Source organism: Jatrophihabitans cynanchi (assembly GCF_027247405.1).
Classification (GTDB): Bacteria; Actinomycetota; Actinomycetes; order Mycobacteriales; family Jatrophihabitantaceae; genus Jatrophihabitans_B; species Jatrophihabitans_B cynanchi.
Genome location: NZ_CP097463.1, coordinates 4195023 through 4252693 on the forward strand (window position 1 = coordinate 4195023; position 57671 = coordinate 4252693).

The following is a 57671-nucleotide window of genomic DNA, read 5'->3' on the forward strand; positions in this document are numbered from 1 at the left end:
CTGTCCGGGCCACCCGGCCTGGGCAAGACCAGCCTGGCGATGATCATCGCGGCCGAACTCGGTACGCCGATCCGGGTCACCAGCGGCCCCGCGATCGAGCGGGCGGGTGACCTGGCCGCGCTGCTCACCAGCCTCACCGAGGGCGAGGTGCTGTTCATCGACGAGATCCACCGCATCGCCCGGCCGGCCGAGGAGCTGCTGTACATGGCGATGGAGGACTTCCGGGTCGACGTGATCGTCGGCAAGGGTCCCGGCGCCACCGCGATCCCGCTGGAGCTGGCCCCGTTCACGCTGGTCGGGGCCACCACCCGGGCCGGCCTGCTGACCGGGCCGCTGCGCGACCGGTTCGGCTTCACCGGGCACATGGACTTCTACGACGAGGGCGAGCTCGAGCAGGTACTCGCCCGGTCCGCCGACCTGCTCGACATCGCGCTGCGCCCGGACGGCGGCGCCGAGATCGCCGGACGCTCGCGTGGCACGCCGCGCATCGCGAACCGGCTGCTGCGCCGCGTCCGCGACTACGCCGAGGTACGCGCTGACGGGATCGTGACCGCGGACATCGCGCACGCCGCGCTGGCCGTCTACGACGTCGACCAGCTCGGCCTGGACCGGCTCGATCGCGCCGTGCTGGACGCCCTGGTGCGCCGCTTCGGCGGGGGACCGGTGGGTGTCAGCACGATCGCGGTAGCCGTCGGCGAGGAGATCGCCACCGTCGAGGAGGTCGCCGAACCGTTCCTGGTCCGGGCCGGACTGCTGGCGCGCACGCCCCGCGGCCGGGTGGCCACGCCCGCCGCGTGGGCGCACCTGGGGCTGACGCCGCCCACTGCTGGCGGCGGGCCGACCCTGTTCGACGCGTAAGGTCGGGGCGTGTATTGGCCCTATCTTGTCGTGCTCGTGCTGTTGTTCGGGCTGCTCATGCTCAGCATGCGAAACCGCCGCCGGCAGGCCGCCGCGGAGCTGGTGCGCGCCGAACAGATCACGTTCGGGACCGAGGTGATGACCACGTCCGGCCTGTACGGCACGGTGGTCGCGAAGAACGACGACGGCACGGTCCAGCTCGCGATCGCCCCCGGGGTGCAGGTGCGCTGGGCGCTCGCCGCCCTGCGCGACGCCTCGTCCCTGCCGCAGCAGTACCGCCAGGGCATCGGCGGCGCGGACGCGGACGGCACAGGTGGCTCGGACACCGCCGAGGGGCCCGGGCAGAGCACGTGAACCGGCGTCTGCGGCCCGCACGCTGTACCGTGCGACGGGTTGACAGGTGGCGTCGGTCATACTGTCTGCCGAGCCGTAGCGCGCGAAGCCGCCAGACCGCGCTCGCGTAGCCCTGCCCGCACCACGACGTCGAGGAGAACACCTTCCGTGGCACCACCTGCCGGAACGCTGCGCGTCGGGCGCTACTTCCTCGCGCTGCTCGCGATCGTCGCCGTGCTGTACATGATCGTGTTCTGGCCCGGCGCCCGGCACACCCCCAAGCTCGGCCTGGACCTCGAGGGCGGCACTCAGGTGATCTTCACCGCGAAGGCCCCGGGCGGAAAGACCCCGTCCAGCTCCTCGATGCAGCAGGCCAAACAGATCATGGAGGACCGGGTCAACGGCTCCGGCGTCACCGAGGCCACCGTGGTCATCCAGGGATCGGACCAGATCGTCATCTCCATCCCGGGCAGCAACGAAACCGACGTGTCCAAGCTCGGCGCGGCCGCCGTGCTGAACCTGCGCGGCCTGGTCGCCCCGGCCGTCCCGGTCACCTGCACACCGATCCCCACGACCGGATCGAGCGGTTCCACCAGCCCGTCCAGTTCGCCGTCGCCGGCCGGCAGTAGCAGCCCGGCGGGCGCCCAGCCGAACCCCACCGACTCCGGAGCCGACGCCGGGCACCGCGCGCTGAACCCGCGAGCCAACCGGAACGCCCCGACCACGACGCCCGCGACCACCCCGAGCGGTACCCCGAGCGGCACCGCTCCCGCGGCCGCCGCGCCGACCTGCTCGGCGACCCCGTTCGCAGCCCTGGAGAAGAGCGGCGTCACGATCCCGACCAGCGAGGCCGCGTACGACAAGCTGCCCAGCGCGCAGCAGTCGGCGATCTCGGCCGCGTTGGCGGACTTCGACTGCGCGTCCGCACAGAACGAGCCGGACCTCAAGGACAGGTACTTCGTCGCCTGCGACCCCAGCGGTGCCGCCTTCCTGCTCGGCACGGTGATCGTGCCCGGGCACGAGATCGCCTCCGCGTCCGCCGTCGCCCCGAACGTCTCGAACGGCCAGACCGACTGGACGGTCGCGCTGGACATGAAGACGTCCGGCCAGGCCGCCTGGGGCAAGTACACCTCCGCGCACAACATCGGCGGCGCAGACTCGGCGGGCGCGAGTCCGACCTCCTGCGGTACGTCCACCGGAACTCCGTGCGCCGACTTCGTCGGCTTCACCCTCGACGGCGTGGTGATCTCCTCGCCGGTGAACATCAACGCGATCAACGGCGGGCAGACCCAGATCCAGGGCAGCTTCACGCCGAGTTCGGCGCGGGATCTGGCCAACAAGCTCAAGTACGGCGCGCTGCCGCTGTCGTTCAAGGCCGACCAGCAGCAGACGGTGTCCGCCACGCTCGGCACCTCGCAGCTCAAGGCCGGCTTACTGGCCGGCGGCATCGGGCTGATCCTGGTCGTCATCTACTCGCTGCTGTACTACCGCGCGCTCGGGCTGGTCACCATCGCCTCGCTGATCGTCTCCGGCATCTTGACGTACGGCTGTCTGGTGCTGCTCGGCACGCAGATCGGGTTCACGCTGAGCCTGGCCGGCATCGCCGGCTTCATCGTGGCCGTCGGTATCACCGCGGACTCCTTCGTCGTGTTCTTCGAACGGATAAAGGACGAGGTGCACGAGGGCCGCACCATGCGGGTGGCCATCCCACGTGCCTGGACGCGTGCGCGCCGCACCATCTTGTCCGCGGACACCGTCTCGTTTCTGGCCGCCGCGATCCTGTACTACTTCGCCGCCGGTGACGTGAAGGGCTTCGCGTTCACCCTGGGCCTGTCCACCGTGCTCGACCTCGCGGTGGTGTTCTTGTTCACCCACCCGCTCGTCTCGTGGCTGTCGCGGAAGAAGGCCTTCGGTTCGGCACGGTTCACCGGCCTGAACGCGGTGCGCGAGGGCGGCGTCGCGACCTCGGAGGAGCCGAGCCGCAAGCCCGCCCGGCGGGCCCCGGAGACGGACAGCCGTGGGAAGGTCGCGATCAGCAAGTCCTCGGTCGCCGTCCTGGACGCCGAAGCCGACGAAGCTCCGGCCGAGTCGGGTACGGCTACCGCTGACGCCCCGGCCGTGGACGAGACGCAGGCTCCGCCTGCCCCCACGGCGTCCGAGGAGTCCGTGTCGGCCGCCCCCGAGGGCGGTACCGCCGCCGAACGCGCAGCGGCCCGGCGAGCCCGGCTGCGCGAGAAGGGCGGCAAGTGATGTCGGTCTTTCGCCGGCTGTACCGCGGTGAGACGCGGATCAACTTCATCGGCAGCCGCAAGCGCTGGTACTTCGCCTCGCTGGTGCTCATCGCCATCTGCCTGTTCAGCTTCATCTTCCGTGGCTTCAACTACGGCGTCGAGTTCGCAGGCGGCACCCAGTTCCAGGTGCCGGTCACCGGCACCAGCATCAGCACGAACGACGTCGACCACGCGTTCGGCAAGGCCGGGACAAAGCCGGCCGACGTGCCGCAGGAGGTCGGCTCGGGCAGCACCCGGCAGATCATCGTCAAGACCGAGACGCTGACCTCGAACGAGCAGAAGGCGCTGACGGCGAACGTCCAGCAGCAGCTCGGTCTCAAGCAGGACATCTCGGTGACGTCGGTGAGTTCCAGCTGGGGGCACGACATCACCGTCAAGGCCGTCCAGGGCCTGATCGTGTTCCTGATCGTGGTGTCGATCTACATCTCACTGCGCTTCCAGTGGCGGATGGCGGTCGGCGGAATCCTGGCGCTGCTGCACGACCTGATCGTCACGGCCGGTGTCTACTCGATCATCGGCTTCGAGGTCACCCCGTCGACGATCGTCGGCCTGCTCACGATCCTCGGCTTCTCGCTGTACGACACGGTCGTCGTCTACGACAAGGTGCGCGAGAACGCCAAGAACATCCTGGCCGGCTCGCGGATGACCTTCGGCGAGGCCGCGAACCTCGCGGTGAACCAGACGCTGATGCGCTCGATCAACACCTCGCTGATCGCGCTGCTGCCGGTCGCCGGGTTGCTGTTCGTGGGCGTGGGCGTGCTCGGTGTCGGCACCATCGAGGACCTGGCGCTGATCCTGTTCGTCGGCCTGGCCACCGGCGCCTACTCCTCGCTGTTCCTGGCCACGCCGATCGTGGTCGACCTGACCGAACGCGAGCCGGAGTACAAGGCGCTGACCAAGCGCGTGGTCGCCAAGCGGTCCGCCGACGCCAGACGCGCCGCCGAGGCCGAGCTGGTCGGCGCCGAGCCGGTGGCCCGCAAGCGCGCGGCGAGCGGGCCCGCGCCGGCCCCACGTCCGGGCGCGCGGCCGCAGCGCCGGCGCAAGTGAGGCCCGACGGCGACGCGGGCGCGGAGGTAGCCGGGCTGGTCCACGCGTTGCTGCGGGACGTGCCGGACTTCCCGCAGCCGGGCATCGTGTTCAAGGACATCGCGCCGCTGCTGGCCGACGGTGCCGCGTTCGGCGCCGCCATGGCCGCCCTGGCGACGTTCGCCGCCGGGGTCGACGCGGTGGACGTCGTCGCCGGTGTCGAGGCGCGCGGCTTCGTGGTGGCCGGCGCGCTGGCGCACCGGCTCGGCTGCGGCCTGGTGCCGGTTCGCAAGGCGGGCAAGCTGCCGCCGCCGACCATCCGGCGCGGCTACGAACTCGAGTACGGCACGGCCGAGATCGAGGTGCCGGTCGGGCTGCTGTCCGGCAAGCGGGTGCTGCTGGTCGACGACGTGCTGGCCACCGGCGGCACCATGCTGGCGGCCGCCGGGTTGATCGCCGAGGCCGGCGGCACCGTCACCGGCCTCGCCGTCCTGCTCGAACTCGGCTTCCTGAACGGCCGCGAACGGCTGGGCACGGCCGCGCCGGTTCACGCGCTGCTGCGGATCTGAGCCCCGCGCTACCTGCCGCGCCGTAGACTCGGCGTGGAGAAGGAGACTCGGCGAGGCAGAGTTCGCGCGGGAGGAGGCGATCGCCCTGGCAACGGACGCAGCGCCCCCACAGGCGGCGGTCGCGGCCGAAGCGGCCCCGGCCGACGCGATGCCGCCGGCCGACACAGTGCTGCCGGCCGAGCGCGCTGCGTCCGGCGAAGTCGGCGACACCGCGGCCGAAACCGGCACCGGGCTGGTCCCGCTGCTGAACGGTGGCGCCCTCAGCCCCACGCACCGCCGCCGGGTGCGGGACCGGCTCGCCCGCCGGCTGGCCAATGCCCCGCGCCAGTCGCAGGTCAAGCCGGTGCTCGAACCGCTGCTGGCGATCCACCGCGGCGCGCACCCCAAGGTCGACGCGCGGCTGCTGCAGCGCGGGTACGACGTCGCGGAGCAGTGCCATCGCGGCCAACTGCGCAAGAGCGGCGACCCGTACATCACCCACCCGCTGGCGGTGGCGACGATCCTGGCCGAGCTGGGCATGGACACCACCACCCTGGTCGCGGCCCTGCTGCACGACACGGTCGAGGACACCGGCTTCACGCTCGATGACGTCACCAGCCAGTTCGGGTCCGACGTCGCGCACCTCGTCGACGGCGTCACCAAGCTGGACAAGGTCAAGTTCGGCGAGGCCGCCGAGGCCGAGACGATCCGCAAGATGGTCGTCGCGATGGCCCGCGACCCCCGCGTGCTGGTGATCAAGCTCGCCGACCGCCTGCACAACATGCGCACGCTGCGCTTCCTGCCGCCGGCCAAGCAGGTGCGCAAGGCGCGTGAGACGCTCGAGGTCCTCGCCCCGCTCGCCCACCGGCTCGGCATGAACACGGTCAAGTGGGAGCTGGAGGACCTGTCCTTCGCCACGCTGTACCCGAAGCGCTACGACGAGATCGTCCGGCTGGTCGCCGAACGCGCGCCGTCCCGCGACATCTACCTGACCGAGGTCATCGACCGCATCAACGCCGACCTGCGCGACGGGGGCATCAAGGCCGAGGTCACCGGCCGGCCGAAGCACTACTACTCGATCTACCAGAAGATGATCGTGCGCGGCCGCGAGTTCACCGACATCTACGACCTGGTCGGCATCCGGGTCCTCGTTGAGAGCGAGCGTGACTGTTACGCGACGCTCGGCGTGATCCACGCGAACTGGCAACCCGTCCCGGGCCGGTTCAAGGACTACATCGCGATGCCCAAGTTCAACATGTACCAGTCGCTGCACACGACCGTCATCGGTCCTGGCGGCAAGCCGGTCGAACTGCAGATCCGCACCTTCGCGATGCACCGCACGGCCGAGTACGGCATCGCGGCGCACTGGAAGTACAAGGAACACAAGAACGTCGACGTCGCCGAGCCGTCGGGCATGTCCGACGAGATGGGCTGGCTGCGCCAGTTGCTGGACTGGCAGCGCGAGGCGCAGGAGCCGGAGGAGTTCCTCGACTCGCTGCGCTACGACCTCGGTGCCGCCGAGGTGTACGTGTTCACCCCCAAGGGCGACGTGATGGGCCTGACGGCCGGGTCCACGCCCGTCGACTTCGCCTACGCGGTGCACACCGAGGTGGGGCACCGCTGTATCGGCGCGCGGGTGAACGGCAAGCTCGTCGCACTCGAGTCGACGCTGGACAACGGCGACACGGTCGAGGTGTTCACGTCCAAGGCCGAGAACGCCGGGCCCTCGCGCGACTGGCTGGCGTTCGTGAAGTCGCCGCGGGCACGCACCAAGATCCGGCAGTGGTTCGCCCGCGAGCGGCGTGAGGACGCGATCGACGCAGGCAAGACGGCGCTGTCGAAGGCGATGCGCAAGGCGGCGTTGCCGATGCAGCGGCTGCTCGGCGGAGACCAACTGCTGACGCTGGCGCACGACATGCACCTGCAGGACGTCTCCGCGCTGTATGCCGCGATCGGCGAGAGCCACGTCTCGGCCGAGTCGGTCGTCAAGAAGCTGGTCGTGCAGCTCGGTGGCTCCGAGGGGTCCGTCGAGGACATCGCCGAGGCGACCATCCCGCAGGTGCTCGCGCCGTCGGTGACCAGGCGGACCAGCGGCGACGTCGGCGTGGTGGTCAAGGGCGTGTCGGACGTGTGGGTCAAGCTGGCCCGCTGCTGCACCCCGGTGCCCGGGGACGACATCCTGGGGTTCGTGACCCGGGGTGGGGGAGTGTCGGTGCACCGGCGCACCTGCACCAACGCCGCCTCGCTGCAGGAGGAACCGGACCGGTTGGTCGAGGTCGAGTGGGCGCCGTCGGCGAACTCGACGTTCGTGGTGTCCATCCAGGTCGAGGCGCTGGACCGGCACCGGCTGCTCTCCGACGTCACCCGGGTGCTGTCGGACGAGCGGGTCTCGATCCTGTCCGCCAACGTGAGCACCAACCGCGACCGGGTCGCGGTCTCGAAGTTCACCTTCGAGATGGGCGAAGCCAAGCACCTGGCCAACCTGCTGCGGGCGATCCGCAACGTCGAGGGCGTCTACGACGTGTACCGGGTGCACTCGACCAACTAGCGCGTTAATGCGAACATGTGTTCGTGAGCGTGGCCGCGCACATCCTGCACGCCGACCTGGACGCCTTCTACGCCTCGGTCGAGCAGCGTGACGACCCGGCGCTGCGCGGCCGGCCGGTGGTCGTCGGGGGCGGGGTCGTGCTCTCGGCAAGTTATGCGGCCCGCGCCTTCGGGATCCGCTCGGCGATGGGCGGCGCCCAGGCGCGCCGGCTGTGCCCGGCCCTGACCGTCGTGCCGCCACGCTTCGAGGCCTACAGCGCGGCGAGCAAGGCGGTGTTCGCCGTCTTTCGCGATATGACGCCGCTCGTGGAGGCGATGTCGATCGACGAGGCGTTCCTGGACGTCGGCGGGCTGGCCCGGCTGTCCGGGACGCCGGAGCAGATCGCCGCGCGGCTGCGGTACCGGGTTCGCGTCGAGGTGGGCTTGCCGATCACCGTCGGGGTGGCCCGCACCAAGTTCCTCGCCAAGGTCGCGAGCGGGGTCGCAAAGCCCGACGGCCTGCTCGTGGTGCTTCCGGGGGCGGAGCTGGCGTTCCTGCACCCGCTGCCGGTCGAGCGGCTCTGGGGCGTCGGCGCGGTCACGGCGGACAAGCTGCGCAGCCGCGGGATCCGCACCGTGGGCCAGGTGGCGGCGCTGGACGAGGCGACGCTGGTCAGCATGCTGGGACGAGGTGCCGGCCGGCACCTGCACGCCCTCGCCCACAATCGCGATCCGCGGCCGGTGCAGGTCGGCCGCCGGCGAGGCTCCATCGGCTCGCAACGCGCGCTCGGCCGCCGGCGCCGTACCGCCGCGGAACTCGACGCCATCGTGGTCGCCCTCGTCGAGCGGATCTGCCGTCGGCTGCGCACGGCCGGACGCCGCTGCCGGACCGTGACGTTGCGGTTGCGCTTCGATGACTTCAGCCGCGCTACGCGATCGCGCACCAGTGGCCGCGCCACCGACGAGACGGCGGCGGTGCTCGCATCGGTGCGCACCCTGCTGGCGGCCGCCGCGCCGGTGATCGAGGCCGCCGGCCTGACCTTGATCGGGGTCGCGCTGAGCAACCTCGACGACCGCGACGCGATGCAGCTGGAGTTGCCGTTCGGCGCTGCCATCGCGGTCGACGCCGCAGCGGATCGAGTGCGTGACAGGTTCGGCGCGGCCGCGCTCACCCGCGCCGTCCTGCTCGGCCGTGACCCCGGTCACGAGGTGCCACTGCTGCCGGACTGAGCGCGGTTACTTGGTCAGCGTCATCGAGGTGATCTCGGTGGCCAGCTTCGGCGCGCCGTCGGTACCGGACGCCGTGCCACCCGCGGCGACCTTGGTGACCGTGTCCAGGCCCGAACTGACCGTGCCGAAAACGGTGTACTGCTGCGCGCCGAGGTGCTGCGCCAGGTTGGGCGAGTCCTTGTAGACGATGAAGAACTGGCTGCCGCCGCTGTTCGGCTGCTGGGTGCGGGCCATCGCGACGGTGCCGGCCGGGTAGGTCTCGTTCCCGGTCGCTTCGTCCGGGACCGTGTACCCCGGACCGCCGCTCCCGGAGCCGGTCGGGTCGCCGCACTGCAGGACGTAGATGCCGCTCGTGACCAGCCGGTGGCACGGCGTGTTGTCGTAGTAGTGCTGCTGCACGAGCGAGACGAAGCTGGCCACCGTGCAGGGTGCGGACGCGCGGTCGAGCGAGACGGCGAGGTTGCCCTGCGTGGTCTTGATGCGCACGCCTACGGTGCCCGTGCCCGGGACCGACGACTTCGGCAGGTCGACCTTCTTGGCTGCGGACCCGGCTCGGGTGAAGCTGCACGGCACGGAGCCCGCCGCCGCGCCGCCCTTGTTGTTGTCGTTGGTGACCGACACGACGAAGACGACCACGATCGCGATGACGATCAGCGTCCCCACGACGGAAGCGATCAACGTGCTCCGCCTTCGCGCCGCGTCCTTCTCGGCGCGGCGTTGCAGCTGCCGCTCCAGGTGACGGCGCGCGGCGTCCTGACGCTGCTTGTTCGTCGGCATGTCAGCCGTCCTTCGGTTCGGGGAGGCTTCGATCAGCCGCTGGTCTTCACCAGATCGACCACGAACACGAGCGGTGCGTTCGGCGGGATCCCGCTGCCGGGCTGCGGGCTCGCGCCGTACCCCAGCGCGGCGGGCATGATGATGATCCGGCGTCCGCCCACCTTCATCGGGGCGATCCCGTCGGTGCCCCCGATGCCCTGGGTGAAGCCCGGCACGACCCCGGTGAGTGAGAAGTCGACCGTCTTGTCGCCATGCTCGGCCGGCCCGTCGAACTCGGTGCCGTCGCAGTACAGCACGCCGGTGTACTTGACACTGACGCTCGAGGTGGGCGTGGCCGCGGCGCCCTTGCCCACCACCAGGTCCTTCACCTGCAGCGTCGTCGGCGCCGCGGTGCCGGCCGAGCCGACCGAGGGCGGCTTGCTGAGGTCGGTGGCGCCCTTGACGGTAACGCCGTTGAAACTGACGGCGGCGCCTGCGCCGGTCGCCGTCGGCACCGGCTTCGCGCCCGCCGCACCACACGGATTCGCTGCCGCGGTCGGCGTTGCAGAGGCGGCCGGCGTGTTGCCGGCAGCGGCTGGCTTCTTGTTGTCACCTCCGGTGGCGACCACGATCACCACGATGACCGCGGCGACCACGACCAGAGTGCCGGCGACGGAGGCGATCAGGGTCAGACGCTTGCGGGCCGCCTCACGCTCGGCACGGTGCTGGAGCTGGCGTTCGAGGTGTCGGCGGGCCGCGTCACGGCGCTGCTTGTTCGTCGGCACGATAGACGTCCTCCAGATGATCGCGGGCTGCGGCGGTCTTGGCGCAGTGTACGGAGCCTGGATTTACGCCAGCTGAGGTGCTGCCGGGTCACCTCTGCGTGTCGGTTGCTGCCGGGCTGCGGCAGGCGCGCTGCGTGAACAACGCATCCGCCGGACGGGACCGGCTCGTGGCCGGTTGCCGCTGCCCGGGTCGGCTCCCGTGCGGGTTGCTGGGCGTCGAAGTGCGCGGCGACCGGGTGGTCGGGTGCTCGGTCGGGTTGCCGCTGCTGGATCGCGGTCCGGTCGTGGTTGCGCTCCGTCAAGACGCGGCGACGAGGAGTCGGGTGCTGGCTTGGCTTGCGTTGCTGGGTCGCCTTCCGACGGTGGCGTGCGTCGGGTCCGGACGTCGTAGTTCTGTCGGGACCTGCCGATAAAATAAGGCGAAAGTCGGTCCAAACGGGTTGACATGTCGGGATGATGCTGTAGAATCAGACGCATGGGCGAATCCGACCAGATCATGGTTGACGGGATCACCGTCGACCTAGTCGACCCCGCCCAATGCACCCCACTACCCACCAGCTCGGACGTGCTGCACCGGCCCGACCAGGCTGCCGGCGCGGCGAGCGTGCTGCACCCGTCCGGTGCGGTGTTGACCGCGGTGGAGTCGCTGCTGCCGGGCCGGCTCTCGGACACCGGCGAGCCTGTCAAGTCTTCTGTGTAAGTGGTCAAGATCGTTGGGTTAGAGGCCGGCGGGGAGCCGGCCGGGGTAGGCCAGGTCGAGGGCGTTGATGGCGGCGCGCCAGCCGGTGGTGGTGGCGCCTTCGATCAGGCGGGGCGGGGCGGTGCGCTTGTTCGCCGGCTTGCCTTTGTCCTTCTCTCGCAGAGCGGCGCGCTTGTCTTCGATGTCGAGGATGGCCAGCCAGATGAGCTTGATGATGGCGTCGTCATTGGGGAACTGGCCACGGTTCTTGATGATCTTGCGGAGCTGGTAGTTCAACGACTCGATCGAGTTGGTGGTGTAGATGACCTTGCGAACCTCCAGTGGGAAGGCCAGGAACGGCACGAACCGGTCCCAGGCTCGTTCCCACGCTGCGACGGTGGCGCCGTACTTCTTGCCGAGTTCGGAGTCGGCGAACGTGGTGAGCTCGTCGAAGGCGGCGTCGGCGTTGACCGCGGTGTAGATCGGCTTGAGCGCCGCAGCGACGGCCTTGCGGTCGTTGTAGGACACGTAACGCAGCGAGGCGCGAATCAGGTGGACCACGCAGGTCTGCACCACTGTCTGCGGCCAGGTCGACTCGACCGCCTCTGGCAGCCCGACCAGGCCGTCGCAGCAGGCGATCAGCACGTCGCGCACTCCGCGGTTGCGCAGCTCGCCGAGCACCTGGTTCCAGAACCGAGCGCCTTCTTGCTGCTGAACCCACAAGCCCAGCACGTGCTTCACGCCGTCGGTATCGACGCCGATCACCACGTGACAGGCCTTGTTGCGCACTACGTTCTGGTCGCGGACCTTCACCACCAGGGCGTCGATGAAGATCACCGGATAGACCGCGTCCAGGGGACGGGTCTGCCAGGCCTTGACCTCTTCGAGGACCTCGTCGGTGATCTTGGAGATCGTGTCATGGGACAGCTCGGTGCCATAGACCCGCTGCAGGTGGTGGCCGATGTCGCGCACCGTCATCCCACCGGCATAGAGGCTGATGATCATGTCCGACAGGCCGCCGAGGCGGCGGGTCCCCTTCGGTACCAGCCGGGGCGTGAAGCTGCCGACCCGATCCCGCGGCGTGTCCAGATCGACCGGCCCGACCTCGGTCAACAACGTCTTCGGCGTCGACCCGTTACGGGAGTTGCCAGACCCGGCCCCGGCCGGGTCACCACGCTCGTAGCCCAAGTGATCGGTGAGCTCGGCCTCGAGTCCACGCTCGAGCACCGCCTTGATCATCTCCGGCAGGAACCCGCCGTCGCCGGTCAACGCGACACCGTCGTCACCGACCTTCGACATCAGATCGTCCAGCCAGCCCTGCCCGGCCATCTCGGCCACCAGCTTGCGCGCCGCCACCCGCGCCGGTGGCACCGGCTCGTCCTTGCGGCTGCGCTTGGCCATGTCCTCCAGTGTCGCCGACACCAGCTGATCGGCCACCGCCGACGGCACCTCGTTCACCGCAGCGGCCCGGCCGCCCGGCATCATCGTGATCGTCATGATCGTGTTCTCCGATCTGTGCGACAGCTCCCGCAGGAGCCTCCCGCACGGGGTTAGCTCAACCCCTCACACAGACCATCTGACACGCCCACACCGGCCTGATCGACGCCCTCACCGCCTGTGACCGGCTCCGGGCGTTGGTGGATGCCAAACAGAGCGAGCTGCTCGCCGAACTCGCCCACCGCGACCCCGATGGTGAGCAGTTCCTGTGTGAGGAGGCGGCGCTCGCGCTGCACCTGGCACCGGCCACCACCCAGGACCGATTGGACACCGCAGCAGAACTGACCTCGCGGTTGTGGGACACGTTCGACCTGCTGCGTGCCGGTCACCTGTCCGCGGTGCACGCCCGCATCCTGGCCACCGCCACCGTCGACCTGCCCGATCCGGTGGCCGCGAAAGTCCAGGCCCAGGTCCTGAAGCGGGCACCCGGACAGACACCGGGTGAGTTCCGCGCCGCCGTGCGCCGGGCGGTCGCCAAACACCACGCGAAGAGCCAGAACGAGAAACACCGCGCTGCGGCTGCGCAACGGCACGTGCGGCGCGAGCAGGTCGAGGACGGGATGGGCTGGCTGACCCTGTTCGCGCCCGCCGACGGCATCGAAACCGTATGGACCGCCGTCAACGCCTGGGGCACGAAGACCAGCCGGCAAGACCAGCGCACCGCCGACCAACGCCGCGCCGACGCCCTCGTCGAGATCTGCACCGCCGCCCTGGCCCTGCCCGGCCTACCCGCCGAACACGGACTACGCCCGAGCGTGAACGTCACCCTCGCCGCCAGCACCCTGGCCGGGACCGACAACCAACCCGGCTACCTCAACGGCGAACCCGTCCCCGCCGACATCGCCCGGCGCCTCGCCACCCAACCCGGCGCCCAGCGCCACTACTGGCCCGTCGACCAGACCGGACACCTCCTCGACCAAACCTGCCCGCACGCACCCACAGCACCCACAGCATCCACGGTGCCGACCGGGCCGGCGCTCGACAGCAGCCTGATCACCCACCGCTACCAACCCACCACCACGATCACCCGACACGTCATCACCCGCGACCAACGCTGCGTCATGCCCGGCTGCCGACGCAGAGCCCACACCTGCCAGTTGGATCACCGCACACCCTGGCCCGACGGCCCCACCAGCGTGACCAACCTCGAACCCCTCTGCAAAAGGCACCACGACCTCAAACACCACGCCGGCTGGACCCTCACCCGCACCCCCGACGGCACCTACCACTGGACCTCGGCCACCCGACACCACTACCACTACCGACCACCCGAACTACCCACACCCCAACCCGAACCCGAACCCGAACCACCGAAGCAGACCGGACCCGACCCCAACGACCAACCACCACCGTTCTGACCTTCGCAGTCTCGGTAGGCTGGGCAGTCGTCCATCCGTCGAGAGCTTCAGGAGCGTCCGGCCGTGCTCATTGCGGGTTTCCCGTCCGACGCGACCGCCACCAACTGCTGGGTCGTCGCCCCGGCCGACGGCGAGCAGTGCGTCGTCATCGACCCCGGTATCGGCGTCCGCGGCCGGTTGGACGAGGTGATCGCCGAGCACCGGTTGCACCCCATCGCCGTCCTGCTCACGCACGGGCACCTCGACCACACCTTCTCCGTCGTGCCGGTGTGCCAGGCGCGCGACGTTCCCGCCTACATCCACCCGGCCGACCGCAGCCAGCTCGCCGACCCCTGGTCCGGGCTAGGCATGCCCGCCGGCACACCGCTGTTCGGCGCGCTGACCTTCGCCGAGCCCGACGACGTGAAGGAACTCGGCGACGGCGAGAAGATCTCGCTGGCCGGTCTGGACTTCGCCGTCCGGCACGCGCCAGGGCACTCGGCCGGGTCGGTGGTGTTCAGCCTGAGCGGTGACGACGACGAGCCGCGACTGTTCTCCGGCGACGTGCTGTTCGCCGGCTCGATCGGCCGCGTCGACCTGCCGGGCGGCTCGATGGCCGCCATGCAGACCTCGCTGCGGCAGGTGATCTGGCCCATGGACGACGCCACCGCCGTGCACCCGGGTCACGGCCCGGCCACCACCATCGCCCGCGAACGAGCCACCAATCCGTACCTGCAGGGCCTGGCCTGATGCCCACCACCTCGCTGTCGGGCTTTCCGGAACTGCTGCCGTCCGAACGCTTCGTCGAACTCGCCGTGCTCGACCGGCTGCGGACGATTTTCGAACTGCACGGCTTCGCGCCCATCGAGACGCGCGCCGCCGAACCGCTCGAACAACTGCTGCGCAAGGGAGAAATCGACAAAGAGGTATACCTCCTGCGCCGGCTGCAGGCGGATACCGAAGAGGATCAGCCGAAGTCGTCCGATTCCGTTCTCGGGCTGCACTTCGACCTCACCGTCCCGTTCGCGCGCTACGTGATCGACAACGCCGGGCATCTGCAGTTCCCGTTCCGCCGCTACCAGATCCAGAAAGTCTGGCGGGGCGAGCGACCGCAGACCGGCCGCTACCGCGAGTTCACCCAGGCCGACATCGACATCGTCGCCAAGGACGCCCTGCCGTTCCATCACGACGTCGAGATCGCCCGGGTCATGGCCGAGGCCCTCGGCGCACTGGAGTTCCTGCCCCCGCTGCGCCTGCAGGTGAACAACCGCAAGCTCATCGAAGGCTTCTTCCGCGGCATCGGCGCCACCGACATCGGCGCCGTGATGCGTGCGATCGACCGCCTCGACAAGGTGCCGGCCGACGTCGTCGGCAAGGAACTGACCCAGGTCGCCGGCCTGAGCGATGCGCAGGCGACGGTGTGCCTGCAACTGGCGGACATTCGCAGCACCGACCTCGCTTTCGTCGAGCGTGTGCGCGCACTCGGTGTGCAGCACGACCTGCTCGACGCAGGCCTGGCCGAACTCGCAGCCGTCATCGAAGGCTGCGCCACCATCAACGGGGTCACGGTCGAGGCAGATCTGCGCATCGCCCGCGGCCTGGACTACTACACGGGCACCGTGTTCGAAACCCGGATGAGCGGGCACGAGTCGCTCGGTTCGATCTGCTCCGGTGGCCGGTACGACGCTCTCGCGACGGACGGCAAGAGCACCTACCCCGGCGTCGGCATCTCGCTCGGCGTCACCCGGCTGCTGATGCCGCTGTTCCAACAGGGCGTGCTGGCCGGCTCGCGGCCGGTGCCGTCAGCGGTGCTGATCGCGCTGCCGCACGACGACGACCGGTCCCGTTGCGATGCGCTCGCACAGCGCCTGCGCAGCCGGGGCATCGCGACCGAGGTGGCGGCCGCCGCGCAGAAGTTCGGCAAGCAGATCCGCTACGCCGAACGTCGCGGCATCCCGTACGTTTGGTTCCCCGGGGACGCCGACGAGCCCGGGACGGACACCGTGAAGGACATCCGCTCCGGGGAACAGGTCAGCGCCGACCCGGACGCCTGGTTACCACCGGAGAACGACCTGCGCCCGCAGGTGATCATGCAGAGAGTGGAGCGATGATTCGCAACCGTGAGGCGGGGACGCTGCGCGCATCCGACGCCGGGCAGACCGTGACGCTCGCCGGCTGGGTGGCCACCCGCCGCGATCACGGGGGCGTGACGTTCATCGACCTGCGCGACGCGAGCGGGTCGGTCCAGGTCGTGCTGCGCGAGGCGGACGTCGCACACGACCTGCGCAACGAGTGGGTCGTGGCCATCACCGGCGAGGTGCGGCAACGTCCGCAGGGCAACGTCAACCCGGCGATCCCGACCGGCGAGGTCGAAGTCGTCGCCGCCACGCTGGACGTGCTCAACGAGTCCGCCGCGCTACCGTTCCAGGTCGACGAGCACACCGAGGTAGGCGAGGAGGCCCGGCTCAAGTACCGCTACCTGGACCTGCGCCGGCCCGCCCCCGGTGCGGCGATCCGCTTGCGCAGCAAGGTGAATCGGGCCGCGCGTGACGTCTTGTACCGGCACGACTTCATCGAGATCGAGACGCCGACGCTGACCCGGTCCACTCCCGAGGGCGCGCGCGACTTCCTCGTCCCGGCGCGGCTGCGACCCGGCAGCTGGTACGCGCTGCCGCAGTCCCCGCAGTTGTTCAAGCAGCTGCTCATGGTCGCCGGCATGGAGCGGTACTTCCAGATCGCGCGCTGCTACCGCGACGAGGACTTCCGCGCCGACCGGCAGCCGGAGTTCACCCAGCTCGACATCGAGATGAGCTTCGTCGACCAGGACGACGTGATCGCGCTCGCCGAGGACGTCCTGGTCGCGCTGTGGGCGCTGATCGGGCACGAGGTCAGCACACCGATCCCGCGGATGACCTACTACGACGCGATGGACCGCTACGGCAGCGACAAGCCCGACCTGCGTTTCGGTCTCGAGCTCGTCGACTGCACCGCCTTCTTCGCCGACACGCCGTTCCGGGTGTTCCAGGCGCCGTACGTCGGCGCCGTGGTCATGCCCGGCGGTGCCGCGCAACCGCGCAAGCAACTGGACGCCTGGCAGGACTTCGCCAAGCAGCGCGGCCACCGCGGCCTGGCCTACGTGCTCGTCGGCGAGGACGGCGAGCTGGGCGGTCCGGTCGCGAAGAACCTGTCCGGCACCGAGCGGGCCGGCCTCGTGGCACACGTCGGCGCCGCGCCCGGCGACTGCATCTTCTTCGCGGCCGGCGGAGGCAACTCCGCGCGCTCGCTGCTCGGCGCCACCCGGCTGGAGATCGGCAAGCGGGCCGGGCTGATCGACGAGGCGCTGAAGAATGGGAACGCGTGGTCGTTCGTCTGGATCGTCGACGCCCCGCTGTTCGAGCCGACCAGCGACGCCGAGGCCGCGGGTGACGTCGCTGTCGGCTCCGGCGCCTGGACGGCCGTGCACCACGCGTTCACCTCGCCCAAGCCCGAGTCGCTTGACACCTTCGACACCGACCCCGGCAGCGCCCTCGCCTACGCCTACGACATCGTCTGCAACGGCAACGAGATCGGCGGCGGCTCGATCCGAATCCACCGCCGCGACGTGCAGGAACGGGTGTTCAAGGTGATGGGCCTGGACGAGGCCGAGGCGCGCGCCAAGTTCGGCTTCCTGCTCGACGCGTTCGGCTACGGCGCACCACCACACGGCGGCATCGCGTTCGGTTGGGACCGCATCTGCGCGCTCCTGTCGGGCACCGACTCGATCCGCGACGTCATCGCCTTCCCCAAGACCGGCGGTGGCTACGACCCGCTCACCGCCGCCCCCGCGCCGATCACGCCCGAGCAGCGCAAGGAAGCCGGCATAGACGCCGTCCCCGAGGACCAATAGCTGCTAGCGGTGCACCCGCACGCGGTGGGCGTGCCGGGTGTAGCCGGCGTAGTAGCTGCGCGTCGCCGTCACGCTGAACGAGATGCGGTGGCCGCGGTACGACCGTGGGATCACGAAGGTCCGGTGCGTCGCACGGCCGATCGCGTGGCCGTCCACGTACCAGCGGATGCGCCAGCGCACCGACACGTGCGCACCGTGCGCGGTGTCACGGCGGAACGTGCCCCACGTCGCCCGTACCCGGTGCCCGGGCTTGAGCACGCCGTGCACGCGCGGCGTCGCCGACGTGACGACACGGTGCCGGCGCACCGTCCAGTAGAAGGCGGTGCCGGCCGCGGCACCGCTGCTGTCGCGTGCCGTCACGGTGACCCGGTACCTGCCCGCCGACCGCGGGACACCGGTGAGGTAGCCCGTGCTGCGCAAGGTGATCCCGGGCGGTACGCCGGTGGCGCTGTAGCGGATCGGCAGGCGTTGCGAGCTGGTCGCCGGCACGCGCACGTTCGCCGCGGTGCCCGCGAAGCCGGTCACCGAGCCCGGGCTGTGCACCGTCACCGTCGACCGCGGGACCGGAGTGCTCGCTCCCTGACCGAGGCCGAGCAGGCCGTTCGGTGTCCCGACACCGGTGGGACCGTCCCAGCCGGCGCCACCCTGGCAGAGCAGGTTGCCGCAGCTGCCGTTCGAACCGGACGTCACGTCGTTGAACGCACCGGCATGCGCGTACGGGTAGGCCACGGCTGCGGTACCGCCGGGGCCCGGGCCGTTGATCGCCTCCATCGCCGCGATGATCGGCGCGCCGGCGGACGTGCCGCCGTACACGCTCCAGCCGCCGTTCACGTACACCGCCACGCCGGTCGCCGGGTCGGCGACCACCGCGACGTCGTTCGTCGCCCGCGCGCTGCACGCCGCGCGCAGCGCGGTGATCCCGGCCTGCCACGTGGGCTGCGTCTCATACAGCGAGCAGCCGGACCCGGTTGCGCCGTAGCTGCCGCCCCACACGCTCTCACGCCAGCCGCGTGCCGTGCTGGTGTCGCGATACAGCGCGGTGCCGCCGACCGAGATGACGTTCGACAGCACCGCGGGCCAGCCGGTGCCGTAGCCGTTGTCCCCGCTCGCCGCGACGTACGTCACGCCCGCAGCGGCGAGATAGCCGTCGAGGTCGGACTGCCCGGCGAACTCCGCACCACCCCAGGACAGCGAGATGAACCGCGCGCCGAGCGCGGCCGCCTTCTGGACGGCGAGCTCCAGGTTCGGCGCACCGGAACTGTCGTCGTCGTCGGCTTCCACCAGCAACAGGTGACAGCTCGGGCAGATCGCCGACGCCATCTGCAGATCCAGGTTGATCTCGCCGGCCCACCCCGAGTTGTAGGCCGGCAGCGGGGCCGCGTCGCCGCCCTGGTTGACCTTGCGGAAGCACCCGTTCGCGCTGGTGCACGGCGCAAGCCCGTACTGTTCCCGGTAGGCCGTGAGGTTCGCCTCCGCGTCGGGCTCGTCGTACGCGTCCACGATCGCGATCGTGGACGTCGAGGTGGTCGCAGGCACCCGGTACGCCGCGCGCAGGTCGGCCGGGCCGAAGCCGTACGGGACGGCCAGTGCCGATCGCGTGGTGAGCCGCGTCGGGCCCGGCTGCATCGCCAGGCACCACTTGCGCCCGGGCAGTCGCGGGCACAGCGGCACGCTCGTCGCGGTCGCTGGTGCGGCCGCAGCCCGGGCGCCGGAAGCACCCGGCCCGGCCACGACGACCGGGGCCGCAAGCGTGCTCAGGAGCGTGATCGCGGCAAATGCGATCACGGCGGTTCGGCGCATCGAGGACCTACTTCTGCAAGCTGGAACGTTCCACAAGATCGATCGGCACGCCGCAGCGTGAGCTGAGCCGATGGGCGGGCCGAACGTCCCGGTGCGGACGGGACGTTCGCGCCTGCTGGACGGAACTGGGCGGGTCGATCATCAAGGGTGAGCCCGTCGATCGCTTGGAGACGCCATGAGCACCCTGCCGCACGACCTGACCGATCTCTATCTCGCCCCTGTCCTGCTCGCGGTGCAGGCCAGGATCGAAGAACTCGGCGCCCTGCCGCTGCCGGATCTGGCCATCCGGATCGGGCTGGATTCGGACCTGGCCGACTGGACGCCCACGATGCGCGACGACGCCCTGCTGCGCACCGTCGGGCACCTGCTCGACCTGCACGACTGGGAACTGTCCTGGGACCGGTACGGGCTGAAGGTGTCGCACGACACGCACAGCGTCGTGCTCGGGGTGCCGAAGACATTCGCCGACTTCCGGGTCGGGCTGGCCCGGCGTTTCGGCACCGCCGTCTGATCGTCCCGCCGCGCGCCGCGTGCCGGTGAACCGGCGGTCCCTACGCTGGACGCATGACGCTGTTCGAGCCGGAGCCGCCGCAGGCCGAGGCGTTCGACCCCACGGCGCCGCTCGCGGCCCGGATGCGACCGCGCAGCCTGGACGAGGTCGTCGGCCAGGACCACCTGCTCGCGCCCGGCTCGCCGCTGCGCCGCCTGGTCGAGGGTGACGCGCCGATGTCACTGATCCTGTTCGGTCCGCCGGGGACCGGCAAGACCACCCTCGCCCAGATCGTGTCCGGGGTGACGCAGCGCCGCTTCGTCCAGCTGTCGGCGCTGAACGCGGGGGTGAAGGACGTCCGGGCCGTCATCGAGCAGGCGCGCACCGACCTCGGTCGCTCCGGCCGGCAGACCGTGCTGTTCATCGACGAGATCCACCGCTTCTCCAAGACCCAGCAGGACTCGCTGCTGCACGCGGTGGAAGCCCGGCACGTCACGCTGGTCGCGGCGACCACCGAGAACCCGTTCTTCTCGATCGTCTCGCCGCTGCTCTCGCGCAGCCTGCTGCTCAGCCTGCAACCGCTGGACGAGGACGCGATCGGGCTGCTCGTGGACCGGGCCCTGTCCGACGAGCGCGGCCTGGCCGGTGCGGTCTCGTTGGACGAGGACGCGCGCGCCCACCTGCTGCGGATCGCCGGCGGCGACGCGCGGCGCGCGCTCACCGCGCTGGAGGCCGCCGCGGGAACGGCTGCCGCCGAGCAGCGGGATCGCATCGGTCTGGCCATGCTCGAGCAGGCTGTCGACACCGCGGCCGTCCGGTACGACCGGGACGGTGACCAGCACTACGACGTCATCAGCGCCTTCATCAAGTCGATCCGCGGCTCGGACGCCGACGCCGCGTTGCACTACCTGGCCCGGATGATCGAGGCGGGGGAGGATCCGCGGTTCATCGCCCGACGCCTGGTCGTGCACGCCAGCGAGGACGTCGGGCTGGCCGACCCCACCGCGCTGCTCGCGGCCACCGCGGCGGCCCAGGCGGTGCAACTGATCGGCATGCCCGAGGCGCGCATCAACCTGGCCCAGGCCACCATCCACCTGGCCCTCGCGCCCAAGTCCAACGCGGTGGTCGCCGCGATCGACGCCGCGCTCGCCGACGTCCGGGCCGGGCTGGCCGGAACCGTGCCGCCCGCGCTGCGCGACGCGCACTATGCCGGGGCGCAGCAGCTCGGTCACGGCAAGCGGTACCGCTACCCGCACGACGCGGCCGAGGGCGTGCTCACCCAGCAGTATCCGCCGGACGAGCTCGTCGGGCGCGACTACTACCAGCCCGCCGACCGCGGCGCAGAGCGGTACCTGGCCGAGCGGCTGCCCAGGCTGCGCGGGGTGGTGCGCGGGACCGCCCCGGCCGAGCGGGCCGGCGGTGCCGAGCGGTCAATGCCGCAACCGTGACCCGATAGGGTCAACAGGTTGCCTGCCACACCGAACTCAGGAGGGCTTTCATGTCCGGAGGGGCCATAGCCGCGCTCATCGCGGCCATCGCCTTCGCGGTGCTCGTCCTGCTGCTCGCCATCCCGCTGCTCAAGCTGGGACGCACGCTGGACGAGGCGACGCTCGCGATCCGCAAGACGCACGAGGGCGCCACCCCGCTGCTGGGCGAGGCGCAGGGCACCATGACGCAGGTCAACGCCCAGCTCGCCCAGGTCGAGGGGATCGCCAAGAACGTCAACGCGATGACCACCAATGCGGCTGCCATGTCGGCGGTCGTCTCCAGCACCCTCGGCAGCCCGATGATCAAGGCGGCGGCGTTCACCTACGGGGTGCGCAAGACGGTCCGCGGCCGGCGCGACGCCGACACGCTGCGCGAGGCCCGCCGCCGGCGGCGCGGCGCCTCGCGGCGGGGAGGTGAGCGCTGATGCGCCGGCTGTTCTGGCTCGCCATGGGCATCACCATCGGCGCCCTGATCGTGCGCAAGCTCTCCAAGCTCGCCGAGCGGTTGACCCCGCGCGGCATGGCCGGCGGTATCGGCGCGGGCCTGGCCGAACTGGCCGACGCGCTGCGCGAGTTCGGGGCGGACGTCCGGACGGCGATGCGCGAGCGCGAGGCCGAACTGCGCGAGAGCACCGGGCTGGACGGGCAGCTCGGCAAGGTCGGCTAGGGATGCGCAGCGCCGAGATCAGGAAGCGCTTCCTGGGTCATTTCGAGGCGAACGGTCACACCGTTGTCCCGAGCGTGCCCCTGCCGTTCGAGGACCCGAACCTGCTGTTCGTCAACGCCGGCATGGTGCAGTTCGTCCCGTACTTCGTCGGCCAGCAGACGCCGCCGTGGCCGCGCGCCACCAGCATCCAGAAGTGCATCCGCACCCCGGACATCGACGAGGTCGGCAAGACGACCCGGCACGGCACGTTCTTCCAGATGAACGGCAACTTCAGCTTCGGCGACTACTTCAAGGAACGCGCCATCACGCTCGCCTGGGAGCTGTCGACGAACTCGGTGGCCGACGGCGGCTTCGGGCTGGACGGCGAGCGGATCTGGGCGACCGTCTACCTGGACGACGACGAGGCCATCGACATCTGGCACAAGGTGATCGGCCTGCCGCTCGAGCGCATCGTTCGCAAGGGGATGGACGACAACTTCTGGTCGATGGGCATCGCCGGGCCGTGCGGACCGTGCAGCGAGCTGTACTACGACCGCGGCCCCGACTACGGCGTCGAGGGCGGCCCGGCGGTCGACGAGGACCGCTACATGGAGTTCTGGAACCTGGTGTTCATGCAGAACGAGCGCGGCCCGCAGAACGGGCCGGGCAAGTCGGACTTCCCCATCCTGGGCGAACTGCCACGCAAGAACATCGACACCGGGATGGGCATGGAGCGGATGGCCACGCTCATGCAGGGCGTCGACAACCTCTACGAGATCGACGAGACGCGACCGGTGCTCGACCGCGCGGCACAGCTGGCCGGGAAGGTGTACGGCGCGCACTCCGGGCACGCTGCGGCGCAGTCACATCCGGACGACGTGCGGCTGCGCGTCGTGGCCGACCACGTGCGCACCGCCTTGATGCTGATCGGCGACGGCGTGACGCCCGCCAACGAAGGCCGCGGCTACGTGTTGCGCCGGATCATGCGCCGAGCGGTGCGTTCCATGCGGCTGCTCGGCGTCCAGGAGCCGGTCTTCCCGCAGCTGCTGCCCGTCTCGCGCGACGCGATGGCGCCGTCCTACCCGGAGCTGGCGAGCGACTTCGAGCGCATCAGCAGCTACGCGTACGCCGAGGAGGAAGCGTTCCTGCAGACGCTGCGCGCGGGCACCACCATCTTCGACACCGCGGTCGGCGCGGTCCGCCGAGCCAGCGGCACCCAATTGCCGGCCGACAAGGCGTTCCAGCTGCACGACACCTACGGTTTCCCGATCGACCTCACCCTGGAGATGGCGGCCGAGCAGGGCATCAGCGTCGACGAGCCGGGGTTCCGCCGGCTGATGGCCGAGCAGCGGGCCAGGGCCAAGGCCGACGCCCGGGCCAAGAAGACCGCGCACGCCGACCTGTCGCTGTACCGCGCGGCGCGCGACGCGGGTGCGGCCACCGACTTCACCGGCTACCGGGAGATCGCCCGCGAGGCCGTGGTCGCCTCGATCATCGGCGAGCACGGGCTGCTGCCCGCCGCCGGTGAGGGCGAGGAGGTCGAGCTGGTCCTGGACGCGACGCCGTTCTACGCCGAGGGCGGTGGCCAGCAGCCGGACCAGGGCCGGATCCTCGTCAACTCGAACGGGCGCGAGGCCGAACTGTTCGTCACCGACGTCCAGCAGCCGGTTCCCGGACTGATCGTGCACCGGGTGACGGTGCACTCCGGTGAGGTCCGGCCCGGCGATCACGTGCTCGCCGAGGTCGACCCGACCCGGCGCGCCGCGGTCTCGCGCAGCCACTCCGGCACGCACCTGCTGCACGCCGGCCTGCGCCGCGCGCTCGGCGACACGGCCGCCCAGGCCGGCTCGCTCAACGCCCCCGGCCGGCTGCGCTTCGACTTCAAGACCCCCTCCGCGGTCCCGGCGAGCGTGCTGTCCGACGTCGAGGACGAGATCAACGAGGTGCTGCTGCGCGATCTCGAGGTCCGCTGGTTCGTCACCGACCAGGCCGAGGCCAGGCGCATCGGCGCGATCGCCATGTTCGGCGAGAAGTACGGCGACCAGGTCCGGGTGGTCGAGATCGGCGACTACTCGCGCGAGCTGTGCGGTGGGACGCACGTGCCGCGCAGTTCGGTGATCGGCATGGTCAAGCTGCTGGGCGAGGCCTCGATCGGCTCCGGTGTGCGGCGCGTCGAAGCGCTGGTCGGCCTGGACGCGTTCCGGTTCCTGGCCCGCGAGCACGTGCTGGTGCATCAGCTCTCCGGCGAGTTCAAGGCGCATCCGGACGAATTGCCCGAGCGCATCGCCGGCGTGCTGGACCGGCTCAAGGGCGCCGAGCGTGAACTGGACAAGCTTCGCGTCGCCGCGGTCCTCGCCGGCGCCGGACCGCTGGCCGACACCGCCGAGCAGGTCGACGGAGTGCAACTCGTCACCGCAGAAGCGCCCGCCGGCGTCAGCGGCAACGACCTGCGTTCGCTGGTGCTGGACGTCCGCGGCCGGCTGGCCGCGGGCCGGTCCGCCGTCGTGCTGCTCGCCTCGCCCGGCGAGAACGGCGTCAACTTCGTGGCCGCGGTGAACCAGGCGGGCCAGGACGCCGGCCTGTCCGCGGGCCAACTGGTGCGCGCGTTCGCGCCCGTCCTCGGCGCCCGCGGCGGCGGCAAGGCCGACCTGGCGCAAGGCGCCGGCGGCGACGCGGCCAACCTGGCCGCCGCGTTCGAGGCGGTCCGGCAGGCCGTCGCGTCCGCGCGGTGACGGCCGCGACGACGACGGCCGCGACGACGACGCGGTGAGCACGTGACCGGAGTCTGGCTGGGCGTCGACGTGGGGACGGTGCGGGTAGGCGTGGCGCGCAGCGATCCGGCCGGGGTGCTGGCGACCCCGCTGGTCACGCTGCGGCGGGACGCCCACGCGAACCGCGACATCGCCGAACTGGCCGCCCTGGTGGCCGAGCACGGGGCGGTCGGGGTGGTCGTCGGGCTGCCGCGCACCCTGGCCGGCCGCGAAGGTCCCTCGGCGCGGTTCGCCCGCGAGTACGCCGCCCTGCTGGCCGCCGCGATTGACCCGATTCGGGTGGAACACGTCGACGAGCGCCTGACCACGGTGAGTGCCGAGCGTAAACTTTCCGAGGGCGGTGTGCGGGGAAGTAGGGCCAAGCGTGCCGTCATTGACCAGGCGGCTGCGGTAGAACTGTTGCAGCACTGGTTGGATTCGCGCCGCGACTGAGTTCTGCGGCGCACCGTGGTCCAACTGATCCAGCGCCATGCACCGACGGGACGCGATCCCCTGGCTGAAACGGAGTAGCCCCGCGTGACGCAGCGCGATCACGAGTCGCTGGCAGAGCACGATCCGCATTCGCTGCTCTTCGGTCCGCACGAGGACGAGGGGCACCCGCACCATCGCCACACGACGGAGCCGGAACCGCACACCCGGTCGGCACGCCGCCGCGCCCAGCGCGAACACACGTCGCACCGGCGGCGGCGGCGCAACCGCGGGGTGCTGCTGGCTCTCGTGTGCGTCGTGCTGCTCGTGGTCGGCGTGTCCGCGTGGCTCATCGTGCCGAAGGTCGTGGACATGATCCATCCGCCGGACTACTCCGGGAACGGGCAGGGCACGGTGAGCATCACCATCGGCCAGGGCGACGGCGCATCGGACATCGGTGACACGCTGCACAAGGCGGGCGTGGTGAAGAGCGTCGACGCCTTCGTGAATGCCGCCAGCAACAACTCCGACTCGCAGAGCATCCAGCCGGGTACCTACCTGCTGCACCGCCACATGGCTGCGAAGAACGCGTTGACGCTGCTGCTCGATCCCAAGTCGCGCACCACGGCGGGCGATCTGGTGATCACCGAGGGCGCCACGGTCTTCGACGTCAGGGCGCGGCTGGTCAAGGTGCTGGGGGCCGCCCAGCAGGGGGCGATCGACAAGGCGCTCGCCGACCCCAGCTCGTTGGGCATCCCGCTCGGGTACCGGCCCGCGACGGGGGAGTTCACCTCGATCGAGGGATTCCTGTACCCCGCGACGTACACGATCGACCCGAAGGCGTCGCCGTCGGCCGCACTGCAGCGGATGACGAGCCGCTTCGCCGAGCACGACCGCTCGAGCGGGTTCGCCACCGACGCGCAGAAGGTCGGGCTGACGCCGTACGAGGCGCTGATCATCGCGTCCATCGCGCAGTCCGAGGCGCGCTTCCCGGACGACATGGCCAAGGTGGCGCGCGTGATCCTGAACCGGATCGCGGCCAAGCGTCCGCTGCAGATCGACGCCACCAGCGCGTACGCGGCGAAGGTTCAGGGCCTGGACCCGACGAAGATCATCTTCGCGCGGATCGACTCGCCCTACAACAGCTACACGCACGACGGTCTGCCGCCCACGCCGATCAGCAACCCGGGCGCCGAAGCGATGACCGGAGCGGTGCACCCCACGCCGGGGAACTGGCTGTACTACGTGAACAAGGACTCCGCGGGGCACCTGTTCTTCACCAACGACGAGGCCGCGTTCACCCAGGCCGTCGAGAAATGCCGCCAGAACAACTGGGGCTGTGGCTGAGGGGGTTCGCGCCGGGGTGACAGTGCGGCACGCCGCCGTCCTGGGACGCCCGGTCGCGCACTCGCTCTCGCCGCTGCTGCACCGCGCCGCGTACGCCGAGCTCGGCCTGACCTGGACCTACACCGCGGTGGACTGCGGCCCGGACGAGCTGCCCGGCGTGTTGGCCGAGCGCCGCGACTGGGCCGGGTTCTCGTGCACCATGCCGCTCAAGCGCGCCGTGCTGGACGTGGCCGCCGAGGTGGCGCCGGTCGCGCGCGCGGTGGGAGCCGGCAACACGCTGCTGCCGCTGCCCGGCGGCGGCTGGCGGGCCGACAACACCGACGTCGCGGGCATCGTCGCCACGCTCGCCGAGCACGCCGTTGCCCCGCGTACGGCGACCCTGCTGGGCGCGGGCGGCACCGCGCAGGCGGCCGTCGCCGCACTGGCCACGCTCGGGCTCGAGGAGTGCACAGTGCTCGTCCGCGACGTGACTCGCAGCGAGCAGGTAGGTGCGGCCGGGGCCGCGCTGGGCGTCGCGGTCCGGACGGCCGTGCTGTCCGCCGATGCGCCCGAACTCGGCGCCGACCTCGTGGTGTCCACCCTGCCCCGCGGCGCCGCCGACCCGCTCGCCGCGCGGCCCTGGACCGCCGCCCAGACGGTGCTGGACGTCGTCTACGACCCCTGGCCGACGGCGTTGGCGTCGGCGGTCGCGGCGGCCGGCGGGAAGGTGCTCAGCGGTGCCCTGATGCTGCTGCACCAGGCCGCGGTCCAGGTCGAACTGATGACCGGTCAGCCCGCGCCGGTACCGGCCATGCGCGCGGCGTTGCGCTCGGCCGTGCCGGCAGCGGACGTCTGACCGGTGGCCTCCAGCCGGATCACCACCGACTTGGACGCGGGCGTGTTGCTCGTCTCGGCCACCGAGTCCAGCGGCACCAGCACGTTCGCCTCGGGGAAGTAGGCGGCCGCGCAACCCGGCGGGGTCGGGTACTGCACCGCGCGGAAGCTCTTCGCGCGGCGCTCGCCGTCGTCGGCCACGCTGATGATGTCCACGGCGTCCCCGTCCCGCAGCCCGAAGGCGCGCAGGTCCGCGCCGTTCACGAACACCACGCGGCGGCCGCCCTTGATCCCGCGGTACCGGTCGTCCAGCCCGTACACCGTGGTGTTGAACTGGTCGTGCGAACGCACCGTCTGCAGCAGCAGGTGCCCGTCCGGGACCTGCACCATGGTCGGCGGGTTGACGGTGAAGCGGGCCTTGCCGGTCGCGGTCTTGAAGGTGCGCGAATCGTGCGGCCCGCGCGGCAGCATGAACCCGCCGGGCTGCACGGCCCGCTCCTCGAACGCGTGAAAGCCGGGTACCACGTGCTCGATGTGCTTGCGGATCACCCGGTAGTCGGCGCCCATCGCGCGCCAGCCGATCCCGTCCGAGTCGCCGAACAGCGCGTGACCGAGGTCGGTGACGATCGCGATCTCGCTGCGCAGCGCATCCGAGCCGGGCAGCAGTCGGCCGCGCGAGGCGTGCACCATGCTCATCGAGTCCTCGACCGTGACGAACTGCTCGACGCCCGCCCGCACGTCGCGCTCGGTACGTCCCAGGCACGGCAGGATCAGCGCCTCGCGGCCGTGGCACAGGTGCGAGCGGTTCAGCTTCGTCGCGACGTGCACGGTCAGGGCACAGTTCGCCATCGCCGCCTCGGTCACCGCGGTGTCCGGCGTCGCCGCGACGAAGTTGCCGCCGAGCGCGAAGAACACGTCGACCTTGCCGTCGCGCATCGCGCGGATCGAGTCGACCGTGTCCCAGCCGTGCTCGCGCGGCGGGTCGAAGCCGAACTCCGCCTGCAGCGCGTCCAGGAACGAGTCGGGCATCTTCTCCCAGATGCCCATCGTGCGGTCGCCCTGCACGTTGCTGTGGCCGCGGATCGGTGACGGACCCGCACCGGGACGTCCGACATTTCCCCGCAGCAGCAGGAAGTTCACGATCTCGCGGATCGTCGCGACCGCGTTGCGGTGCTGCGTCAGCCCCATCGCCCAGCACACGACGACGCTGTCGGAAGCGACCACCTGCGCGGCGAACTCCTCGATCTGCTCGCGGGACAGCCCGCACTGGCCGGTGATCTCCGTCCAGTCCAGCGCCCGCAACGCCGCCGACGCCTCGGCGAAACCGTCGCAGTAGGTGGCGATGAAGTCCTGGTCCAGCACCGTCCCCGGAGCGGCGTCCTCGCGGGCGAGCAGCGCCTTGTTCACGCCGGCGAACAGCGCCAGGTCGCCGTTGACGCGAACCGGCAGGTACGAGTCGGCGAGCACGGTGCCGCGGCCGAGCAGACCGCGCGGCGTCTGCGGATTGCGGAACCGGCCGAAACCCGCCTCGGGCAGCGGGTTGATGGCCACGATGCGGGCTCCGCGCCGCTTCGCCTTCTCCAGCGCGGTCAGCATGCGCGGGTGGTTCGTGCCCGGGTTCTGCCCGACGATCACGATGAGTGCCGCGTGCTTCTCGATGTCGGCCAGGGTGACCACGCCCTTGCCCACCCCGATCGTCTCGGACAGCGCGGCGCCGCTGGACTCATGGCACATGTTCGAGCAGTCCGGCAGGTTGTTCGTGCCCAGCCGCCGGGCGAGCAACTGGTACACGAACGCGGCCTCGTTGCTGGCGCGCCCGCTGGTGTAGAAGACGGCGCGGTTCGGATCGGGCAGCGCCTTGAGCCGGTCGGCGACCAGCCCGATCGCGTCGTCCCACGAGATCGGCGCGTAGTGCGTCGCGTCCGGGGCGAGGTACATCGGTTCGGTCAGCCGGCCGTGGTGCTCGAGCCAGTGGTCGTCCTGCGCGCGCAGTTCGGCGATCGGGTGCGCCGCGAAGAACGCCGCGTCCACCCGCTTGCGGGTCGCCTCCCACGACACCGCCTTGGCGCCGTTCTCGCAGAACTCGGCGGTCTTGCGGTGTTCCGGGTCCGGGTCCGGCCAGGCACAGCTGGGGCAGTCGAACCCGTCGACGTGATTCATCTTCAGCAGGGTGCGCGCGCTGCGCACCGGGCCCATCTCGTCCAGCGCGATCCGCATCGACTGCGCGATGCCGGGGAAGCCGACCGAGGTCTTCTTCGGCGCGCTCACCTCGGGCTCGCCGTCGTGGGTGTCCTCGTGCGCCATCTTCCTCGCCCCTTCCGCTGCTACCCCATCCTTGCTTACGCCGTCAGGCCCGCCAGTGGTAGCCGATCGAGAAGTCCACAGCGACCGCAAAGGCGAGATACATCAGCCAGCCGCCGGTCACCAGGTGGAAGAAGCCGAGTGCGCGCTCGCCGAGCTTGACGCCGATGGCGGCGAAGAAGTCGCTGAAGTAGATCGCGAACAGGCCGAGGAACAGCAGGCCGACCGGCCAGTCCTTGGCCTTGAAGAACACGAGCGCGCCCATCGCCGACACCGACATGTAGGCGACGCACATCCCGGCGTTGGTCCGCGGATCGTGGTTGCTGTAGCGGTTCCAGCCGATCGCGAACCAGTGGATGCCGTACGCGGAGAACGCCAGCGCGGCCATGTAGAGCGGCGGATCCTTGAACACCTGCAGCCAGGTGAGACCGACGAACAAGATGATGCCCGTGAGCAACTGGCAGAATCCGGGCATCCAGATCCCCCACACGCCGGTCGCCCGGTCGACCCGGTCGCCGCGCGGCGGGTAGCCGGCGAGCTCCTGCGGGCCGTAGATCAGGTACCCGGTCCCGAGCCCGAAGAAGCCGAGCGCTAGCGGCGGGAACGTGGACGTGGCGAACGTGACATCCATGCTGGACTCCTCATGACGTGCAGGTGGCGGGTACACGTGTGGTGTGTCTCGTCATGACGGTTCGATCACGTTGTCATATCACGTTGCGACATATCCGGGTCCTGTGAATCGTGCGTACGCTCGGATGCGACGAACGGAGCAGGCGTGGCGGTGATGACGACCCGGCGGGCGATCGTGCGCATGCCGGTGGATGCGGCACCCGCCTCGCGGCCGGACGACCTGGTCGTGGAGTCGCCGCTCGTGCTCGGTCTGGACGGCGCCGCGATCGCCACGCTGATGCGCACGCCCGGCCACGACCTGGAGCTGGCTGCCGGGTGGCTCGTGGTCGAGTCCGGGGTCGGCCGCGCCGAGGACATCCACACCCTGACCGCCTGCCGGGAGGACGACACCGACCGGGTGCACATCGCGCTGCGCGAGGGCGTCCGCCCGCCGCGTCCGCGCGCGTTCGTCACCTCGGCCGCGTGCGGGGTGTGCAGTGCGGACGTCCTCGACCTCGCGCCGCTGCGCAACGGGCCCGGTCACACCCCCGGCTGGACGGTGCCGCGCGACGTGCTGCTCGCGCTGCCCGAGGCGATGCGGACGCAGCAGCGGACGTTCGCGCGGACCGGGGGAGTGCACGCGGCCGCGCTCGCCGACGCGTCCGGCGCGTTGCTCTTCAGCCGCGAGGATGTCGGCCGGCACAACGCGGTCGACAAGGTCGTCGGCCGGGCCCTGCTCGACGGGCTGCTGCCGGCCACCGACCGGCTGCTCGTGGTCAGCGGCCGCGTGTCGTTCGAGATCATCCAGAAGGCGGTCGCGGCCGGGATCGCCGGCATCGTCGCGGTGTCGGCACCGTCCAGCCTCGCGGTCGACCTGGCCCGCGAACACGGCGTGCTGCTGGCGGCGATGGTGCGCGGTACCCGCCTGAACGCCTACGCGGGGGCCGACCTGATCTCGGCCGAGTGACGCCGCGCCGCGCTCACCAGCAGCAGCACGACCGCGCCGACCAGCGCGTACGCGAGTGACACGAGCAGCGGCTGCAACGTCCGGGCGCCGTCGAAGTAGACGATGCCGCGGATGCCGGACGTGCCAGCGCCCGGCGGCAGGAACGGGCCGATCGCCCGCCAGAACCCCGGAAGCATCGGTCCGGGGTACGCGCCGCCCGCGCTCGGGTTGCCCAGCACCACGAACAGCAACACCGCGATGCCGATGCCGAGCACGCCGGTCAGCGCCTGGATCGCCATCGTGAACGCGCCCACGGCGAACACCACCAGCGCGCCGAAACCCGTGAGCGTCCAGAACGAGCGGCTCAGCGCGCCGAGGATCGGGCCGACGATGAGCGCGCCGCCGATGCCGGACACGATCGAGTAGAGCGCGAGCGCGCCCAGCCGCACGCGCGCCCGGCGCGCGTTCGCGGGCTTGGCCCCCGCGCTGATCGCCAGGATCGAGGCGACCAGGTAACCGCCGACCACCCAGCCCACGGCCAGGTAGAAGGCGGTGAGTCCCCGCGCGTCGCCCTTCGCCGCCGAGACGATGTCCTCGACGCTGACCGTGCGCTGCTGTGCCGTCTCGACCTGTGTCATCACGCTGGTCAGCGCGCCGGACAGCGAACCGCCCTCCGCCGACGCGACGAGCAGCCGGTCGGTGCCGCTCGACCCGGCGATCAGCGCGCCGTCGAGGTCGCGGCCCCTGATCTTGTCGACCGCGCTCGCCTCGGACGTCACGACCGTCGCGTGCAGCGGCTGGCCGTCCAGGGCGTTGAGCCGCTCGACGGTCTGCCGCGCGGCGCCCGCGGGAGCGCCCGCGGGGGCGACCACGCCCAGCGCGATGCGGTGCGGTTTCGGGTCGTGGAAGGCGCCGGCGTAGCTCAGGATGAAGCCCAGCTGCAGCAGCAGCACGCCGACCACGAGCGCGACCGCCCGCGGTGTGACGGCGTCGCGCCACTCGGCGAGCAGCGGCGGTCTGCGCTCGGCCGGGTGCGCCTCATGGGCCCCGTGCGCACCGTGCGGGTGGCCGCCCATCACGGCGCCTGCCCGGGATCTTGCGCGTGCGCGGCCGCGAGCCGCTGCGCGATGGCGGCCGCGTCGCGGATCGCCTGGGCGTCGCCACCGTGCCGGCCGGCGGCCAGTCCGACCAGGAACGTGGTCAGCGGCGCGGCGGGGCGGGCCACCCCGTGCGCCGCGTCGCGGGCCACGTCCAGCAGCAGATTCCGGTCGACGGCAGCGGCGTCGACGTCCAGCGCACCGGCGAGCTCGAGCACCCAGGCGTCCAGCGGGTTGGTCATTGTGCGCTCCCTACCGCTCGGCCCGCTCGCGCGCGCCGGCGAGTTCGTCCCACGTGTCGCAGTCGTACCCCCAGCCCTGCGGGTCGGGTACTTCGATCATTTCGGACGCAGCGACGAGGGCGCGAACAGGCGCGCCGTGCGTACCGGCCGTCAACTCCAGCGCGGCGCGCAGTGCGGTGGTCCGCCACGCGGCCGCCAGGTAGTTCACCTGGCCCGAGGCCTCGACGAGGCAGGCGACCCCGGCCGCCGGCGAGCCACTCACTGCACCCAGCAGGGCGGGCACCGCCGGGCCGATGCCGGGCAGGTCGGCGGCGAGCACCAGCGTGACGTCCGCGCGGACCAGGCCGACCCCGGCAGCGATGCCCGCGACCGGCCCGGCACCGGGCGGATCCTCGCGCACCCAGCTCACCGGCCGGGCGGTGTCGCGCCGCGGCCCGGCCACCACGATCGTCGCCGCGCCGGCCACCGCGTCCAGCACCCGGTCCAGCAGCGTGCGGCCGCCGACGATCAGCCCCGGCTTGTCCGCGCCGCCGAGCCGGCGCGCAGCGCCGCCGGCCAGCACGATCGCGTCGAACATGCCTTGACTGTAGGGCCGTAGGCTTGCCGTCCGTGTCCACCCTCGTCGGCGCCCTGGCCGGGGCGGCCGCCTGCGTGGCTGTCGCGCCGTACCTGGCCCGGCTGACGGTCAGCGTTCCGGACCGCGACGAGCGCCGGTGGTGGCGGGGCCGCCCTGCCGGCCGCGGCCGCGTCCTGCTCACCGCGTCGGTCGCCGCCGCGCTGGGCGCGCTGGCCGGTGCGGCGGCGGGCTGGTCGGCGCTGTGGCCGGCCCTGCTCGCCCTCGCGCTGGTGTGCGCGCCGTTGGCGATCATCGACTTCGAGCAGCACCGGCTGCCGAACCGCCTGATGGCGGTGGCCTGGCTGCTCGCTGCTGCGCTGCTGACTCTCGCCGCGGCCGTCCGGCACGACTGGGCGGCGCTGCTGCGTGCGCTCGAAGGCGGCGCGGCGGTGTTCGCGGTGCTCTACCTGCTCGCGTTCGCCTCCCCGCGCTCGTTCGGGTTCGGCGACGTCAAGCTCGGCGGCGTTCTCGGCGCCTACCTGGGCTGGGCGGGATGGGGGTACGTCTACTACGGCATCTTCGCCGGCTTCCTGTTCGGCGCGGTCGTCGCGATCGGGCTGCTCGCGAGCCGGCGCGCGTCGCTGAAGACCGCGCTAGCGTTCGGCCCGATGCTGGTGCTCGGCGCACTGGTCGTGCTCGCCTTCGATGCCGTCCCGTCCACCCTCGGCTGACGGCACGTCTTCGTTCGCTTAACTAAGCGGCCTACGGTCGGTGCTATGAGTCCCGCACAGCAAGGTGAGGTCAAGCCCGCGCCGACCGTCTTCGTGCTCTTCGGCGCGACCGGCGATCTGGCCAAACGGATGGTGCTACCCGCGTTCTTCACGCTCGCCACGAACGGCCTGCTGCCGGACGAGTGGCTGCTGATCGGCAACGGCCGCGGCGACCTCGCCCACGAGGACTTCCGCGACCGGGTACACGACTCGCTGACCGAGTTCGGACCGCAGCCGACCCGCGAGCAGTGGCACGCGTTCAGCGAGCGGCTGAGGTTCGCCGGCGGCGGCTTCGACACGACCGACCCGGGCAGCCTGCTGGACGTGATCGCCGAGGCCCGCTCGGCGCTCGGCACCGACGCCCAACTCGTGCACTACCTCGCCATCCCGCCGGTCGCGTTCGGCGAGATCACCAAGGCGCTCGGCGAGCACGAGCTGGCCGAGGGCGCCCGGGTGGTCTACGAGAAACCGTTCGGCACCTCACCGGAATCGTTCCGCACCCTGGACAAGACGGTGCACTCGGTGCTGGACGAGTCGCAGGTGTACCGGATCGACCACTTCCTCGGCAAGGAGGCCACGCAGGACCTGCACGTGCTGCGCTTCGCCAACGGGCTGTTCCACGCCATCTGGAACCGTGCGCACATCCGCGCCGTCCAGATCGACGTCCCGGAGAAGATCGGCGTCACCGACCGGTCGGTGTTCTACGACCAGACCGGCGCCGTGCTGGACATGCTGGTCACGCACCTGATCCAGGTGGCCGCAGAGGTGGCGATGGAGCCGCCTGCCAGCCTGTCCGCCACCGACCTGCAGGCGGCGCGCGAGGAGGTCATCGGGGCGTTCCGGCCGATCGACCCGAAGGAGGTCGTCCTGGGCCAGTTCGACGGCTACCGCGACCTGGCCGGGGTCGACCCGGCGTCCGACATGGACACCTACGTCGCCGCGCGGCTGTGGATCGACAACGACCGCTGGCGCGGCGTGCCGTTCCTGATGCGCACCGGCAAGCGGCTGGCCTTCAGCAAGCAGCGGGTGAGCATGATCCTGCGCGAGCCCGAGGGCACGCTCGCGCACGTGCCGAAGCACAGCAACGTCCTGGCGTTCTCGCTGAGCGGCAGCGGCGAGATCGACCTGCGGCTGGTCGCGAAGGAGCCCGGTGCCGAGCTGAACCTGGACATCGCCGAGGCCACCATCGCGCTGTCCACGCTGCCCAACGCCGACCCGCTGCCGCCGTACGTGCGGCTCATCCACGACGCGCTGCTCGGCGACCGCTCGCTGTACACCCGGCCGGACGGGCTGGCTGCGGTGTGGCGGGTGTTCGAGCCGCTGCTGGATGCGAAGCCGAAGCCGGTGCCGTACGCGCCGGGTTCGTGGGGACCGGCCGAGGCCGCCGAGCTCGCCGCCCCGGACGGCTGGCTGCTCGGCCAGTAGCCGCGGGCGCGGGATCGGGTTCTGACACACTTGCGGCGTGTTGCGTTGGATCACCGCCGGCGAGTCGCACGGGCCCGCTCTCGTCGCCGTGCTCGACGGCCTGCCCGCCGGCGTCGAGGTGACCACGGCGGACGTCGGCCGCGACCTGGCCCGCCGGCGGCTCGGCTACGGCCGCGGCGCCCGCATGAAGTTCGAGCAGGACGAGATCGAGCTGACCGGCGGGGTGCGCCACGGGTTCACGATGGGCGGCCCGGTCGCGATCCGGATCGGCAACACCGAATGGCCGAAGTGGACCACCGTGATGTCCGCGGACCCGGTCGACCAGGCGCTGCTCGACGAGCAGGCGCGCAACGCGCCGCTGACCCGGCCGCGCCCGGGGCACGCCGACCTGGCCGGCATGCAGAAGTACGACCTGGACGACGCCCGGCCGGTGCTCGAGCGCGCCAGCGCCCGAGAGACGGCCGCCCGCGTTGCCCTGGGTGCGGTGGCGAAGGCCTTTCTCGCCCAGGCGGTCGGCGTCGAGATCGTCAGCCACGTGACCGCGATCGGCTCGGTGAGCGCGCCGCGCGGGGTCGTCCCGCACCCAGGTGACGCCGACGCCGTCGACGCGTCCGAAGTGCGCTGCCTCGATCCGCAGGCGAGCGCCGAGATGATCGCCGAGATCGACGCGACCAGGAAGGCCGGCGACACGCTCGGCGGCGTGGTCGAGGTGCTCGCCTACGGGTTGCCACCGGGCCTCGGCTCGCACGTGCAGGGCGAGCGGCGCCTCGACTCCCGGCTGGCCGCCGCGCTGATGGGCATCCAGGCGATCAAGGGCGTCGAGGTCGGCGATGGCTTCGAGCTCGCCCGGACCCGCGGCTCGCAGGCGCACGACGAGATCGTGCGTGACGAGACCGGGACGATCACTCGCGTCTCGGGGCGCAGCGGCGGCACCGAGGGCGGGATGAGCACCGGCGAGGTGCTTCGGGTGCGCGCCGCGATGAAGCCGATCTCGACCGTGCCGCGCGCGCTGCGTACCGTCGACACCGCCACCGGCGAGCCTGCCGTGGCGATCAACCAGCGCTCGGACGTGTGCGCCGTGCCCGCCGCGGGAGTGGTCGCCGAGGCGATGGTGTCGCTGGTGCTCGCGCACGCGGTGCTGGAGAAGTTCGGCGGCGATTCGGTGGCCGAGACCCGCCGCAACGCGGCGTCCTACCTGGACCGGCTGGCAGAGCGCGGCCTGGCCGCCCCCGCGCGATGAGCCCTCGCGCCGTGCTGATCGGGCTGCCCGGGACCGGCAAGAGCACCACCGGACGGCGGCTGGCGAAGATCCTCGCGGTGCCGTTCGCCGACACCGACGACCTGGTCGAGAAGGCGCAGGGGCGCGACGTGCGGCGCATCTTCGCCGAGTCGGGGGAGGACGCCTTCCGGGCGGTCGAGGCCGAGACGATCCAGGCCGCGCTGCTGGAGTTCGACGGGATCCTGGCGCTCGGCGGTGGCGCGCTGATGACCGCGAGCGTGCGCGACGCGATCTGCGCGTCGGCCGTCCCGGTCGTGCTGCTGCAGGCCTGCACGGACACGCTCGCCTCGCGCGTCGGCGACGCCCACACCCGTCCGCTGCTGCGCGAAGCTCCGCAGCGGCGGCTGGCCGAACTGGCCGAGCAACGCGGCCCGACCTACCGCGCCGCGGCCACGATCATCGTCGAGACCGACAACCGCACGCCCGGCCAGGTGGCCGCCACCGTCGCGGCGAGGCTGCACGAAAGGGCGCGAAGTGAGCGCTGACCTCACCCGGATCCCGGTGGCCGGCCCCGCCCCGTACGACGTGCTGGTGGGGCGCGGGCTGCTCGGTGACCTACCGCCGTTGCTCGGTGCCGCCACCCACGTCGCCCTGATCCATCCGGCCGCGCTGCGCGCCACGGCCGAGGCGGTCCGCGACGACCTGGTGGCACAGGGGCTGGACGCGCACGCCCTCGAGGTGCCGGACGGCGAGGACGCCAAGACGCTGCAGGTGGCCGGCTTCTGCTGGGATGTCCTCGGCCAGGTGGGGTTCACCCGGTCGGACGCGATCGTCGGCATCGGCGGCGGCGCCACCACCGACCTGGCCGGCTGGGTCGCGGCGGCCTGGCTGCGCGGCGTGCGGGTCGTGCACATCCCCACCACGCTGGCCGGGATGGTCGATGCCGCCGTGGGTGGCAAGACGGGCATCAACACCGACACCGGCAAGAACCTGGTGGGCGCGTTCCACCCGCCGGCCGGCGTGATCTGCGACCTGAACACGCTGGAGACGCTGCCGCCGAACGACTACCTCGCCGGCCTGGCCGAGGTGGTCAAGTGCGGCTTCATCGCCGACCCGGCGATCCTCGACCTCATCGAGGCCGACCCGGTACGTGCCGGCCGGCCCGGGAACGGCGTCGAGCGCGAACTCATCGAACGGTCGGTGCGCATCAAGGCCGCGGTGGTGTCCGTGGACCTCACCGAGCAGGGCGTGCGCGAGATCCTCAACTACGGGCACACCCTCGGGCATGCGATCGAGCGGGCCGAGCGGTACCGGTGGCGGCACGGCGCCGCGATCTCGATCGGCCTGGTCTACGCGGCCGCCCTGGGGCGGATGCTCGGCCGCCTCGACGACGCGACAGCGGACCGGCACCGCAGCATCCTGCAATCGCTCGGGCTGCCGACGAGCTACCGGCCGGATGCCTTCGGCGCGCTGCTGGAGACCATGCGCGTGGACAAGAAGGCCCGCGGCAACCGGCTGCGCTTCATCGTCCTGGACGGGCTGGCCAAACCGGTCGGCGTCGACGACCCCGACCCCGCCCTGCTCGCCGCCGCCTACTCGGAGGTCTGCTAGATGAACGTCCTCGTCCTGAACGGGCCGAACCTGGGCCGGCTCGGCGTGCGCCAGCCGGACGTGTACGGCACCAGCAGCTACGCCGAGCTCGAGGCGTTGTGCGTGCGCGGCGGCGCCGAGCTCGGCCTGTCGGTGCAGGTGCGCCAGAGCGAGCACGAGGGCGAGCTGCTGCAGTGGCTGCACGCGGCCGCCGACGAGGCCACGCCTGTGGTGCTGAACGCCGGCGCGCTGACGCACACCTCGGTGGCGCTGGGGGATGCCTGCGCGATGCTCACCGCGCCGTTGATCGAGGTGCACATCAGCAACGTCCACCGGCGTGAGCTGTTCCGCCACCACAGCTACGTGTCCGCGCACGCGACCGGCGTCATCGTCGGGCTGGGCATCGAGGGCTACGTGCTGGCGCTGTCCTGGATCGCCTCGCACGCCGGTCCCGCCTCGTCCGAGGCCTGAGACGCGCGTGTCCCGCGGCTGGACTCAGCTCCGACCGCATTCTATAGTTAGCCGGTAGGAATTACAGGCGTAGTGCTGGCGGCGGGTGGTGACGCGTGGACTGGACCCTCGCGCTGGGGGCGCTCGTGGTCGGCATCGTCGTCGGCCTGACCGGTATGGGCGGCGGCGCGCTGATGACGCCGATGCTGGTGCTGTTCTTCGGCGTCTCCCCACTCGCCGCGGTGTCAAGTGACCTGGTCGCCAGCGCCGTGATGAAGCCGGTCGGCTCGTTCGTGCACCTGCGCAACGGGACGGTGCGCCTGGACCTGGTGCGCTGGCTCTGCCTAGGCTCGGTGCCCGCCGCGTTCGCCGGAGTGTTCGTCGCCCGCGCGCTCGGACACGGCTCCGGGGTGGAGAACCTGGTGCAGAAGGCACTGGGCGTGGCCCTGGTCATCGCCGCCAGCGGGCTGTTCCTGCGCTCCTACCTGCGCCTCGCCGAACGCGCGGCCGACCGGGACGGGCGCCGCCCAGCAGATCCGCTGGGTCCGCCGACGATGCCGGTACGGGTGCGGCCGACCGTGCTCGTCGGGGCGATCGGTGGCCTGGTCGTCGGCATGACGTCGGTCGGCTCGGGCTCGCTGATCATCATCACCCTGATGCTGCTGTACCCGACGCTGCGGGCCAGCGAGCTGGTCGGCACCGACCTGGTGCAGGCCGTGCCGCTCGTCGCGTCGGCCGCCCTCGGCCACGTGTTGTTCGGCGACTTCAAGATGGACGTGACCGCGGCGCTGCTGGTCGGTTCGGTGCCCGGCGCGTGGATCGGCGCCCAGCTGTCCTCACGGCTGCCCGGGGCGCTCATCCGGCGGGCCCTGGGCTTCGTGCTGCTCGCGTCCGCGCTCAAGCTGTTCGGCACCGGCAACCTGGCGACCGGCGTCGTGCTGCTGGCCATCGTGCTGCTCGCCGCGCCGATCTGGATGCTGTTGCGGCACCGCCACGGCTTCGCCGCGCTGCCCAGCCGCGAGCCGCTCGGGGTCGGGGCGGACTGACCCGGCGCAGCTGCACCCGCTTCCCCCACCGGGTGACCGGATTTCGCCCCGAAATCCCGTCACCGGGTGGGGGAAGGCGCGCAGACCACGTCACGGGGTGGGGGGAGCGGCCGTACCGGTGGGATCGAGCGCAACGGTCTTGCGGGGCATCGCCAGCACGGCCAGCAGGCACAGCGCGGACGCGACGAGCAACGCCGCGAACACGTAGTGCGTGGCCTGGTACAGGCTTGCCCGGACGTACTGGCCGACAGCCGCCGTCTCGCTGCCGCGATGGTTCAGCACCAGGGCGGTCGCGTCGGCGCTGCGCGGCAGGTGCCCGGACAACCCGGGCGGCGGATGCGCGAAGCGGTCGGTGAGCGTGGTGTTCGCGATGGCACCGAAGACAGCGGCGCCGACCGCGCTGCCCATCGACCGGAAGAACATGTTGGTGCCGGTCACCACGCCGCGGCGGTCCCAGCCGACGACCGACTGCAGCGCGACGAGCACCGGCGTGGAGTTCAGGCCGAGACCGGCGCCGACGAGGAAGCAGGCGCCGGCGAGCACGATCAGGTGGGTGTGCTGCGGCAGCAGCAGGCAGGCGATCGCACCGGCGACCAGCACCACCGCACCGATCGCCGCGGTGTCCCGGAAGCCGATCCGCATGTAGGCACGGCCGGACAGCGCCGACGCGATCGGCCAGCCCACGCTCATCGCGGCCAGGACGAACCCGGCGATCAGCGGCCCGGTGTGCAGCACGCCCTGGGCGAAGGTGGGGACGTACGAGCTGAGCCCGATGAGCACGACGCCGACCATCAGCGCCGACACGTTCCCGCCGTTGAGCGTGCGGTAGCCGAAGACCCACATCGGCAGCACCGGCTCGGCGGCGCGCATCTCGACCGCGACGAACGCCACGATCAGCAGCGCCGCGCAGGCGAACACCGCCGCGCTCGGCGCGGACGCCCACGCCCAGCTGACACCGCCCTCGAGCAGACCCAGGATCAGCAGCGTGCAACCGGCGGTGAGCAGGGCGGCGCCGGCCGCGTCGATGCGGTGCCGCCGCCGGATCACCTGTTCGTGCAGGTGACCGGCCAGCATCCACACCGCCAGCGCGCCGACGGGGACGTTGACGAAGAAGATCCAGCGCCAGGACAGGTACTCGGAGAAGACGCCGCCGAGCGTCGGCCCGAGCACCGATGCCGCGCCCCACACGCTCGCCGTGTAACCCTGCACCCGCGCGCGCTCCTGCACGCTGTAGATGTCGCCGATGATCGTCACGCTGATCGGCAGCACCGCGCCGGCGCCGATGCCCTGCACCCCGCGGAAGACGATCAGGCTGAGCATGTTCCACGCGAACCCGCAGAGCACCGAGCCGAGCAGGAACACCCCGATGCCGAAGAACATCACCGGCTTGCGGCCCAGCACGTCGGCGAACTTGCCGTACAGCGGGACGGTGACGGCCTGGGTGAGCAGGTAGATCGAGAACAGCCAGGGGTACTGCGCGAAGCCACCGAGGTCGGTGACGATCGACGGCACCGCGGTCGCGATGATCGTGCTGTCCAGCGCGACCAGCCCGGTGCTGAGCATGACCGCGATCAGCACCGGCCCGCGCTGCGAGCGCAGGCCGACCGCCGCCTGCTCGCCGGTCCGGGTCACCGGCAGATGCTATGCCCGAGCCGGCCGCGGCCCGCGGTCAGTAGACTGCACGGTTGGCCGCACCAGTTGGTGCCCGGCAGCGAGCATGACACCAAGGAGACGAGCGCAGTCGTGGCAACAACCAACGACCTGAAGAACGGCCTGGTCCTCAACCTGGACGGCCAACTCTGGACCGTCGTGGAGTTCCAGCACGTCAAGCCGGGCAAGGGCGGCGCGTTCGTCCGCACGACGTTGAAGAACGTGCTCTCCGGCAAGGTCGTGGACAAGACGTTCAATGCCGGGACGAAGGTCGAGACCGCCACGGTCGACAAGCGCGCGATGACCTACCTGTACAAGGAGGGCACCGACTTCGTCTTCATGGACGGCGAGACGTACGAGCAACTGCACGTGCCCGCCGAGACTGTCGGCGATGCCGCGAACTACCTGCTCGACAACGCCGAGGCTGTGGTCGCCGTGCACGAGGGCGTCGCGCTCTACATCGAACTGCCGACCAGTGTCGAGCTCGTGATCAGCCACACCGACCCCGGCCTGCAGGGGGACCGGTCCACCGGCGGCACCAAGCCCGCCACGCTGGAGACCGGCGCCGAGATCCAGGTGCCGCTGTTCGTCTCGACCGGCGAGAAGGTCAAGGTCGACACCCGCGACGGTCGCTACCTGGGCCGCGTCAACAGCTAGTGGCTGCACGCAGCAAGGCCCGCAAGCGGGCAGTGGACGTGCTGTACGAATCCGATGCACGCGGCGTGCCCGCCACGACGACCCTGGCCGAGCGCATCGCGCTCGCCGACCCCCCGGTGAACGAGTACACGGTCGCGCTGGTCGAGGGCATCGAGGCGAACCGGGTCCGGATCGACGAGATCCTCGCCGAGTACGCCGAAGGCTGGACGATCCCGCGGATGCCCGGTGTCGACCGCGCCGTGCTGCGGCTAGGTGTGTACGAGCTGCTCTGGCGCGAGGACGTCCCGGACGCGGTGACGATCGACGAGGCGGTCGAGCTGGCCAAGTCGCTGTCCACCGACGAGTCGCCCCGGTTCGTGAACGGCGTGCTCGCGCGCGTCCTGCGCGATCGACCACCGGTGGCGCTGTTAGAGTGAGCGCGACAGACATCCTTTAAAGGCCCGTCCAGTGAGGCGGACAAGGAGGTCAGCGTGACCAGTCATGCCCGCGTGCCCGAATCCGAGGCACCGCAAGCGGCAGCGCCGTTCCTGAGCGCGGCTGACGTCGCCCGGGTGATCGACCGGATCGCCCACCAGATCATCGAGAACACGGCCAAATCAGGCTTCGACGCCGTGCTGCTCGGGATCCCGACCCGCGGCGTCCCGCTTGCCGAGCGGCTGGCCGAGCGCATCGCGATCTTCACCGGCGTGCGGCTGCCGGTCGGCTCGCTGGACGTCACCATGTACCGCGACGACCTGCGGATGCGCGGCGTCCGACCGCTCGGGCAGACCGTCGAGCCCGAGGGCGGGATCAGCGCGCGCACCGTCGTCCTGGTCGACGACGTGCTCTACTCCGGACGGACGATCCGGGCCGCGCTGGACGCGTTGCGCGACCTCGGCCGGCCCCGGGCCGTGCAGCTGGCCGCGCTCGTGGACCGCGGTCACCGTGAGCTGCCGATCCGCGCCGACTACGTCGGCAAGAACGTCCCGACCGCCGCGCACCAGCAGGTGCGCGTGCAGCTCACCGAGGTCGACGGCGTGGATGCGGTGAGCGTGACCGACGCGGTGACCGTAGCGGGCACGGCGAGCGCGGGCGGTGCCCGGTGAAGCACCTGCTGTCGGCGGCCGACCTGAGCCGGGACGAGGCGAACGCGATCTTGGACACCGCGCGTGAGATGCACGCGATCCAGAACCGCGAGGTGAAGAAGCTGCCGCCGCTACGTGGACGGACCGTCGTCAACCTGTTCTTCGAGGACTCCACCCGGACCCGCTCGTCGTTCGAGATCGCCGGCAAGTGGCTGTCGGCCGACGTGATCAACGTCAGCGCGAAGGGCTCGAGCGTGAGCAAGGGCGAGAGCCTGCGCGACACGGTGCTCACCGTCGCCGCGATGGGAGTCGACGCGCTGGTGGTGCGGCACAACGCGTCCGGTGCCGTGCAGCGCATCGCCCAGTGGGTCGGCTGCCACGTGGTCAACGCCGGCGACGGTACCCACGAGCACCCCACCCAGGCGCTGCTGGACGCGTACTCGCTGCGGGCGCGGCTGGGCGAACTGGACGACCGGCACGTTGTCATCGTCGGGGACATCACGCACAGCCGGGTGGCGCGCTCGAACGTGCTGCTGCTGGCCACTCTCGGCGCCCGCGTCACGCTGGTGGCGCCGCCGACCCTGATGCCGTCCGGCGTCGGCAGCTGGCCGTGCGAGACCAGTTGGGACCTGGACGCCACGCTGTCCGGCAAGGCGTTCGGTGACGTCGACGCGGTGATGATGCTGCGGGTACAGCGTGAGCGGATGAGCGGTGGCTACTTCGCCACCGAGCGCGAGTACGCGATCGGCTACGGGCTGTCGCCGCAGCGCCTCGACCTGCTGGCCGAGCATGCGCCGATCCTGCACCCGGGGCCGATGAACCGCGGTCTGGAGATCTCCTCGGCCGCCGCGGACGGCGCGCGGTCGGTGGTGCTCGACCAGGTGCAGGCCGGGGTGGCGGTCCGGATGGCGGTGCTCTACCGGCTGCTGTCCGGCGCCGACGAGCCGGTCCTGGAGGAGGCGAAGTGAGCTACCTGCTCAAGAACGTGGCCCCGCTCGGTGGCGCGCCGACGGACGTGCTGATCGACAACGGCGTCCTCGCCGAACTCGGGACGGACCTGGCCCGCGGCGCTGCCGAGGTGCTCGACGCGGACGGGCTCGTGCTGCTGCCCGGCCTGGTCGACCTGCACACCCATCTGCGCGAACCCGGGCGCGAGGACGCCGAGACGATCGCGTCCGGGTCCGCTGCCGCCGCGCTCGGCGGCTTCACGGCCGTGCACGCGATGGCGAACACGAACCCGGTCGCCGACCGCGCCGAGATCGTCGAGCAGGTGGCGCGGCTGGGTGAGTACGCCGGGCTGGTCGAGGTCCGCCCGGTCGGTGCCGTGTCGGCCGGACTGCGCGGCGAGACGCTGGCCGAGATCGCGACGATGGCCCGATCGGCCGCCGCGGTGCGGGTGTTCAGCGACGACGGTGCGTGCGTGCACGACGCACGGCTGATGCGCCGCGCGCTCGAGTACGTCAAGCCGTTCGACGCGGTGATCGCGCAGCACGCGCAGGACCCGCGGCTGGCCGACGCGGCGGCCTGCTGTCACGAGGGCGAGGTGTCCGGCCGGCTCGGCCTGCCCGGCTGGCCGGCCGTCGCCGAGGAGTCGATCGTCGCGCGCGACGTGATGCTCGCCGAGCACACCGGCTCGCGGCTGCATGTGTGCCACGTCTCGACCGCAGGCACGGTCGAGGTGATCCGGTGGGCCAAGGCGCGCGGGATCGAGGTGACCGCCGAGGTCACGCCGCACCACCTGCTGCTCACCTGCGACCTGCTCGCCGGGTACGACCCGTTGTACAAGGTCAACCCGCCGCTGCGGCCGGCCGACGACGTCGCGGCGCTGCGGGCCGGGCTGGCCGACGGCACCATCGACGCGGTCGCGACCGACCACGCGCCGCATGCCGCGCACGACAAGGACCACGCGTTCGCCGACGCCGCGTTCGGGATGCTCGGCCTGCAGACCGCGCTCGGCGTGGTCGCCGAGACGATGGTCGCGACCGGACTGCTGGACTGGGCCGGCGTCGCCGACCGGATGAGCCTGCGCCCGGCCCGGATCGGCCGGGTGGCCGGGCACGGCCGCCCGCTGCAGCGCGGCGAGCCGGCGAACGTCACGCTCGTGGACCCGGCCGCGAGCCAACTGGTCGACCCCGACGCGCTGGTGTCCCGCTCGCGGAACACCCCGTTCGCCGGCCGCACGCTGCCGGCCGCCGTCCGGGCCACCTTCCTGCGCGGCCGCCCCACCGTCCTGGACGGCAAGCTCGTCAACGGCATCCCGGCGTGAGGGCCGCATGACGCGGCTGTGGCTGGTGCTCATCTGCCTCGGGCTGGTCGTGCTCGCCCTGGCCGGCATGTGGCTCGGCTGGCGCAACCGGGAGCGGCGCCAGGCGGACCTGCCCGAACTGCCCGCGCCGCCGGCGGACCTCGGCGCGCGGCGCCTGGACGCGCTGGACGGCGAGTACGTCGGCACCGCGTACGCCACGAGCTGGCAGGACCGGGTGGTGCACGGCGGGCTCGGCATGCGCTCGGGCGCGAGCATTGCGCTGCACGAGGCCGGTGTCCTGCTCGAGCGCGACGGCGCCGCACCGCTGTTCCTTCCCGCCGCCGCGATCACCGGCGCGCGCCTGGCCCCCGGCCTGGCGAACAAGGTCGTCGGCATCGGCGGACTGCTGGTGATCTCGTGGCGCCTCGGCGACGCCCAGCTGGACACCGGGTTCCGCGCCGACGACAAGAGCAGCTATCCGCAGTGGGTTCGGACGATCGAGACGACGAAGGGGGCCCGGACATGACAGCGATCCTCGTGCTGGAGGACGGCCGCACGTTCACCGGCGAGGCATACGGCGCCGCGGGCGAGACGTTCGGCGAGGCCGTCTTCAACACCGGGATGACCGGCTACCAGGAGACGCTCACGGACCCGTCCTACCACCGGCAGGTCGTGGTGCAGACCGCGCCGCACATCGGCAACACCGGCGTGAACGACGAGGACGCGGAGTCCGGCCGCATCTGGGTCGCGGGGTACGTGGTGCGCGATCCGGCGCGGCGGGTGTCCAGCTGGCGCGCGCGCCGTTCGCTCGACGACGAGCTGCAGGCGCAGGGGATCGTCGGCATCAGCGGCATCGACACCAGGGCGCTCACCCGGCACCTGCGCGAGCGTGGCGCGATGCGGTGCGGCATCTCCAGCATCGACACCGACCCGAAGGCCTTGCTGGACAAGGTCATCAGCTCGCCGCAGATGCTCGGCGCCGACCTGTCCGCCGAGGTGAGCACGCCCGAGCCGTACCTGGTCGCCGCGATCGGCGAACGCCGGTTCACGGTCGCCGCGATCGACTACGGCATCAAGTCGATGACCCCGCACCGGCTGGCCGAGCGGGGCATCACCTCGCACGTGCTGCCGGCCACGAGCACGGCCGAGCAGATCCTGGCGACCGGTGCCGACGCGGTGTTCCTCGCCAACGGCCCGGGTGACCCCGCGACCGCCGACGCCGCGGTCGCGACGGTGCGCGACCTGCTGCGCCGGCGGGTGCCGATCTTCGGCATCTGCTTCGGCAACCAGCTCCTCGGCCGTGCCTACGGCTTCGACACCTACAAGCTCGGGTACGGGCACCGCGGAATCAACCAGCCGGTGCAGGACCGCGCCACCGGCAAGGTCGAGATCACCGCCCACAACCACGGCTTCGCGGTGGCCGCCGACACCGACGCCCCCAGCCAGACCGAGTTCGGGACGGTCGAGGTGAGCCACATCAGCCTGAACGACGGGGTGGTCGAGGGGCTGCGCGCCCGGGACGTGCCGGCCTTCAGCGTGCAGTACCACCCGGAGGCCGCCGCCGGACCACACGACGCCGCCTACCTGTTCGACCGTTTCGCCGAATTGCTGGAGGGCCGGGCCTGATGCCCAAGCGCACTGACATCGAGCACATCCTGGTGATCGGCTCCGGCCCGATCGTGATCGGGCAGGCCTGCGAGTTCGACTACTCCGGCACCCAGGCCTGCCGGGTACTTCGCGCCGAGGGGTTCCGTGTCAGCCTGATCAACTCCAACCCGGCGACGATCATGACCGACCCGGAGTTCGCCGACGCCACCTACATCGAGCCGCTCACGCCCGAGTTCGTCGAGAAGGTGCTCGCCGCCGAGCGCGAGCACGGCCGTCCGGTGCAGGCGATCCTGCCGACCCTCGGCGGCCAGACGGCGCTCAACCTGGCGGTCGCCCTGCACGAGTCCGGCGTCCTGGAACGCTACGAGGTCGAGCTGATCGGCGCCGACATCGAGGCGATCTCGCGCGGCGAGGACCGTCAGCGGTTCAAGGAGATCGTGCGCGCCGTCGGGGGGGACGTCCCGGCGTCCTTGGTCTGCCACAGCGTCGAGGAGGCCGCCGAGTTCGCCGCCACCGTCGGCAACAAGGTGGTTATCCGGCCGAGCTACACGATGGGCGGTCTCGGCTCGGGCCTGGCCGGCAAGGGCGACGCGGACGAGGTGCGCACGATGGTGGCGCGCGGCCTGGCCGCGAGCCCGGTGCACGAGGTGCTCGTCGAGGAGTCGGTGTTCGGCTGGAAGGAGTTCGAGCTCGAGCTGATGCGCGACCGCAACGACAACGTCGTGGTCGTCTGCTCGATCGAGAACCTCGACCCGATGGGCGTGCACACCGGCGACTCGATCACCGTCGCGCCGGCGATGACGCTCACCGACCGCGAGTACCAGCAGATGCGCGACCTCGGCATCGCGGTGCTGCGCGAGGTCGGCGTGGACACCGGCGGCTGCAACATCCAGTTCTCGGTCGACCCGGTGACCGGGCGCATGATCGTGATCGAGATGAACCCGCGCGTCTCGCGCTCGTCCGCCCTGGCCAGCAAGGCGACGGGCTTCCCGATCGCGAAGATCGCCGCCAAGCTCGCGGTCGGCTACACCTTGGACGAGATCCCCAACGACATCACGCTGAAGACCCCCGCCGCCTTCGAGCCGGCACTCGACTACGTCGTGGTCAAGGTGCCGCGGTTCGCGTTCGAGAAGTTCCCCGGCGCTGACCCGGTACTGACCACGCACATGAAGAGCGTCGGCGAGGCCATGTCGATCGGGCGCAACTTCACCGAGGCCCTCGGCAAGGCGCTGCGCTCGATGGAGACCAAGGCGGCCGGCTTCTGGACGCGGCCGGACCTGCCCGGCGACGTCGACGACGTGCTGGCCGTCGCCGCGGTGCCGACCGACGGGCGGCTGTACGCGGTGGAGCAGGCGCTGCGGATGGGCGCCGCGGTGGAGCGGGTGGCCGCGGCGACCGGCATCGACCCGTGGTTCGTCGACCAGATCGCCCAGGTCGCCGAACTGCGCAGCGAACTGGCCGACGCGGCCGCGCTGACACCCGGGCTGTTGCGCAAGGCCAAGCGGCACGGCCTGTCCGACGTGCAGATCGCCGCGCTGCGTCCGGAGCTGTCCGGCGAGGACGGCGTGCGCCTGTTGCGGCTGCGCGCCGGGATCCGTCCGGTGTACAAGACGGTCGACACCTGCGCGGCGGAGTTCGCCGCCACCACGCCGTACTTCTACTCGACCTACGACGAGGAGACCGAGGTCGATCACACCGGTCGGCCGAAGGTGATCATCCTGGGTAGCGGCCCGAACCGGATCGGCCAGGGCATCGAGTTCGACTACTCGTGCGTGCACGCGGTGATGGCGTTGCGGGCCGCGGGCTTCGAGACGATCATGCTCAACTGCAACCCGGAGACGGTGTCGACCGACTACGACACCGCCGACCGGCTCTACTTCGAGCCGCTCACCTTCGAGGACGTCCTGGAGGTGGTGGCGGCCGAGCAGTCCAGCGGCGAGGTGCTCGGCGTGATCTGCACGCTCGGCGGCCAGACCCCGCTCGGCCTCGCGCAGCGGCTCAAGGACGCGGGCGTGCCGGTGCTGGGCACCCAGCCCGAGGCGATCGACCTGGCCGAGCACCGCGGTGCGTTCGGCCGGGTGCTCGAGGCGGCCGGCCTGCCGTCACCCAAGCACGGCACCGCCACCAGCTTCGAACAGGCTAAGTCCGTCGCCGACGCCATCGGCTATCCCGTGCTGGTGCGCCCGTCCTACGTGCTCGGCGGGCGCGGCATGGAGATCGTGTACGACGAGCAGCACCTGTCCGACTACATCAACCGGGCGACCGAGATCACGCAGGACCACCCGGTGCTCGTGGACCGGTTCCTGGACGACGCCGTCGAGATCGACGTCGATGCGCTCTACGACGGCACCGACCTGTACCTGGGCGGCGTGATGGAGCACATCGAGGAGGCCGGCATCCACTCCGGCGACTCGGCGTGCGCCCTGCCGCCGATCACGCTGGGCGCCGCGGACATCGCCGCGGTGCGCCGCTCCACCCTCGCGCTCGCGCAGGGCATCGGGGTGCGCGGCCTGATCAACGTGCAGTACGCGATCGCCGGTGACGTGCTGTACGTCCTGGAGGCGAACCCGCGGGCCAGCCGCACCGTGCCGTTCGTGTCCAAGGCGACCTCGGTGCCGCTGGCCAAGGCCGCCGCCCGCATCGCGCTCGGCGCGAGCATCGCCGACCTGCGCGCCGAGGGGCTGCTGCCGGTGTCCGCCGACGGCGGCAACCTCCCCGACGGCGCGCCGATCGCGGTGAAGGAGGCGGTCCTGCCGTTCCACCGGTTCCGCACCGCGGGGGGAGATCAGGTCGACTCCATCCTCGGGCCGGAGATGAAGTCCACCGGCGAGGTGATGGGCTTCGACGCCACGTTCGGCACCGCGTTCGCGAAGTCGCAGGCGGCGGCGTACGGCTCGCTTCCGGTCAAGGGGACGGTGTTCGTGAGCATCGCCAACCGCGACAAGCGGGCCGCGATCTTCCCGGTCAAGCGGCTGTCCGACCTGGGCTTCCGCGTGCTGGCCACCGTGGGCACCGCGCAGGTGCTGCGCCGCAACGGCGTGAACGCCGAGATCGTCGGCAAGTTCAGCGACGGGCCGGGCAACGTGGTGGAGAAGATCCTTGCCGGCGAGGTGGATCTGGTGATCAACACCCCGCGCGGCGCGCCGGGCAACTCCGGGCCGCGGGTCGACGGGTACGAGATCCGAACAGCCGCCGTCGCCATCGGCATCCCGTGCGTCACCACCGTCCAGGGCGCGGCGGCCGCGGTGCAGGGGATCGAGGAGCAGGCCCGCGGCGAGATCGGCGTCCGCTCCCTGCAGGACCTGCACGCCCAGCTGAGAGATTGGCGGATGGAAGGGTGACCACCACGCGATGAGCGCTTGCGCGAAGAGCCGGATTGCCTGCGACGAAGTCGCGATCGGCGGCATCGTGCCACCCGAGCTTGCGAGTGGTGGCCGGTGCGGTCGATGAGCAATCCAGTTAAGGAAACAGCCGAGATCTTCTCGGTGCAGAAGGTCGGCGCGTACTACCAGTTCACCGTGGTCGCGCCGGGTATCGCGGCCGGCTTCGCGCCCGGCCACTTCGTCGCCGTCGCGGTCGGCGGCGAGAACACCTCGATGATCCTGCGCCGGGCCTTCGCGCTGCTCGGCGCCACCCCGAGCGGCCAGTTCGCCGGGACGATCCAGTTCGTCGTGGCCGAGCACGGCGCCGGCACCCGGTGGATAACGCAGCGCCGGGCCGGCGACACGCTGGACATCGTCGGCCCGTTGGGCACTCCGTTCCCGCTGCCGTCCGCGCCGTCACCGGCAGTGCTCGTCGGGGGCGGGTACGGCACCGCGCCGCTGCTGCCGCTGGCTGCCGGCCTGATCGAGGCGGGCTCGGCGGTCGAGTTCCTGCTCGGCGCCGCCACCTCGTCCCGGCTGTACGGCGAGCTGGCCGCCAAGCGGCTGGCCGGCAGCGTGACGGTCACCACCGACGACGGGTCGGCTGGAGAGAAGGGACTGGTCACCGAGGCCCTGCCCGCGGCCATCGAACGCATCGGCGCCGAGGTCGTGTACGCGTGCGGCCCGATGGGCATGCTGCGCGCGGTCGGCGACATCTCGCGGGCGCACGCCATCCGCGCGCAGGTGGCCGTCGAGGAGTCGATGGCGTGCGGGATCGGTGTGTGCATGACCTGCGTGCTGCCCGTGCGTGGTGACGACGGCCGCTCCCGCTTCGTCCGCTCCTGCGTCGACGGTCCGGTCTTCGACGCCGACCGGGTGCGCTGGGCGGACGTCGGCACGTTGCCACCGGACCTTCTCGGCGCCGACGCGATGGGACTGCACTGATGGCCGACCTGACCACCACCCTCGGCCCGCTGACGCTGCCGAACCCGGTGCTCACCGCCTCCGGCTGCGCAGCGGCCGGGCGTGAGCTGCACCAGTTCTTCGACGTTGCCCGGCTCGGCGCCGTCGTCACGAAGTCGATCATGACCCGGCCGCGATCCGGCCGCGCCACCCCGCGAATGGCCGAGACGCCGAGCGGCATGCTGAACTCCATTGGCCTGCAGGGCCCGGGCATCGACTCGTTCCTCGAGCACGACCTCGCCTGGCTGGCCGAGCACGGCGCCCGCACCGTCGTCTCGATCGCCGGCGGCCACACCGACGAGTACGTCGAGCTGGCGCGACGGCTGCGCGGCCACCCCGCGGTCTCGATGATCGAGGTCAACATCTCGTGCCCCAACGTCGAGAGTCGCGGCCAGGTGTTCGCCTGCGACGCGATCGCCTCGTCGCGGGTGATCGGCGCGGTCCGCCGCGCCGCCGACCCCGGCCAGCCGGTCTTCGCCAAGCTCTCGCCGGACGTCACCGACATCACGCTGATCGCGCGCGCCTGCGCGGACGCCGGTGCGGACGGGCTCTCGCTGATCAACACCCTGCTCGGCATGGCGATCGACACCGACACCATGCGCCCGGTTCTCGGCGGGGTGACCGGAGGCCTGTCCGGCCCGGCGATCCGGCCGGTCGCGGTGCGCTGCGTGTGGCAGGTGCGCCAGGCGCTGCCGCACCTGCCCATCCTGGGCATGGGCGGCATCCGGTCCGGGCTGGACGCGCTGCAGTTCATCCTGGCCGGCGCCTCCGCGGTATCCGTCGGCACCGCGGTCTTCGGTGACCCGCTCGCGCCGGTGCGGGTGCTCGCCGAGCTGGACGCCGAACTGGACGCGCGCGGCTTCGGCTCGCTCGCCGACGCCGTCGGGTTCGCCCACCGCGACGTGGCGGCGCTGGTATGACGAGCTTCGGCGCGCGCCTGGACGCGGCCCTGGACGCCCGCGGCTCGACCTGCGTCGGCATCGACCCGCACCCGGCGCTGCTCGCGGCCTGGGGTCTGCCCGACGGTATCGGCGGGCTGGCCCGATTCGCCGAGACGTGCGCCGCCGCGTTCGGGCCCACCGCGGCCGTCGTCAAGCCGCAGTCGGCGTTCTTCGAGGCGTACGGCGCCGCCGGCATCGCGGTGCTCGAGGACACCGTGCGCGCCTGCCGGGCGGCCGGGGCACTGGTCCTGCTCGACGCCAAGCGCGGCGACATCGGCACCACGATGGCCGCGTATGCCCGGGCCTACCTCGCCCCGGACGCCCCGCTCGCGGTCGACGCGATCACGCTCAGCCCCTACCTCGGCGTCGGTTCGCTGGAGCCGGCCTTCGAGCTGTGCGCGCAGTACGGGACCGGGGCCTTCGTGCTGGCGCTCACGTCCAACCCGGAGGGGCCGCAGGTGCAGCACGCCCGAGCCGACGGGGATCAAGTGGTGGCTCAGCTGGTCATCGAGGCACTGGCCGAACGCAACGCCGGGGCCGTCCCGCTCGGATCACTGGGCGCGGTCGTCGGGGCCACCATCGGCGCCGCACCGGTGCGGCTGGACGCGCTGAACGGCCCGTTCCTGGTCCCCGGGATCGGGGCCCAGGGCGGGACCGCCGACGACGTCCGGCGGATCTTCGGGGCGGCGCTGCGCAACGTCGTGCCCAGCGTGTCGCGCGCAGTGCTCCGGCACGGGCCGGACGTCGACACGCTGCGTACCGCGGTCGAGGCACAGAATGCGACCTTCGCATTCCTACGCGGCTGAGCCGGCAAACCTGAGATCACGGCACGGCCTGCGTCGCAAGCTCCGGTGCGGTGAGTATCGTTCACGCGGGCTGTGGCCCAAGCATCCATCTCACATCCTGGACTCCCCACAGGGAAGGATCCGCAGTGACACACACCATCGATGAGGTCAGCAGCGCGGTTTCCGCGGCGGCCCGTGACATCCTCGACAACGGCTACGCCGTCGTGAAGCTCAGCGACCTGGACGCCGGCCGGCTCCAGACCGCGATCGGCACCGCGGTCGAGTTCTTCGGTCGTCCTGACGAGGAAAAGATCAAGCACGGCAGCGACGACCACAACTACGGCTACCGCCCGTTCGGGATCGAGTACTCGATCACGCCCGAGCGGCCGGACATGAACGAATGCTTCACGCTGTGGTCGAGCCGGCTGGACCTGATCCCGAACGCCGACGACATCGGCCCGCTCACCGACTCGTTCCTGCGCTGGCGCGACTCGCTGGCCCCGCTGGTCGGCGCCATCTTGACCGAGGTCGCGCGCCGGTTCGGCGCGACGGCGCCCGCGTTCGAGAAGGCGTCCTACCTGCAGATCAACTACTGCCTGCCGACCCCGCTCGAGCGCGATCTGCTGCAGGACAAGCACGAGGACGGCCACATGGTCACCGTGCTGCACTCGAACGCGCCCGGCCTGGAGATCTACGCCGGCGGCGCGGCCGACCCGAGCGTCACGCCGATCCTGCCCGGCCCGGACGAGATCGTGATCATGCCAGGCTCGGTGCTGACCGCGCTGTCCGGCGGCGCGATCGAGCCGCTGTACCACCAGGTGCGCAACCACGGCCTGGACAACCGCCAGTCGATCATGTACTTCGTCAACCCCGAGGTCGAGCTGCCCCTGTTCGCGTGGGTCGACTCCGCCGACGGCTCGCGTGCCGACATCCGCGCGCACGTGCAGAACGCGCCGACCATGTTCGGCCTGCCGCCCGTCGAAGCGCTCTAGGAGACCGGCTCAGGCGGTGAGCTCGTCGAGTTCGGCGAGGTCCTGCAGGGTCGGCTGCCAGTTGCCGGCTGCCACGTTCGCGACGACCTGTGCAGCGGACGTGGCACCGGCGATGACGCTCGTGACGGCAGGTTGGGCAGCCAGCCCGCCGATCGCGACGTCCAGCAGGCCGACCGAGCGCGAGGCCGCGAACGCCTCGAGCCCCTCCACGACGTCGAACGTGGCGTCGGTGAGCAGCGACTCGCGTCCCCAGGCCTGGATCCGGCTGCCGTTCGGGGGCGCCTGCCCGCGCCGGTACTTGCCGGTCAGCAGGCCGGATGCCAGCGGGAAGAACGGCAACAGCCCGATGCCGTACTGCTCCAGCGCCGGCACCAGGTCGTCCTCGACGTCGCGCTGCAGCCAGTTGTACTCGTTCTGCGCGCTGATGAACCGCTCGAAGCCGCGGGTGCGCGCGACCCACTCGGCGTCGGCGACCTGCCAGCCGGCGAAGTTGGACGAGCCGACGTAGCGCACCTTGCCCTCGCGCACCAGGTCGTCCAGGGCCGAGAGCGTCTCCTCGATCGGCGTGGCCGGGTCCGGGCGGTGCAGCTGGTACAGGTCGATCCAGTCGGTGCGCAGCCGGCGCAAGGACGCCTCCACGGCACGCCGCACGTACCGCCGTGAGCCGCGCGCGCCCCAGTCCTCGCCGTTGCTGTTGCCGCGCGGGCGCACGTCGCTGCCGAACTTGGTCGCCAGCACGACGTCGTCGCGCCGGCCTTCGAGCAGCCGGCCGAGCCGCTCCTCGGACGCGCCGTAGGAGTCGGAGGTGTCGAACAGCGTGATGCCCTCGTCCAGGGCGGCATGCACGACCTCGCGGCTCTGCTCGTCGTCGAGCTTCATACCGAGGTTGTTCGTCCCCAGCCCGACGACCGAGACGACGAGGCCGGACGTGCCGAGGCGGCGCAACTCCATACCGCGCACCCTACTGACAACACTGACGAGCCCAAGGCGGGGTCAGAGCGCGCGGATGATGTCCTCCACGCGGTCCTTGGCGTCGCCGAAGAGCATCTGGGTGTTGTCCCGGAAGAACAACGGGTTCTGCACGCCGGCGTAGCCGACCGCCATCGAGCGCTTGAACACGATCACGGCGCGGGCCTCCCACACCCGCAGCACCGGCATACCGGCGATCGGGCTGCTCGGGTCCTCGGCCGCCGCCGGGTTCACCGTGTCGTTCGCGCCGATGACCAGCACCACGGAGGTGTCGGCCAGGTCGTCGTTGATCTCGTCCATCTCCAGGACGATGTCGTACGGCACCTTCGCCTCGGCGAGCAGCACGTTCATGTGGCCGGGCAGCCGGCCGGCAACAGGGTGGATACCGAACCGCACCTGCACCCCGCGCTCACGCAGCTTGCGGGTCAGTTCGGCGACCGGGTACTGCGCCTGCGCCACGGCCATCCCGTACCCGGGCGTGATCACCACCGACGTCGCTTCCTTGAGCAGTTCGGCGGCGTCCTCGGCGGTGATCTCGCGGTGCTCGCCGTAGTCGGTGTCATCGCCGCCGGACGCCTCGATGCCGAAACCGCCCGCGATCACCGAGATGAACGAGCGGTTCATCGCGGTGCACATGATGTAGGACAGGTACGCACCGGACGAGCCGACGAGCGCACCGGTCACGATCAGCAGGTTGTTGTTCAGCAGGAAGCCGGACGCCGCCGCCGCCCACCCCGAGTAGCTGTTCAGCATCGACACCACGACCGGCATGTCGCCACCGCCGATCGAGGCGACCAGGTGCCAGCCGAGCGCGAGCGCCACCGCGGTCACCGCGACCAGCAGCGCCAGGTTGGGGTGGATCACGAAGAACACGGTCAGCGCCACGAACGCGGCCAGCGCGCCCAGGTTGATCAGGTTCTTGCCGGGCAGCATCAGCGGCTTGGAGTCGATCTTCGCCGCCAACTTGAGGTACGCGACGATCGAGCCGGTGAAGGTGACCGCGCCGATGAACACGCCGATGAACACCTCGGCGTGGTGGATGCGCAGCAGGCCGCCGGCGAACTCGGCCGGGTGGCCGCCCTTCGCCTCGACCTCGTAGTAGCCGTCCCAGCCCACCAGGACGGCCGCGGCACCGACGAAGCTGTGCAGCATCGCGATCAATTCCGGCATGCCGGTCATCTCGACCCGGACGGCCTTCACCACGCCCAGCACGGCCCCGATCGCCATTGCGACGAACAGCAGCGCGATGCCCGAGGCCGCAAGGCCGTCCGGCCACTCGGCCGGGCCGTTGATCGCGTAGCCGATGGTCGCGGCCAGGGCGATCACCATGCCGGCGATGCCGAACGTCACGCCGCCCTTGGCGCTCTCGTGCTTGGACAGGCCGGCGAGGCTGAGGATGAACAGCAGCGCGGCGACGAGGTAGGCCGCCTGGACGGCGGTGGCGGCGGTCATCGGGTGAACATGCCGAGCATGCGGCGGGTGACCGTGAAGCCGCCGAAGACGTTGATGCTCGCCACCAGGATCGCCACGAACGACAGCACCGTGATCGTGGTGTCCGCGTGCCCGACCTGGAGCAACGCGCCGACGACGATGATGCCCGAGATCGCGTTCGTCACGGACATCAGCGGCGTGTGCAGCGCATGGTGCACGTGCCCGATCACGTAATAGCCGATCACGATCGACAGTGCGAACACGAAGAAGTGCTCCAGCAGCAGTGGCGGCGAGAACGCGGTGAGCAGGAACAGCAGTACCGCGGCGACGCCGACGATCGTGTACCTGACCCGCGCCGGCATCGGTACCTTCGGCTCCTTGACCGGGCGGGCGGCGGCGCCCACCGGGGCCGCCGGCGCGGCTGACACCTGCACCGGTGGCGGTGGCCAGGTCTTCTCGCCGTTGCGCACCACGGCGATGCCGCGCTGCACGACGTCGTCGAAGTCCAGGACCAGTTGGCCGTCCTTGCCCGGCGTCAGCAGCTTCATCAGGTTCACCAGGTTGGTGCCGTACAGCTGCGACGCCTGGGCGGGCAGCCGGCCGGCCAGGTCGGTGTACCCGATGATCGTCACCTGGTTGTCGGTGACGACGACCTCGCCGGCGACCGTGCCCTCGACGTTGCCGCCGTTCGCCGCGGCCATGTCCACGATCACGCTGCCCGGCCGCATGCTCGCCACCATCTCGGCCGTGATCAGCCTGGGCGCCGGCCGGCCCGGGATCAGCGCGGTGGTGACGATGATGTCGACCTCCTTCGCCTGCTCGGCGTACAGCCGCGCGGCGCGGGCGTTGTAGTCCTCGGACATCTCCTTGGCGTAGCCGGTCGCGCTGACCTCCGCCTCGGCGCTCTCGACCGACAGGTACTCGCCGCCGAGAGAACGCACCTGGTCGGCCACCTCGGGGCGGGGGTCGGTGGCAAGGACGATCGCGCCCAGGCTGCCGGCCGCGCCGATCGCGGCCAGCCCGGCCACCCCGGCCCCGGCGACCAGCACCTTCGCCGGCGGCACCTTGCCGGCTGCGGTGACCTGACCGGTGAAGAACCGGCCGAACGCGTGCGCGGCCTCGATGACCGCGCGATAGCCGGCGATGTTCGCCATCGAACTCAGCACGTCCAGCGACTGGGCGCGGGAGATGCGCGGCACCGCGTCCATCGCGAGCGCGGTGATGGGCCGCCGCGCGAGC

At 71.3% G+C, this 57671-nt stretch carries 53 protein-coding genes (2 of these 53 cut by a window edge); 40 read left to right on the forward strand and 13 right to left on the reverse strand.

All coding sequences use genetic code 11. The features are described 5' to 3' along the window. The 7 genes from ruvB to dinB form a co-directional block, all read left to right on the forward strand. On the forward strand, window positions 1-858 hold the 3' portion of the coding sequence (ruvB, locus tag M6B22_RS20410; RefSeq protein WP_407935753.1) for a Holliday junction branch migration DNA helicase RuvB. 222 nt of this gene lie to the left of the window's left edge; the window shows 858 of its 1080 coding nt (coding positions 223-1080); its start codon lies beyond the left edge, outside the window; its stop codon occupies window positions 856-858. Window positions 859-867: 9 nt separating this feature from the next. Next, window positions 868-1212 (forward strand): preprotein translocase subunit YajC, encoded by a 345-nt coding sequence (locus M6B22_RS20415; RefSeq protein WP_269443413.1) that lies wholly within the window; start codon window positions 868-870, stop codon window positions 1210-1212. 147 nt (window positions 1213-1359) lie between these two features. Further along, on the forward strand, window positions 1360-3441 hold the full coding sequence (gene secD, locus M6B22_RS20420; RefSeq protein WP_269443414.1) for a protein translocase subunit SecD: 2082 nt from the start codon (window positions 1360-1362) through the stop codon (window positions 3439-3441). After that, window positions 3441-4529 (forward strand): protein translocase subunit SecF, encoded by a 1089-nt coding sequence (gene secF / locus M6B22_RS20425; protein WP_269443415.1) that lies wholly within the window; start codon window positions 3441-3443, stop codon window positions 4527-4529. The genes secD and secF overlap by 1 nt, the downstream gene beginning before the upstream one ends. Then, entirely contained in the window at window positions 4526-5077 is a 552-nt protein-coding gene (locus M6B22_RS20430; protein WP_269443416.1) for an adenine phosphoribosyltransferase, read from the forward strand. The genes secF and M6B22_RS20430 overlap by 4 nt, the downstream gene beginning before the upstream one ends. Before the next feature lie 85 nt (window positions 5078-5162). Further along, window positions 5163-7604: a RelA/SpoT family protein gene (locus tag M6B22_RS20435; protein WP_407935754.1), complete on the forward strand. Its 2442-nt coding sequence runs from the start codon at window positions 5163-5165 to the stop codon at window positions 7602-7604. Window positions 7605-7621: 17 nt separating this feature from the next. Continuing rightward, window positions 7622-8812, forward strand: a complete 1191-nt coding sequence (dinB, locus tag M6B22_RS20440) for a DNA polymerase IV (RefSeq protein ID WP_407935562.1) — start codon at window positions 7622-7624, stop codon at window positions 8810-8812. Window positions 8813-8818: 6 nt separating this feature from the next. On the opposite strand, the gene M6B22_RS20445 is transcribed toward dinB, so the two are convergent. Continuing rightward, window positions 8819-9589, reverse strand: coding sequence for a peptidylprolyl isomerase (locus tag M6B22_RS20445; protein ID WP_269443419.1), 771 nt, complete (start codon window positions 9587-9589; stop codon window positions 8819-8821). Between the two features lie 32 nt (window positions 9590-9621). Further along, window positions 9622-10353, reverse strand: a complete 732-nt coding sequence (locus M6B22_RS20450; RefSeq protein ID WP_269443420.1) for an FKBP-type peptidyl-prolyl cis-trans isomerase — start codon at window positions 10351-10353, stop codon at window positions 9622-9624. Between the two features lie 475 nt (window positions 10354-10828). Between M6B22_RS20450 and M6B22_RS20455 the strand changes: the two genes are divergently transcribed. Continuing rightward, window positions 10829-11053: a hypothetical protein gene (locus M6B22_RS20455; protein WP_269443421.1), complete on the forward strand. Its 225-nt coding sequence runs from the start codon at window positions 10829-10831 to the stop codon at window positions 11051-11053. A gap of 18 nt (window positions 11054-11071) precedes the next feature. On the opposite strand, the gene M6B22_RS20460 is transcribed toward M6B22_RS20455, so the two are convergent. After that, window positions 11072-12433, reverse strand: coding sequence for an IS256 family transposase (locus M6B22_RS20460; protein ID WP_407935646.1), 1362 nt, complete (start codon window positions 12431-12433; stop codon window positions 11072-11074). Window positions 12434-12669: 236 nt separating this feature from the next. Here M6B22_RS20460 and M6B22_RS20465 point away from each other — a divergent pair, with 236 nt between their 5' ends. The 4 genes from M6B22_RS20465 (at window position 12670) to aspS (ending at window position 17752) form a co-directional block, all read left to right on the forward strand. Beyond that, complete coding sequence (locus M6B22_RS20465) at window positions 12670-13887, forward strand: HNH endonuclease signature motif containing protein (protein WP_331459755.1); 1218 nt, start codon at window positions 12670-12672, stop codon at window positions 13885-13887. 63 nt (window positions 13888-13950) lie between these two features. Further along, entirely contained in the window at window positions 13951-14616 is a 666-nt protein-coding gene (locus M6B22_RS20470) for an MBL fold metallo-hydrolase (protein WP_269443422.1), read from the forward strand. Next, complete coding sequence (hisS, locus tag M6B22_RS20475; RefSeq protein ID WP_407935755.1) at window positions 14613-15977, forward strand: histidine--tRNA ligase; 1365 nt, start codon at window positions 14613-14615, stop codon at window positions 15975-15977. The genes M6B22_RS20470 and hisS overlap by 4 nt, the downstream gene beginning before the upstream one ends. Next, entirely contained in the window at window positions 15974-17752 is a 1779-nt protein-coding gene (gene aspS, locus M6B22_RS20480) for an aspartate--tRNA ligase (protein WP_269443424.1), read from the forward strand. The genes hisS and aspS overlap by 4 nt, the downstream gene beginning before the upstream one ends. A 3-nt stretch (window positions 17753-17755) precedes the next feature. Here aspS and M6B22_RS20485 read toward each other — a convergent pair whose 3' ends face one another. Then, window positions 17756-19552, reverse strand: coding sequence for a putative Ig domain-containing protein (locus M6B22_RS20485; RefSeq protein ID WP_269443425.1), 1797 nt, complete (start codon window positions 19550-19552; stop codon window positions 17756-17758). A gap of 175 nt (window positions 19553-19727) precedes the next feature. On the opposite strand from M6B22_RS20485, the gene M6B22_RS20490 reads away from it, so the two are divergent. The 8 genes from M6B22_RS20490 (at window position 19728) to M6B22_RS20525 (ending at window position 27536) form a co-directional block, all read left to right on the forward strand. Continuing rightward, window positions 19728-20063 (forward strand): hypothetical protein, encoded by a 336-nt coding sequence (locus tag M6B22_RS20490; RefSeq protein WP_269443426.1) that lies wholly within the window; start codon window positions 19728-19730, stop codon window positions 20061-20063. A 53-nt stretch (window positions 20064-20116) separates the two neighbouring features. Next, the gene (locus M6B22_RS20495) at window positions 20117-21490 is read left to right on the forward strand and encodes a replication-associated recombination protein A (RefSeq protein WP_269443427.1); all 1374 of its coding nucleotides are present in this window, start codon (window positions 20117-20119) and stop codon (window positions 21488-21490) included. A gap of 50 nt (window positions 21491-21540) precedes the next feature. Continuing rightward, window positions 21541-21954, forward strand: coding sequence for a DUF948 domain-containing protein (locus M6B22_RS20500; RefSeq protein WP_269443428.1), 414 nt, complete (start codon window positions 21541-21543; stop codon window positions 21952-21954). Then, on the forward strand, window positions 21954-22196 hold the full coding sequence (locus M6B22_RS20505; RefSeq protein WP_269443429.1) for a hypothetical protein: 243 nt from the start codon (window positions 21954-21956) through the stop codon (window positions 22194-22196). The genes M6B22_RS20500 and M6B22_RS20505 overlap by 1 nt, the downstream gene beginning before the upstream one ends. 2 nt (window positions 22197-22198) lie before the next feature. Continuing rightward, the gene (gene alaS / locus M6B22_RS20510) at window positions 22199-24907 is read left to right on the forward strand and encodes an alanine--tRNA ligase (protein ID WP_269443430.1); all 2709 of its coding nucleotides are present in this window, start codon (window positions 22199-22201) and stop codon (window positions 24905-24907) included. Window positions 24908-24949: 42 nt separating this feature from the next. Then, window positions 24950-25378 carry a Holliday junction resolvase RuvX gene (ruvX, locus tag M6B22_RS20515; protein ID WP_269443431.1) on the forward strand — a complete coding sequence of 143 codons (429 nt, stop codon included), beginning with the start codon at window positions 24950-24952 and terminating at the stop codon, window positions 25376-25378. 84 nt (window positions 25379-25462) lie between these two features. After that, the gene (gene mltG, locus M6B22_RS20520) at window positions 25463-26701 is read left to right on the forward strand and encodes an endolytic transglycosylase MltG (protein WP_269443432.1); all 1239 of its coding nucleotides are present in this window, start codon (window positions 25463-25465) and stop codon (window positions 26699-26701) included. Between the two features lie 16 nt (window positions 26702-26717). Beyond that, window positions 26718-27536, forward strand: coding sequence for a shikimate dehydrogenase (locus tag M6B22_RS20525; RefSeq protein WP_269443433.1), 819 nt, complete (start codon window positions 26718-26720; stop codon window positions 27534-27536). Here M6B22_RS20525 and M6B22_RS20530 read toward each other — a convergent pair. Beyond that, window positions 27470-29818, reverse strand: a complete 2349-nt coding sequence (locus M6B22_RS20530; protein WP_269443434.1) for an FdhF/YdeP family oxidoreductase — start codon at window positions 29816-29818, stop codon at window positions 27470-27472. The genes M6B22_RS20525 and M6B22_RS20530 overlap by 67 nt on opposite strands. A gap of 43 nt (window positions 29819-29861) precedes the next feature. After that, on the reverse strand, window positions 29862-30446 hold the full coding sequence (locus M6B22_RS20535) for a hypothetical protein (RefSeq protein ID WP_269443435.1): 585 nt from the start codon (window positions 30444-30446) through the stop codon (window positions 29862-29864). Between the two features lie 153 nt (window positions 30447-30599). Here M6B22_RS20535 and M6B22_RS20540 point away from each other — a divergent pair, with 153 nt between their 5' ends. Continuing rightward, window positions 30600-31391, forward strand: coding sequence for a formate dehydrogenase accessory sulfurtransferase FdhD (locus M6B22_RS20540; RefSeq protein WP_269445849.1), 792 nt, complete (start codon window positions 30600-30602; stop codon window positions 31389-31391). On the opposite strand, the gene M6B22_RS20545 is transcribed toward M6B22_RS20540, so the two are convergent. Genes M6B22_RS20545 through mobA form a run of 3 tightly spaced genes read right to left on the reverse strand, consistent with a single transcriptional unit; the run spans window position 31358 to window position 33286 of the window. Continuing rightward, window positions 31358-32446: an ABC-2 transporter permease gene (locus M6B22_RS20545; protein ID WP_269443436.1), complete on the reverse strand. Its 1089-nt coding sequence runs from the start codon at window positions 32444-32446 to the stop codon at window positions 31358-31360. The two genes, M6B22_RS20540 and M6B22_RS20545, sit on opposite strands and share 34 nt — an antisense overlap. After that, entirely contained in the window at window positions 32446-32709 is a 264-nt protein-coding gene (locus M6B22_RS20550) for a DUF6457 domain-containing protein (protein WP_269443437.1), read from the reverse strand. The genes M6B22_RS20545 and M6B22_RS20550 overlap by 1 nt, the downstream gene beginning before the upstream one ends. A 10-nt stretch (window positions 32710-32719) precedes the next feature. After that, window positions 32720-33286 carry a molybdenum cofactor guanylyltransferase gene (gene mobA, locus M6B22_RS20555; protein ID WP_269443438.1) on the reverse strand — a complete coding sequence of 189 codons (567 nt, stop codon included), beginning with the start codon at window positions 33284-33286 and terminating at the stop codon, window positions 32720-32722. 32 nt (window positions 33287-33318) lie between these two features. On the opposite strand from mobA, the gene M6B22_RS20560 reads away from it, so the two are divergent. The 7 genes from M6B22_RS20560 to M6B22_RS20590 all read left to right on the forward strand — a co-directional run bounded on the left by M6B22_RS20560 (window position 33319) and on the right by M6B22_RS20590 (window position 39765). Next, window positions 33319-33996, forward strand: a complete 678-nt coding sequence (locus tag M6B22_RS20560; protein ID WP_269443439.1) for a prepilin peptidase — start codon at window positions 33319-33321, stop codon at window positions 33994-33996. A 45-nt stretch (window positions 33997-34041) separates the two neighbouring features. Then, on the forward strand, window positions 34042-35460 hold the full coding sequence (locus M6B22_RS20565; RefSeq protein WP_269443440.1) for a glucose-6-phosphate dehydrogenase: 1419 nt from the start codon (window positions 34042-34044) through the stop codon (window positions 35458-35460). A 37-nt stretch (window positions 35461-35497) separates the two neighbouring features. Next, a complete protein-coding gene (gene aroC, locus M6B22_RS20570; protein ID WP_269443441.1) occupies window positions 35498-36700 on the forward strand; it encodes a chorismate synthase in 1203 nt (400 codons plus the stop codon). Next, window positions 36697-37224 (forward strand): shikimate kinase, encoded by a 528-nt coding sequence (locus tag M6B22_RS20575; protein WP_269443442.1) that lies wholly within the window; start codon window positions 36697-36699, stop codon window positions 37222-37224. Before aroC ends, M6B22_RS20575 begins: the two co-directional genes overlap by 4 nt. Next, window positions 37214-38290 (forward strand): 3-dehydroquinate synthase, encoded by a 1077-nt coding sequence (gene aroB / locus M6B22_RS20580; RefSeq protein WP_269443443.1) that lies wholly within the window; start codon window positions 37214-37216, stop codon window positions 38288-38290. Before M6B22_RS20575 ends, aroB begins: the two co-directional genes overlap by 11 nt. Then, the gene (gene aroQ, locus M6B22_RS20585) at window positions 38291-38740 is read left to right on the forward strand and encodes a type II 3-dehydroquinate dehydratase (RefSeq protein WP_269443444.1); all 450 of its coding nucleotides are present in this window, start codon (window positions 38291-38293) and stop codon (window positions 38738-38740) included. Window positions 38741-38835: 95 nt separating this feature from the next. Next, window positions 38836-39765: a sulfite exporter TauE/SafE family protein gene (locus M6B22_RS20590; protein WP_269443445.1), complete on the forward strand. Its 930-nt coding sequence runs from the start codon at window positions 38836-38838 to the stop codon at window positions 39763-39765. Window positions 39766-39855: 90 nt separating this feature from the next. On the opposite strand, the gene M6B22_RS20595 is transcribed toward M6B22_RS20590, so the two are convergent. Continuing rightward, a complete protein-coding gene (locus M6B22_RS20595) occupies window positions 39856-41397 on the reverse strand; it encodes an MDR family MFS transporter (RefSeq protein WP_269443446.1) in 1542 nt (513 codons plus the stop codon). 111 nt (window positions 41398-41508) lie between these two features. On the opposite strand from M6B22_RS20595, the gene efp reads away from it, so the two are divergent. From efp to M6B22_RS20655, 12 genes are all read left to right on the forward strand, one after another. Continuing rightward, window positions 41509-42072, forward strand: a complete 564-nt coding sequence (gene efp / locus M6B22_RS20600; protein WP_269443447.1) for an elongation factor P — start codon at window positions 41509-41511, stop codon at window positions 42070-42072. Beyond that, window positions 42072-42488: a transcription antitermination factor NusB gene (gene nusB, locus M6B22_RS20605; RefSeq protein WP_269443448.1), complete on the forward strand. Its 417-nt coding sequence runs from the start codon at window positions 42072-42074 to the stop codon at window positions 42486-42488. Before efp ends, nusB begins: the two co-directional genes overlap by 1 nt. A 54-nt stretch (window positions 42489-42542) precedes the next feature. Further along, entirely contained in the window at window positions 42543-43157 is a 615-nt protein-coding gene (gene pyrR / locus M6B22_RS20610) for a bifunctional pyr operon transcriptional regulator/uracil phosphoribosyltransferase PyrR (protein WP_269443449.1), read from the forward strand. Next, window positions 43154-44104 (forward strand): aspartate carbamoyltransferase catalytic subunit, encoded by a 951-nt coding sequence (locus M6B22_RS20615; RefSeq protein WP_269443450.1) that lies wholly within the window; start codon window positions 43154-43156, stop codon window positions 44102-44104. The genes pyrR and M6B22_RS20615 overlap by 4 nt, the downstream gene beginning before the upstream one ends. Continuing rightward, a complete protein-coding gene (locus M6B22_RS20620; protein WP_269443451.1) occupies window positions 44101-45402 on the forward strand; it encodes a dihydroorotase in 1302 nt (433 codons plus the stop codon). Before M6B22_RS20615 ends, M6B22_RS20620 begins: the two co-directional genes overlap by 4 nt. A gap of 7 nt (window positions 45403-45409) precedes the next feature. Beyond that, a complete protein-coding gene (locus M6B22_RS20625; RefSeq protein ID WP_269443452.1) occupies window positions 45410-45907 on the forward strand; it encodes a PH-like domain-containing protein in 498 nt (165 codons plus the stop codon). Beyond that, window positions 45904-47007, forward strand: coding sequence for a glutamine-hydrolyzing carbamoyl-phosphate synthase small subunit (gene carA, locus M6B22_RS20630; protein WP_269443453.1), 1104 nt, complete (start codon window positions 45904-45906; stop codon window positions 47005-47007). The genes M6B22_RS20625 and carA overlap by 4 nt, the downstream gene beginning before the upstream one ends. After that, window positions 47007-50330 (forward strand): carbamoyl-phosphate synthase large subunit, encoded by a 3324-nt coding sequence (carB, locus tag M6B22_RS20635; RefSeq protein ID WP_269443454.1) that lies wholly within the window; start codon window positions 47007-47009, stop codon window positions 50328-50330. Before carA ends, carB begins: the two co-directional genes overlap by 1 nt. A gap of 105 nt (window positions 50331-50435) precedes the next feature. Next, the gene (locus M6B22_RS20640; protein ID WP_269443455.1) at window positions 50436-51296 is read left to right on the forward strand and encodes a dihydroorotate dehydrogenase electron transfer subunit; all 861 of its coding nucleotides are present in this window, start codon (window positions 50436-50438) and stop codon (window positions 51294-51296) included. Continuing rightward, window positions 51296-52234, forward strand: a complete 939-nt coding sequence (locus M6B22_RS20645) for a dihydroorotate dehydrogenase (RefSeq protein WP_269443456.1) — start codon at window positions 51296-51298, stop codon at window positions 52232-52234. Before M6B22_RS20640 ends, M6B22_RS20645 begins: the two co-directional genes overlap by 1 nt. Next, window positions 52231-53061, forward strand: coding sequence for an orotidine-5'-phosphate decarboxylase (pyrF, locus tag M6B22_RS20650; RefSeq protein ID WP_269443457.1), 831 nt, complete (start codon window positions 52231-52233; stop codon window positions 53059-53061). Before M6B22_RS20645 ends, pyrF begins: the two co-directional genes overlap by 4 nt. 125 nt (window positions 53062-53186) lie before the next feature. Then, a complete protein-coding gene (locus tag M6B22_RS20655; protein ID WP_269443458.1) occupies window positions 53187-54032 on the forward strand; it encodes a 2OG-Fe(II) oxygenase family protein in 846 nt (281 codons plus the stop codon). Window positions 54033-54041: 9 nt separating this feature from the next. Here the strand turns inward: M6B22_RS20655 and M6B22_RS20660 are convergent, their stop codons facing one another. The 3 genes in view from M6B22_RS20660 to M6B22_RS20670 are tightly spaced (at most 42 nt apart) and all read right to left on the reverse strand, a layout consistent with a single transcriptional unit that may run on beyond the window. Continuing rightward, entirely contained in the window at window positions 54042-54983 is a 942-nt protein-coding gene (locus M6B22_RS20660; RefSeq protein ID WP_269443459.1) for an aldo/keto reductase, read from the reverse strand. A 42-nt stretch (window positions 54984-55025) separates the two neighbouring features. Further along, window positions 55026-56453 carry a Re/Si-specific NAD(P)(+) transhydrogenase subunit beta gene (gene pntB / locus M6B22_RS20665; protein ID WP_269443460.1) on the reverse strand — a complete coding sequence of 476 codons (1428 nt, stop codon included), beginning with the start codon at window positions 56451-56453 and terminating at the stop codon, window positions 55026-55028. Continuing rightward, window positions 56450-57671, reverse strand: the 3' portion of a protein-coding gene (locus tag M6B22_RS20670) for a Re/Si-specific NAD(P)(+) transhydrogenase subunit alpha (RefSeq protein ID WP_269443461.1). 311 nt of this gene lie beyond the right edge of the window; 1222 of the gene's 1533 nt are visible here — the last part of the coding sequence; the start codon falls outside the window, past its right edge — the gene reads right to left on this strand; its stop codon occupies window positions 56450-56452. Before M6B22_RS20670 ends, pntB begins: the two co-directional genes overlap by 4 nt.

What these genes read in the sequence shown, in the direction of transcription:
- M6B22_RS20660 (WP_269443459.1), bottom strand. Translation starts at nt 54,983, where the DNA reads ATGGAGTTGCGCCGCCTCGGCACGTCCGGCCTCGTCGTCTCGGTCGTC.
- M6B22_RS20530 (WP_269443434.1), bottom strand. Translation starts at nt 29,818, where the DNA reads ATGGCGCACGAGGACACCCACGACGGCGAGCCCGAGGTGAGCGCGCCG.
- M6B22_RS20495 (WP_269443427.1), top strand. Translation starts at nt 20,117, where the DNA reads ATGACGCTGTTCGAGCCGGAGCCGCCGCAGGCCGAGGCGTTCGACCCC.
- M6B22_RS20455 (WP_269443421.1), top strand. Translation starts at nt 10,829, where the DNA reads ATGGGCGAATCCGACCAGATCATGGTTGACGGGATCACCGTCGACCTA.
- M6B22_RS20535 (WP_269443435.1), bottom strand. Translation starts at nt 30,446, where the DNA reads ATGGATGTCACGTTCGCCACGTCCACGTTCCCGCCGCTAGCGCTCGGC.
- M6B22_RS20640 (WP_269443455.1), top strand. Translation starts at nt 50,436, where the DNA reads ATGAGCAATCCAGTTAAGGAAACAGCCGAGATCTTCTCGGTGCAGAAG.
- M6B22_RS20575 (WP_269443442.1), top strand. Translation starts at nt 36,697, where the DNA reads ATGAGCCCTCGCGCCGTGCTGATCGGGCTGCCCGGGACCGGCAAGAGC.
- M6B22_RS20625 (WP_269443452.1), top strand. Translation starts at nt 45,410, where the DNA reads ATGACGCGGCTGTGGCTGGTGCTCATCTGCCTCGGGCTGGTCGTGCTC.
- pntB (WP_269443460.1), bottom strand. Translation starts at nt 56,453, where the DNA reads ATGACCGCCGCCACCGCCGTCCAGGCGGCCTACCTCGTCGCCGCGCTG.
- aspS (WP_269443424.1), top strand. Translation starts at nt 15,974, where the DNA reads ATGATTCGCAACCGTGAGGCGGGGACGCTGCGCGCATCCGACGCCGGG.
- M6B22_RS20500 (WP_269443428.1), top strand. Translation starts at nt 21,541, where the DNA reads ATGTCCGGAGGGGCCATAGCCGCGCTCATCGCGGCCATCGCCTTCGCG.
- M6B22_RS20505 (WP_269443429.1), top strand. Translation starts at nt 21,954, where the DNA reads ATGCGCCGGCTGTTCTGGCTCGCCATGGGCATCACCATCGGCGCCCTG.
- aroQ (WP_269443444.1), top strand. Translation starts at nt 38,291, where the DNA reads ATGAACGTCCTCGTCCTGAACGGGCCGAACCTGGGCCGGCTCGGCGTG.
- secF (WP_269443415.1), top strand. Translation starts at nt 3,441, where the DNA reads ATGTCGGTCTTTCGCCGGCTGTACCGCGGTGAGACGCGGATCAACTTC.
- M6B22_RS20490 (WP_269443426.1), top strand. Translation starts at nt 19,728, where the DNA reads ATGAGCACCCTGCCGCACGACCTGACCGATCTCTATCTCGCCCCTGTC.
- M6B22_RS20565 (WP_269443440.1), top strand. Translation starts at nt 34,042, where the DNA reads ATGAGTCCCGCACAGCAAGGTGAGGTCAAGCCCGCGCCGACCGTCTTC.
- M6B22_RS20460 (WP_407935646.1), bottom strand. Translation starts at nt 12,433, where the DNA reads ATGGCCAAGCGCAGCCGCAAGGACGAGCCGGTGCCACCGGCGCGGGTG.
- carA (WP_269443453.1), top strand. Translation starts at nt 45,904, where the DNA reads ATGACAGCGATCCTCGTGCTGGAGGACGGCCGCACGTTCACCGGCGAG.
- M6B22_RS20485 (WP_269443425.1), bottom strand. Translation starts at nt 19,552, where the DNA reads ATGCGCCGAACCGCCGTGATCGCATTTGCCGCGATCACGCTCCTGAGC.
- M6B22_RS20550 (WP_269443437.1), bottom strand. Translation starts at nt 32,709, where the DNA reads ATGACCAACCCGCTGGACGCCTGGGTGCTCGAGCTCGCCGGTGCGCTG.
- mobA (WP_269443438.1), bottom strand. Translation starts at nt 33,286, where the DNA reads ATGTTCGACGCGATCGTGCTGGCCGGCGGCGCTGCGCGCCGGCTCGGC.
- carB (WP_269443454.1), top strand. Translation starts at nt 47,007, where the DNA reads ATGCCCAAGCGCACTGACATCGAGCACATCCTGGTGATCGGCTCCGGC.
- M6B22_RS20540 (WP_269445849.1), top strand. Translation starts at nt 30,600, where the DNA reads ATGACGACCCGGCGGGCGATCGTGCGCATGCCGGTGGATGCGGCACCC.
- alaS (WP_269443430.1), top strand. Translation starts at nt 22,199, where the DNA reads ATGCGCAGCGCCGAGATCAGGAAGCGCTTCCTGGGTCATTTCGAGGCG.
- M6B22_RS20545 (WP_269443436.1), bottom strand. Translation starts at nt 32,446, where the DNA reads ATGGGCGGCCACCCGCACGGTGCGCACGGGGCCCATGAGGCGCACCCG.
- pyrF (WP_269443457.1), top strand. Translation starts at nt 52,231, where the DNA reads ATGACGAGCTTCGGCGCGCGCCTGGACGCGGCCCTGGACGCCCGCGGC.
- M6B22_RS20645 (WP_269443456.1), top strand. Translation starts at nt 51,296, where the DNA reads ATGGCCGACCTGACCACCACCCTCGGCCCGCTGACGCTGCCGAACCCG.
- M6B22_RS20445 (WP_269443419.1), bottom strand. Translation starts at nt 9,589, where the DNA reads ATGCCGACGAACAAGCAGCGTCAGGACGCCGCGCGCCGTCACCTGGAG.